Raw genomic sequence first — 57671 nt, 5'->3', positions numbered from 1 at the left:
GCGCCGATCAGGACGGCGTCCGCCCGCTCCAGCTCCTGAATGAACTTCACGTGCGCGGCGAACACGGCGGACTGCTTCGGGCTATGAGCTTTCTCCACGGTGTAGTGCCCGCGGCGAGGGCTGACGATTAGCCATCCGAGATGGTATCGAACAATATAATATCGAATGATACTATTAGAGGTAAGAAGGCAGACCGGTTGAGTAGCTGGAGGCAGGCGATCATGGACGTCTATGCGGCGGTCACGAGCCGACGAGCAGTACGCGGGTTCATCGACCGACCGGTTCCGAGGGAGGTGCTGGAGCGCGTCCTGTCCGCCGCGACATGGGCGCCATCGGGATCGAACATTCAGCCATGGCACGCGTACGTGGTGACCGGCCCCGCATTGGCCGAGATCAAGAAGCGTGCCGGCGAGCGACTGGTCTCGAGCGGCCCCTGGGACGAGCCGGAGTACGAGATGTACCCGCCCGCTCTGAAGTCCCCCTATGGTGAGCGCCGGTCCGCCTTCGGCGAGCAGCGTTACGGCGCACTTGGTATTCCGCGGGAGGATCTGGAGGCGCGACAGCGGGCAGCGGCCGCGAACTGGGACTGTTTCGGCGCGCCCGCGGCCTTGTTCTGCTACATCGACCGTGACATGGGTCGGCCGCAATGGTCCGACGTCGGCATGTATCTGCAGACCGTCATGCTGCTGTTGCGCGCCGAAGGGCTGCACAGTTGCCCGCAGATGGCGTGGGCGAAGTTCCACAGGACCGTCGCGGAGGTCGTGTCACCACCGGACGAACTTGTCCTGTTCTGCGGCATGTCGATCGGGTACGAGGACGTCACCGCAGGTGACGCTCGTATAGGCCGGGCGCCGCTCGACGAGACAGTCACGTTCGTCGACGGCCTGCGACGCGGTTGCTCCTCGGCTGATCGAGGCGCTGCTTCTTGCCCCGCCCGGGTAACCACTCATAGGCCATTTCCGCACACGACCTCTATGAAAGGCATGCCATGATCGGTGCCGGTCAGTCATGGGTCTTACTCGCGTTGGCCACTACGTCGCGGTGTCGATCGTTGGTGCCGACCAGCTACCCCAGAGCGGCTACCTGCGGGCGAAGGTCGCCCAGGAAAAGCTCATCGAAGAATCGGAGATTCCCTACTCGATCGTGCGCGCCACTCGCGATTGGCATCGTTGTCAAGAGCGGACTACATCTGGGGAGGATCAGATGGTCGTCTTCAGCAATGACCGGGCGATCACGATTCGCTGGATCTGATTGGTGCCCTCGTAGATTTGAGTTACCTTGGCGTCGCGCATCATTCGCTCGACCGGAAAGTCCTTGACGTACCCCGCACCGCCCAGCAACTGCACGGCATCGGTGGTTACCGCCATCGCCGCATCGGATGCGAGGCATTTCGCCACAGCCCCGGCGACGGTGATGTCCGGGCCACCGGTGTCCAGTTCGCGGGCGGCCGCGTAGGTGGCGGCCCGTGCCGCTCGCACTCGAATCTCCATGTCGGCCACCATGAATTGCAAACCCTGGAAGTCGGCGAGGGGTTTGCCGAACTGCCGCCGCTCGCCGAGATAGCCGACGGCGACGTCGAGAGCGCCCTGCGCGATACCGACCGCCTGGGCCGCCACTGTCGTTCTGGTGCGATCCAGGGTTTTCAAGGCGATCTTCATGCCATCGCCCGGCATGCCGATCATCCGATCATCGGGCACACGGATGTCATCGAGAAAGATCTCGCAGGTGGGGGAGCCCTTCATGCCCATCTTGCGTTCGGGCGCCCCGAACGAGAGGCCCGCGTCGCCGGCCTCGACGACGAAGGCCGATATACCGCGCCCACCCGCGGACCGGTCGGTGGAAGCGAAGAGAACGTATGCCTGGGCGTGGCCCGCGTTGGTGATCCACCGCTTCGTGCCGCGCAGCAGCCAGCCGTCATCGGTCTTCGTCGCGCGTGCGGCGATGGCCGCGACGTCGCTGCCGGCGTCCGGCTCGGACAACGCGAACGCGCCGAGCCACTCGCCGCTCGCGATGCGCGGTAGGTAGCGGCGTTTCAGCGCTTCGGACCCGGCCAGTAGTAGCGGCAGGCTGAACAGCTCATTGGCTCCCGCGACCTGTTGGGTGCTGCCGCAGACGCGGGCGATTTCCTCGGCCACCACCGCGGCGGCGAGATGATCGCCACCCTGCCCGCCGTACTCCTCTGGGATCCCGATCGCATGCAGTCCCGCCGCGACCAGGGCGCGCAGCGAGTCGTGCGGAAACTCTTCGTGCTCATCCACTTTCGCGGCATGGGGTGCGATGCGCTCGGTCGCGACGGCACGGGCGAGCTCGCGCAGTGCCAGGTGGTCCGCACCGAGCCCGAACGAGGGCATGTCGCGGCGGATCATCGCGCCACGCGGCGCAAGCCGAGCAGTCGCACCGCGTTCTCCTTGAGCAGCAGAGGACGGTTCTCGTCGGAGAACTCCAGTTGGCCGAAGTCGCTCAGCCAGCGATCCGGGGTCAGCACCGGATAGTCGGAGCCGAACAGAACTTTGTGCCGCAGTAGGGAATTCGCCTGACGGACCAGCTGCGGCGGGAAGTACTTCGGTGACCACCCGGACAGGTCGATGTAGACGTTGGCCTTATGGGTCGCGATCGAGATCGAGGTGTCCACCCAGGGCACCGACGGATGGGCCATCACGATGGTGAGGCCGGGGAAGTCCGCGGCGATGTCGTCGAGCAGTAGGGGGTCGGAGTAGCGCAGTTTGATGCCCCGCCCGCCCGGCAGGCCCGCGCCGATGCCGGTCTGCCCGGTGTGGAACAAGGCAATCACGCCCAGCTCTTCGAGCGTGGCCCAGAGTGGGTAGTAGACAGGGTCGTTGGGCGCGAAACGTTGCAGACTCGGATGGAATTTGAAGCCCAGGACGCCGTACTGCTCGACCAGTCGGCGGGCTTGCCGCACCGCGGCCGCGCCGCGCAACGGGTCGACCGACCCGAACGGAATCAACACGTCCGCGTGCTCACACGCCTGCGCGGCGATGTCCTCGCTGGACAGTCCCGGATGACCGAGACCGGTCGAGGCGTCGACGGTGAAGACCACCGCCGCCATGTTCCGTTCCCGGTAGTAGGCCGCCAGCCGCTCGACGGTGGGCGTGCGGTCCACGCCGGCCTTGAAGTACTTCGCCGAAGCGTCCAGCAATTCGGCATCCAGCGCGAAGTGGCCGTGGCAGTCGGCCTCGACGTGGGTATGCATATCCAGCGCGACGATGGCGTCCGGGTCGATACGAGGTGCGAAGCGAGTCGTCATCATGTCTTTCGGGGCGAGTGGGAGATTCGGTGCGGGTCAGGGCAGCGCGGTGTGCCGACGCTTGCGCTCGAGTAGCTCGACGAGCAGTTCGTCGCGCTGGGCGACCATCGATTCCTGATCGATCTCGGCGAGTTCGTCGTCGACGCCGCAGACCAGCCGCGCGGCCAGCTCCGGCGTCAGCCGCGGCGCACCCAGATCGTCCATCCACGCCTGTGCGGGCGGTCCGAGATGTTCGAGGACGTGGGCCATTCCGCCGGGCCCGCCGGACAAATGCTGATTGACGAGGGGGCCGAGCAGCGCCCAGCGCAGGCCCGGTCCGTGCGCGATGGCCGCATCGATATCGGCGACGTCGGCCACGCCGCGCTCGACCAGGGAATACGCTTCGCGCCACAGCGCCGCCTGCAATCGGTTGGCGAGGTGACCGGGAACCTCCTTGTGCACCAGGATCGGTCGCTTGCCGACGGCCGCGTAGTAGGCCATGGAAGCGTCGACGATCGCTGGTTCGGTCCGTTGTCCCGGAACGACCTCGACGAGCGGGATGAGATACGCGGGATGGAACGGATGTCCGACCAAGACGCGTTCGGGGTGATCGCGGCACATATCCTGCAGTTGGCTGGGCATCAGGCCCGAGGAACTGCTGGCGATCGGAACATCCGCGGGCGCCGCCTGGTCGAGTTCGGCCAGCAGGCGCTGTTTCAGGTCGGTGCGCTCCGGACCGCTCTCCTGCACGAACTGGGCATCGGCGACCGCTGCCGCGGCACTCGCGGCGAACCGCAAGCGCTCCGGTGTCGCGCCCGCGCTGAGTCCGAGCCGGGTGAGTACCGGCCAGGCGTTCTCCACAGCCGCCCGGAGTCGTTGCTCCGCCCCTGGGGCCGGATCGAACGCCGTCACGTCGAGTCCGCGAGCCAGGAAAAGCGCTGCCCATCCCGCACCGATCACCCCGGTGCCGATGACCGCCACCCGGTCGAGAGGGCCGTTCATCGCGAGCCCTCCGTCCGGCGGCGAGCGTAGTCGACATAGGCGTCGAGCGAGCTCGGGTCCAGCAGTGCGTCAGGTGCCGCGACGGCCCGAATATCCGCGCCCCGCAGGATCTTCTTGACGGGAACCTCGAGTTTCTTGCCCGTGCGGTTATAAGGAACGCTCGGCATGGCCACGACCTCGTCGGGGATGTGGCGTGGTGACAAGCTCGTGCGCAGCCGGGTGACGAGTGCGCGCCGCAGCGGCTCGTCGAGTTGTCGACCCTCTCGAAGGACGACGAACAGGATCAGCTCACCCAGCCCGCCCTGCGGATCTTCGAGGTGGATGACCACACTGTCGGCGATTTCGGCGACGGACTCCAGCGCGGTGTAGAACTCAGCGGTCCCCAGCCGCACGCCCCCGCGATTGAGGGTGGCATCCGATCGTCCGGTGATCGCGCAGGATCCGACAGGGGAGAAGCGGCACCAGTCGCCGAACCGGAAAGTGCGCGGATAGTCGTCGAAATAGGCAGCCCGCAAACGGCTTCCGTCCGCGTCGCCCCAGAATCCCACGGGCATGGACGGCATCGGCGCGCGGATGACCAGCTCACCGAGTTCGCCGACCACCGCGGCGCCGCCCTCGTCGAACGCACATACATCCACGCCGAGGCTCGCGCCCGACATCTCGCCCACCCAGACCGGCTGGAGCGGGGATCCCTGTACCAACCCGGTGCACACGTCGGTGCCGCCGCTGCCGACATTGAGCAACACCCGGTTGCCGAACTGCTGGGCCACCCAATGGAAGCCTTCGGCCGGGAACGGGCTGCCCGCGACGCCGAGCTGGCGCAGCCGCGACAGGTCGAATTCAGCAGCGGGATCGATGCTTTCCCTGCGGCAGGCCATCAGGTAGCCCGGACTCGCGCCCATCAGGGTCGCGCCGGTCCGTTCCGCTAGTCGCCACTGTTCCCGCAGGTCGGGATACAGCGGATTCCCGTCGATCATGACCAGCGACGAGCGGACCAGCAGTGCCGAGACCAGGCAGTTCCACATCATCCAAGCGGTGGTGGTGAACCACAGCAGCCGATCGCCCGGGCCCAGATCCCAGTGGAACGCATGATTCTTCAAGTGCTCCAACAAGATTCCGCCATGCCCGTGCACGATGGCCTTGGGCTTTCCGGTGGTACCCGAAGAGAACAACACGTACAGCGGATGGTCGAACTCCACCGGTTCGAAATCGAGTGGTTCTTCGGTGTCGACGGACAGATCCGACCAGGCGACGGTATCGGCGAGGTCGTAAGGGCCATAGGGAACATGCACCACGTGCTCGAGTGAGGGGATGCCGCTGCGGATTTCGGCGACCTCGGCGCGCCGTTCGACCGTCTTGGCCCCGTAGCTGTAGCCGCCCACCGTCAGCAGAACTTTCGGTTCCACCTGGCCGAAGCGATCGATCACACTGTGTGCGCCGAATTCCGGTGCACAGCAGGCCCACACGGCGCCGAGGCTGGCGGTCGCCAGAAACGCGACCAGCGTCTCGGGGCAATTGGGCAGGTAGGCCACGACCCGGTCGCCCCGCCGGACGCCGAGTCGACGCAGCCCCGCGCGAATCCGGCGTACTTGCTCGGCGAGCTGAGCGAAGGTGAGCCGCACCGGTTCTCGTGTTTGGGAGTAGCCGATCACCGCGATGCGATCAGCGTCCTCGGGCTCGCCGAAACAGTGCTCGGCATAGTTGAGGGTCGCACCGGTGAACCAGCGGGTTCCGGGCATGGTGGGCTGTTCCAGCACGGCCCGATATGGGCTGTGTGCCTTGATGGCGAAGTACTGCCAGACCGATTCCCAGAACTGCGGCAACTCCCGCACCGACCAGGATCGAAGATCGTTCCAGGACGTGAGCTCGACTCCGTGCTCCGCCTCGAGCCAGCGCATGAAATCCCGGACCCGGGCTCGCTCGGCGCCCGTCGGATCGGGCAGGTAGAGGAGTTCGGGCTGCGCTGCGGGCATGGTGAGTTCGGTGGTCATTCAGTGCCCCTGACTAACGGTCACCTTGCCGGACCGCCCGGCGAGGAACGCATTCATACGGTCTTTGGCCTCGGAGCTGCTCTGCGCCACCGCCGCCATGAGCGATTCCAGCAGCAGTCCCGTTTCCGGCGGAGCTTCCGCGATACGCGGAAGGGCTTGCAGGACAGCGTAATTCGTGATCGGCGAGTTCTCGGCGATCCTGGCGGCCAAGTCGAGCGCCAGAGTCAGCCCCTGGTGTTCGGGGGTGCGATAGTGCACGAGCCCGACGCGTTCACCGTCCCCGGCGGTCAGCACCCGTCCGGTCAGCATCATGTCGGTCATCCGGTGTGCACCGATCAGCCTGGGCACCCGCACCGACGCTCCGCCACCGACGAACAGGCCGCGCTGCCCCTCCGGTAGGGCGAAGTAGGCCGAGTCCTCGGCGACGCGCAGGTGAGCCGCCGCCGCGAGTTCGAGACCCCCACCGATCACCGCGCCCTTGAGTACGGCGATCACCGGGAGTTCGCAGGATTCGATCCGAGCCAAGGCGGCGTGCCACATCCGAGAGTGGCGCAGCCCGGCGACCGCATCGCGTTCGCTCAATTCGGACAGGTCGAGTCCCGCCGAGAAGTGATCACCGTCGGCGGCCAGCACGACGACTTTCGCGGTGGGTGGCGGCTCGGCGAAGACCCGCCCCAGCGCGAGGATCGTTGCATCGTCGAGGGCATTGCGCTTTTCGACCCGCCGCAGCGTCACAACGGCGATGTCGCCGTCGATCTCGAGTCGGATTGTGCCTGGAAGCCCGGTCTCGGCGCTGCTCACATCGCACTCCTAAATTGACAGGAAACCTGATGGTACGGATTCTGAGCTACCATCAGGTTTCCTGTCAATAGGAAAGATGGATGGCGGCAATGACCAGTACTTCCCCGAAGTCGACGCCGTCGCTGCTCTATTCCGTGAAGCGGCTGGAACTGGCGATTCGGTCGCACCTGGACGAGATGCTGCGCGGATCCGGCATAACGACACTGCAATACACGGCGCTCACCGTGCTGGCGCACCGGGACGGAATCTCCGCCGCACAACTCGCGCGCGACTCCTTCGTGACGCCACAGTCGATGGCGGACATGGTGCGGGCCCTCGAACAGCGCGAACTGATTCACCGCACCCCGAACCCCGACAGCAAAAGGGAACTGCTGGTTTACATTACGGAGTCCGGGCGCGGGCTGCTCCGTGACTACGCGGCGGCCGCGGGCGGCATCGAGGAGCGGATGACTGCCGCGTTGACCGCCGGACAGACCGAGGCATTCCGGACCGCTCTCGGCATAGCTTGGTCGGCGCTGCGGCGGCAGTGATCCGGAGGACTCGACGCACACCGGCCCTCGATCCTCGCCATCAGCGAATCCGACTCCGCCACAACATGATCCAGCGCTACGCAGCAGATCCACCGGCTCGGGCTCAACCGAGTGCCGTGGCGGTGCTTGGCAGGTCGGCTCGGCCGCGGATATCGGTGGCGTCGGTTGGTCGGGACCCGCCGCATGTGGGGTCTGTGCTCGCCAGGAGTGACGACGATAGACCGTCGATTTACACAATTCAATATATTGACCTAGGTGGTTTTGCCGTGCTGTGATGGCGCTCACGTTTTCCAAAACCCCAAAGGCGAGGTGTTCCATGACCCCCAGCGCAGAGGCCCTATCGCTGGAGATCCGCGATGTCGGCGTGTCATTCGACGGAGTCCGGGCGCTCGACGGAGTCACCCTCTCGGCGGCTGCCGGACGGGTCACCGCCGTCATCGGGCCCAACGGTGCCGGTAAGTCGACGCTGCTCAATTGCGTCTCCGGGCTCTACCGACACAGCGGAGACATCAGGCTGGGCGGAGTGTCGCTCAGCACGCTGGCGCCCCATCGGCGGGCGCGCTTCGGACTGGCCCGAACCTTCCAGACGCCGGCTCTGGTGGACGAGCTCCCGGCCGTGGACAACGCGATGCTCGGTGCGGCGGCCATGGCGCGGCCGGAGCGTGAACACCGGCTGCGCCAACGGGCGGTCGAACTGCTGGACCGGTTCGGGGTAGACGCGGTGCGGGATCGTCCGGCGGGCTCGCTGTCGCACGGTGATCGGCGCCGTGTGGAGATCGCCCGCGCGCTGCTGCCCGGTCCCGCGCTGCTGCTTCTGGACGAGCCCGCCGCCGGACTGGACCACGACGAGGCCATGGAGCTACTCACCGCCGTCCTGGAGATCTGCGGGACATGCGTGCTGGTCGAGCACGATGTGGAGCTGGTGATGAAGCTGGCCGGGCACGTCGTGGTACTGGACACCGGGCGGGTGCTGGCCGAGGGACCGCCGGCGCAGGTCGTCAATGACCAGAAGGTGATCGACGCCTACCTGGGACAGGAGATCCCCGCGTGAGCGGCACGCTGCTGGTGGCGGATCTGCGGGCCTGGTACGGCAAGGTCGAGGTGCTGCACGGTGTCGATTTGACGGCCGCCGCCGGTGAGATCGTCGCGCTCGTGGGACCCAACGGCGCGGGCAAGACCACTTTGCTGCGCGGCATCTCACGGACCGTCCGCACCACCGGCACGATCGCCGTGGACGGCGTGGACGTAGCTCGCCTGAACGCTCCCGCGGTGGCGCGTCTGGGCGTCGGTCATGTGCCACAGGGCCGGGGCACCTTTCCCGAGTTGTCGGTCGGGGAGAACCTGCGGCTCGGCTCGCTGGCCCGGGGCCGCCGGTTCCATTCCGAGCGCACCGCCGATCTCGACCGGCTGCTGGCGACCTTCCCGATCCTGCGGGAGTTCCTGGACCGTCCCGCCGGGGCGCTGTCCGGCGGGCAGCAGCAGATGCTGGCGCTGGCCCGGGCCCTGCTGGGTCGGCCGATGTTGCTGCTGGTGGACGAGCCGTCGCTCGGTCTGGCCCCGTCCACAACCCTCGACCTGTTCCGCATGTTCGACGACCTGCGCTCGGACTGGGGGCTGACGATCGTGCTCGCCGAGCAGAACGCCCGGCTGTCGCTGCAGGTGGCCGACCAGGCCGTCGTGCTGTCGACCGGCCAAGTGATGTTCCAAGGCCCGGCCACGGAGGTGGCGGCATCGCCGCACCTGCGTGCGGCCTATCTGGGAAAGGAGGCCCTGACGTGACGGAGTTGCTCCAGCAGATCGTCAACGGACTGAGCACAGGCTGTGTGTACGCGGCCCTCGCGCTGGCGATCTCGGTGATCTATCAAGGGGCGGGCATCCTCAACTTCGCACAGGGCGAGATGGCCGCGGTAGCGGCGTACTCGGCCTGGTGGCTCGATGCGCTCGGCTGGCCGACGTGGGTAGCCCTGCCGGTGGTCTTCGTGGGGGCGGCAGCGCTGGGCGCGGTGATCGAGCGCCTGCTGATCCGCCCGGTGGAGGGCGCGTCGGTGCTGGCGCTGGTCACCGTGTCGACAGCGCTGCTGCTCGGCATCAACGGGCTGGTGACGGTCCTGTGGGGCACCGACCCGCACAGCCTGGCCAGCCCGTTCGGCGCGCAGGCGCTGAACGTCGGCCCGGTGACGGTCACCTCGCAGCAGCTCGGTGGGGCTGCGGCCGTGCTGGTGGTGATGGCCGCGGTCGGGCTGTTCTTCCGCTTCTCCGACGTCGGGCTGCGGATGAAGGCGGTGTCACAGAACCCGGACTCCGCCGTCCTGCTCGGAATCCAGCCGGGCTGGATGCGCGCCGCCGGCTGGGCACTGGCCGCTGCGGTCGGCGCCGTCGCCGGATTCGTGGCGGCACCGGCGACCGGGGTCAACCCGGACATGATGCAGGCGCCGCTGCTGATGGCGTTCGCAGCGGCCGCGCTCGGCGGGTTCGGCAGCCGGATCGGCGCCGTGGTCGGCGGGATCGTCCTGGGCGTGCTGACCGCGCTGGCCTCCCGATATGTCCCGGGCCTGAATGGTGACCTGGCGCTGTCCGTTCCATTCGGCGTCATCTTCCTGGTCCTGCTGCTGCGGCCGCACGGGCTGTTCTCCCGGGGATCGGCGGTGCGCGCATGAGGGCCTTGGCGACACTTCCGCGAGCGAGGACGCTGGCCTGGGCGGTCGTGGCCGTCGTGGCGGTCGTTGCCCCGTACGTCGTGGACGACTATCAGGTTTTCCAGCTCGCCCGGCTGACCACCACGGCCATGGCCGTCGCGAGTCTGGTGCTGCTGACCGGGTGGAGCGGACAGGTCAGCGCCGGCCACGGCGCGTTCTTCGGGGTGGGCGCGTACGCCACCGCCATTCTGATCGTCAAGGCGGGACTGCCCTGGCCGCTGGCGGTGGTGCTGGCCACGCTGATCAGCTTCCTGGCCGGGTTGCTGACGGGACTACCCGCGCTCCGTATCCGCGGCATCAGCCTCGCGCTCATCACCCTGGTCCTTGCCGTGCTGTTGCCCCCGCTGATCGTCCGCTTCGAGGACCTGACCGGTGGCTCGACCGGTATGCCGCTTCCGACGGTGCGCACACCAGCGGGGGTCCAGCTCTCGGGTGCGCAGTTCCTCTATCTGGTGACACTGGCTGTCCTCGCGGCCGTCCTGGTACTGCTGGCCCTCGTGTGCCGAGGGCGCACGGGCCGTGCGCTGGCCGCGCTGCGTGACCAGCCGGTCATGGCGGCAACGGCGGGCGTGCCGACGGCCAGGTTGTCGCTGCTGGTCTTCGGTGCCAGCGGCGCCATCGCCGGGCTCGGTGGAGCGCTCAACGCGCTGGCGATCCAATCGGTGGTGGCGGATTCCTACACCTTCACCGTGTCGCTGGCACTTCTGACCGGCGCGGTCGTCGGCGGCATCCGGTCGTGGGCCGGCGCGCTGATCGGCGCCGTGTTCGTCGTCTACATCCCCCAAATCGTCAGCGACTCCGTCGGCGACAGCCTGTCCGGCAACTGGACCCAGGTCGTGTACGCCGTACTGCTGCTCATCGTCCTCTACTCGGCCCCCCAGGGACTCGCCGGACTGGGCACCCGCCTGGCTGCCTTCCGGATTCCCGGTGCACGTCTCATCCCTACTCCCAGGACACAGTCATGACCATCACACGAAGAAACGCCCTCGCCTGCCTCCTCGCCACGGGCCTCGCCGCCGCCTTCGCCACTTCGTGCGGACGCACCGACGAGACCTCGACGGTGTCCTCCGACGCCTCCTCCGGTGATCCGATCATCGTCGCGAGCAGCTTCCCCATGTCGGGTCCGTACGCCCCGATCGCCGCCGTCAGCAAGGGCGCGGCGGCCTACTTCGACAAGGTGAATGCCGAGGGCGGCGTCAACGGCCGCAAGATCAAGTACGTGGCGTACGACGACGGCTACGACCCCGGCCGCGCCGCCGCCAACGTCCGCCGCGGCGTCGACCAGGACAAGGCCCAGGCGTTCCTGACCTTCGGGGTACCCGGCGAGGTGGTCCGTCCCTACCTCAACCAGCGCAAGGTGTTCAATGTCGCCTGGTCTGGTTCCACCCAGTTCTCGCAGGTCGACCAGTTCCCCTATTCGCACGCCTGGTGGCCTGACCTCACCGCGGAGACCGGGGTCGTCGCGCAGTACGTCGGCAAAGAGTTGCCGAAGGCCAAAGTCGGCGTGCTCACGCTCAACAACGACCTGGCCGACGCCGCCGAGGCCGGGTTCAAGGCGGGCGGGGTCACCCCGGAGGTCTTCCTGAAGGTGCCGCCCAACCAGCAGGACAACACCGCCCAGGTGGCGCAGCTGAAGTCGGCGGGGGTCGACGTGCTGTACCTGGCGCTGGGCGCGCCGCAGATGGTGCCGACACTGCAATATATGGCCCAGATCGGCTACCGGCCGAAGACCTTCGTCTACTCGATCACGGTCAACCACACCAGTCTGCTCGACCCGCTGACCCCCAAGATCTCCGCGGGCCTGCACGCAGCGCTGTGGCTGGCCGACCCGGCCGACCCGGGCTGGGCGAACGACCCGGGCATCCGGGCATACAAGAAGGACGTCGCCGCCTCCGGCGTCGATGCCGGCGACATGCTGGTGCTCAATGGCTTCGCGGGTGCCGCGGCTCTGGTCGCCACCATGAAGAACGCCAAGACCCAAGACGCCGACGGTTACAATGCGGCCTGGAACGCGATGAAAGGCGTGCCGGCGCCCGGTCTGATCGGCGCCACCCTGAACGCGGGTCCCGGCGGGCGGCTGGTCTACCGCTACCAGGTGATGGAGTTCGACGGGTCGAGCTGGCAGACCCGTGGTCCGGTGCAGGACGTCGTCACGTCCGGACTGATCAAGTGAACGGCCGCACGCTGGCACGGCCGCAACGGAGCCGACAGGAGCCATCACAACGTGACCGATCCGCAAGCCCGGCCGAACCCGGGCAACGTCGTTCTGGACAGCCGATCGAAGGCCGAACGAGTGGCGGACGCCCTGGCGACACGCATCCAAGAGGACAAGCTCGAGCCCGGTGCGTTCCTGGGCACCAAGTCCCAGCTGCGCGACCAGTTCGGGGTGAGCCCGGCCACTGTGGACAGCGCGCTGCGGCTGCTGGTCGACCGTGGCACGGTGGAGGTGCGGCCGGGTGTGAAGGGCGGCCTTCGGGTGGCTGGACAGCCGGGCGCGGTCAGTCTGGGCCGGGCCCGCTGGCAACTGCTCGCGTCGGGCACCGACGCCAAGCGGGCGGGCCAGGCGCTCGGGGTGTACTTGGGCCTGCAGCCGCAGATCGTGGCCGCGGCGGTGCACGGGCAGACCACGCAGGATCGCAAGGCGTTGCGCGCGGTGTGCCGACGGCTGCGCAAGGTCGACGGCGACCCGCAGAAGTACTTCGCGGCGCACGAGGCCGCGCACGACGCGCTGCTGGAGGCCACGCATGACGACGTCCTCGTGTCGGTCGTCCGCAACGTGCAGGCCATCGCCGACCAGGCCACCGAAGGGCACCACGCGCCGAGCGTGCAACTGCCCGCGGACGAGGACCCCGCCGCCTACTTCGCCGACCGTGCCGAGGTCCACATCCGCATCATCGAGGCCGTACTGCGCCGCGACGTCGAGGACGCCTGGCGCGGCCTCCTGTACCACGCCGTCACCCAGGCCGACCGGGCGGCCGACGCCGCGATCCTGCCTGCGGGCTACCTTGACTTCCAGACGTACTGGCGCACGATGGTGGAAGGACCCCACTAACGGCACGCCGGTTGCTGCCGCATACCGCGGCGTGGTGCTGCTGGTAGACCTCCGGATCGAACGTGGGTGGTCGGTCACCCATGCGGCCCCTGTTTCTGCGGTTGCGCACGTGGTCGGCTTTCTCCGGGATCGTGCACCGGATTCGTCATTGCCGCAGGTAGGCCCGGTTCATGCGAGAAACGTAGGCCTTGTCCGCCAGGAGGCGGTCCGCCCGGGTCCGGCCGCGCCCGGACCGGATCCCAGCCGGCACCAACTGAAACTGCGGCGAATCACGCCGCCAGTCGCGCGGTGACCACCAGCGACAACGGCTCTCGGCCCTGTTCGGTGGCCCGGCGTGGCGTGGTGGTCGACCCGTCGCGCGACCGGCCGATCCCGGGATCGACCGGTTCGACCTCGACCCCGCGCCAGGACTCTTTCCGACGTTCCTCTTTTCCGCGCGCAGCGGCGTACCGGTGCGCGCGGGCCACGGTCGAGTCGACACCATCCCAGGTGATCAGCTCCTCGTCTGAGCACTCGAAACGACAGTTGATCGACGGTATCCCGAGATCAACTTTTCAACGGACCCTAGGAGGTTCCCCATGGATAAGCCCATCGAGGTGGCCGACCGCGTGTACGCCTATCCGCAGGACGACGGCAGCTGGTGGGTCAACACCACGGGCTTTGTGGTAGGTCGCCGCGATATCGTCGCCATCGACTCCTGCTCCACTCTCCGGCGTACGCAACGATTCCGGGAGGCCATCGCCGGGGTCGCCGATCTGCCGGTGACACGGCTGGTGAACACCCACCATCATGGCGACCATACCTACGGCAACGCGCTGTTCGACGCCGTGGTCATCGGCCACGAGAACTGCCGCACGGAAGCGCTCGACGACCGGGCGCGCGAGCACGCCGACGCACTGTGGTCGCCCGCACCCGACTGGGGTGATCTCCCGGTCGACCCACCGTCAGTGACGTTCTCCGACAGCCTCACGCTGTACCTGGACGAGCTGCGGATGGAACTGATTCACCCCGGAACGCCCGCGCACACCAAGGGAGACATCGTGTGCTGGCTGCCCGAGCAGCGCGTCCTGTTCACCGGCGACCTGGTGTTCAACGGTGGCACGCCGCTGATGATGCAGGGCTCGGTCACCGGATCGCTCGAGGCGCTGAGGTTCCTACGCGGCTTTCCTGCCGAGACCCTTGTTCCCGGCCACGGCATCCCCACCAGCCCGGACATCCTCGACCTGCACGAGCGCTATTACCGCTTCGTGCTGCGGTCGGCCGAGCAGGCCCGCGCCTGCGGGCTGAGGCCCTTGGAGGCGGCGCGGGAACTCGACCTCGGCGAATTCACCGACCTCCTCGACCCGGAACGCATCGTGCTCAACCTGCATCGCGCCTACGCCGATCTGTCCGGCGACGGTGACGTCGACCCCCGCGAGGCGTTCGCGGACGCGATCGCCTACAACGGCGGCCGTCCGCTCCGCTGCATCGCGTGAAACTCACGACAGGACTGACATGCGCTTTGTGACATACGACAACGGCCCGGGCGACGACCGGGTGGGCCTGCTCGACGGCGACACCCTCTACGGGCTGGCCCCCGGCATAGACCTGCTCAGCCTGCTCGGCGACGACGGCGAGCGACTCCACGCAGCGGGTCAGTCGGCCCGCCGCGACCCCTACGAGGTAATCGCCTTGAGTGAGATCAACCTGCTGCCCCCCTTACCGCGGCCACCGAGCATCCGCGACTTCATCGCCTACGAACAACATGTCGAAGGCACCGCGAAACTCGTCGGCAAGGACGGCGTCAACCCGGTCTGGTACGAACAGCCGCTGTTCTACTTCTCCAATCCGCATTCGGTGGTGGGCTGCGACCGAGAGGTTCCGATTCCACCGGGGTGCGCCCAGTTCGACTTCGAGTTGGAGGCCGCCGCCGTCATCGGCCGCGCCGGCACCGACCTGACCCCCGACCAGGCCGAACGCCACATCGCGGGATACATGGTCATGAACGACTGGTCCGCACGCGACCTGCAGTTCCATGAGATGCAGTTCGGCCTCGGCCCAGCCAAGGGTAAGGACAGTGCCATCACCCTCGGTCCCGCCCTGGTGACACCGGATGAACTGGCGCCCTTCCGCTCCGGTACCGCGTTCGACCTCGGCATGCGTGTGGCGGTCAACGGGGTGCCCTTCGGCGAGGACCGCATGACCAACATGGCGTGGAGCTTCGGCGAGCTGATCTCCTACGCCTCCCGCGGCACTTGGGTACGCCCCGGCGACATCATCGGCAGCGGCACCAGCGGCAACGGATGCCTGGCCGAGAAATGGGGACGCGAGGGCAGGCACTGGCCGCCACTCGAACCCGGAGACGAAGTGACCATGACGATCGACGAGATCGGCACGATCCGCAACACCGTCGCCACCCCCACCGGCGCCCCGTACCTGCTTGCCCGCCGAATCCCGACCATGCCCCGGGCCCGTTAGCGACACCGCTGCACCCCGCCTGCCGCCTCGCTGCACCCCGCCTGCTGCCTCGCTTCACCGTCGGCGAGCAGGTGGCGGCGGCAACCGATCAGATCGTCGCGATGCCCGACGCAGAAAAGCTTGGCTATCGGGAAGGACGGGATATGGAGTCTATTTCACTCCGCCACACCGACTGACGGCGCGCGCTCACGCGCCGAGCTCCTATGAAAATTCAAAAGAAAGTATACAACGATGAGGAAAATCATCGCGGTGGCCTCAGGTCTGGTCGCCGCAGTAGCGGTCGCGTCCGGCTCGGCCGGGGCGCAGCCCGGCACTGAGGACGCGGTCGACTTCACCGCCTACGCCACCGACACCCAGTCCATCGTCACGACCGATGCCGGTTCCATGGTCGTGGAGAACGGCGTATTCGAGATCAAGGCCGTCGACGGCACCGTGCTCACCGGCATGCCGCTGACGTTCCGGGTCGATGACTTCGAGTTCCCGATCGCTGCCGGGATCGCGGACCACACCGCCACCTTCACCCCGCAGTTCGATATGGCGCACGCGACCTACAAGCCGGTGGCCCTGCCGTTCGAGGACAAGGCGCCGTGGAAAAACGAATACGACCGTGAGCAGGCCGCCTGGGCCCGCCTGAGCAGCACCATCCTCACCGGGGCCACCCTCGGCGCCCTGATCGGTGGTATCGGCGGCGGCGCCGTCGGTTGCGTGCTCGGCGGTATCGCCGGTGCGACCGTCGCCTCGGCCGCCGTCATCGGCCTTTTCGGCGGCTTCATTCCGGCCGCGGCCATCGGCTGCCTCGGCGGCATCGTCGCTGTCGGTGCCCTCGGCACCCTCGCGGGCCAGCTCCTGATCACCGCCCCGATCACCATCGGCGCGGCCATCCAGTACTTCTCCACTATCAACGAGCCGCCCTTCCCGCCGGCGAAGTAGATAGCGAAGAAGAACCCAACGGCGTTCGTTGGGGGACACCCGCCCCGCCCGGTTCCGCACCCGGGCGGGGTCTTCGCCGACGTGCCACAACGTAACGGTTGTTTTGCGCAATCCGGATTCTTGACGACTAGATGGCACATAGCCGCAGATCACACGGTACCGGCGGCCCTCCTTTTAGAGGGCACATTGGTCACTCATCGGGCACGCCCAAGAATCCGCCACCACCCGACGCGGGACCCGTACACGGGGCCGCGCGGCTCCGACTGGTATGGCCGCGAGAACCGGGGAGGCGGTCGAGCGATCTAGGCGTTGCCGTTGAAAAGTCCGGTGACCGAACCGTTCTCGAAGACCTCGCGAATCGTGCGGGCCAGCAGCGGCGCGATCGACAGCACGGTCAGCTGCGGGAACTTCTTCTCCTCGCTGATCGGCAGCGTATTGGTGACCACGACCTCCTTGGCGCCACAGGTGGCCAGGCGCTCGGCGGCCGGATCGCTCAGCACGCCGTGTGTCGCGGCGATGACCACGTCACCGGCACCCGCCGCCTTGAGCACCTTGACCGCGCCCGCGATGGTGCCACCGGTGTCGATCATGTCGTCGATCAGGATGCAGGTGCGGCCCTCGACCTCACCGACCACCCGGTTGGCCTTGATCTGGTTCGGCACCAGCGGGTCGCGGGTCTTGTGGATGAAGGCCAGCGGCGAGCCGCCGAGCGAGTCGGCCCATTTCTCCGCGACGCGCACACGACCGGAATCGGGGGAGACCACGGTGATGTGCTCGAGGCTGTAGTTGTTGCTCACGTACTCGGCCAGCTGCAGCTGCGCGTGCATGTGATCGACCGGGCCGTCGAAGAAGCCCTGGATCTGATCGGTGTGCAGGTCGACGGTGATGATGCGGTCCGCGCCCGCGGTTTTCAGCAGATCGGCGACCAGTCGGGCGGAGATGGGCTCGCGGCCGCGGTGCTTCTTGTCCTGACGGGCGTAGGGGTAGAACGGCAGCACCGCGGTGATTCGCTTGGCCGAACCGCGCTTGAGCGCGTCGATCATGATGAGCTGTTCCATCAGCCACTGGTTCAGCGGCGCCGGAAAGCTCTGTAGCACAAAGGCATCCGAGCCGCGCACGGACTCTTCGAATCGGACGAAGATCTCGCCGTTGGCGAAGTCGCGCGCGGTCTGCGGGGTGACGTGGACGTCGAGTTCCTTGGCCACCTGCTCGGCCAGCTCAGGATGAGCGCGTCCCGAGAAGAGCATCAGGTTCTTCTGGTTGTCGATCCATGACGCGGTCACTGCTGTTTGCCATCCTTTTGCTCGATTGCCTGACCGGACATCTCTTTGGCTGCGATGGCTTCCGCCGCCGCCTGTGCCGCGTCCGTCCCCGGACGGTTGCGCTGCACCCAGCCCTCAATGTTTTTCTGTGGCCCACCTGAAACCGCGAGTGCCCCCGGCGGAACGTTCCTACGCAGCACAGTACCCGCGGCCGTATATGCGCCGTCACCCACCGTCACCGGCGCGACGAACATGGTGTCGCTGCCGGTCCGCACATGTGAGCCGACCACAGTGTGATGTTTTTTCACACCGTCGTAATTGACGAAAACGCTGGAGGCGCCGATGTTGCTGTGCTCACCGATGGTGGCATCGCCGACATAAGTGAGGTGCGGCACCTTGGAGTGCGCGCCGATCGATGCGTTCTTGGTTTCGACGAATGCGCCGAGCTTTCCGCAATCGCCGACAACGGTGCCGGGGCGCAGATAGCTGAACGGCCCGATATTCGCGCCCGGACCAATCACGGCCTGATCACCGTGGGTGCGGACAACGTGCGCGCCCGCGCCGACGATGACATCGGTGAGCGTGGAATCCGGTCCGATAACCGCGTCCTCACCGATGACGGTGCCGCCGAGCAACTGCACACCCGGCCGGATTTCGGCGTCCCTGGCGATTTTCACGTTCGCGTCCACCCAGGTGGTCGCGGGATCGAGGATCGTGACCCCGGCGCGCATATGCCGTTCGAGGATGTAGCGGTTGAGGGTGCGCGTGGCCTCCGACAGCTGCACCCGGTCGTTGACGCCGGTGACCTTGGCCGAGTCGAGCAGGCGGGCGCCGTGCACCGGATGTCCGGCCTCGCGGGCCAGTCGCAGCACATCGGTCAGGTACAGCTCGTGCTGGGCATTGGCGGTGGACAGGCGTCCGATCATGGTGCGCAGCACGGTCGCGTCGAAGGCGTAGACACCCGAGTTGACCTCGGTGATCGCCGCCTGCGCCGGGCTGGCGTCGGCATGTTCGACGATTTCGGTGACCTGGCCGTCGGCATTACGGACGATGCGGCCGTAGCCGTTCGGATCGTCCGGTTCGAAGGTCAGCACGGTGACCGCGGAACGTTCGGTGTAGCTGCGATGTTCATCCAGCAGAGCGGACAGGGTGTGTCCGTCGAGCAGCGGTACGTCCGCGGAGGTGACCAGCAGGTCACCGGTGAAATCCTCGGGGACCGCCGCCAGCGCGCACTGCACCGCATGTCCGGTTCCGAGCTGTTGTTCCTGGATGGCGGTGGTGATGTCGCGGCCGAGGTCGGCGGCGACGGCGGCGACCGCGGCGCCGACTTGTTCCCGATCGTGTCCTACCACGGTGATGAGGAACGCGGGGTCGATCTCGTCGGCCGCATGCAGCGCGTGCGCGAGCATGCTTCGACCGGCCAGCGAATGCAGCACCTTAGGAGTCTTAGACCGCATTCGCGTCCCGGCACCGGCTGCGAGAACGACGACGGCGGTCTGCTGTGGCATGGATCTCCCTCGGCTGCCTGTCATCGTCCATGGGGCTGTCGTCGTGCTTGGTCAGCGCTGTCGTCGAGCTTGTTCAGCGATGTGCGCGGCCAACGATAAGCCATCGTGCCGATGTGCTCCGCCGCCAGGACTCGAACCTGAACTATCTGAACCAAAATCAGAGGTGCTGCCATTACACTACGGCGGATTGTCACACCGGCGGATCCGCGGGACCCGCCGCTGTGCCAGCGGCACGGCATGAATCCTCGCATGAAGACCTCCGGTTAGTCGAACTGCTTCGCCGAATTAGTGCGTACTCGTCGTCGGCTCTGTCCGCTCCGGTCGCGTTATCTGGGCGAATGCTCCCCGGCCTCCCCGGAACTTGTGCCGGTCGTCGGGTGCTCCGACTGTTTCCGTCGCGGGCCCCGCCGCCGGGTGGGGGCTGGATTCCACGGCGTGCCCGCCGCGTTGCCCATGTTCGTGCGAGATCGGTTGTCGCTCTGGCGAGACGGGGGTGACGGCAGGGGAGCCAGAGCTGTCTGGAACAGTTGGGTCCGACGACTATTGGCATGCGTGAGGAGGCGGGACGGTGTCTTCGGGTGAGCCGCCCAAGGTGTCCCGACCGCGGATGACGGGAACCCAGCGGCGGCAGCAGCTGATCGAGATCGGTCGCGCATTGTTCGCCGAGCGGGGTTACGACGCGACCTCGATCGAGGAGATCGCACAGCGGGCCCAGGTCTCCAAACCCGTAGTGTACGAACACTTCGGCGGTAAGGAGGGGCTCTACGCCGTGGTTGTGGACCGCGAGATGTCGATGCTGCTGGACATGATCACCTCTTCGCTCACCCGGAACCGGTCCAGGATCCGGCTCGAACAGGTCACGCTCGCACTGCTGACCTATATCGAGGAACGTACCGACGGATTCCGAATCCTGGTGCGCGATCAGCCCGCAGCCACCGCGGAGGGTCGCTATTCGAGTCTGCTCAACGAGGCCACCAGCCAGGTCGCGCACATTCTGGGCGGCGATTTCGAGCGCCGCGGTTTCGATACCAGTCTGACCGGTTTGTACGCACAAGCATTGGTGGGCATGGTCTCGACCGCCGCGACCTGGTGGCTGGACGAGCGCCAACCGTCGAAAGAGGTGGTGGCGGCGCATCTGGTGAACCTGTGCTGGAACGGGCTCAGTCATTTGGAAGCCGACCCGCAGCTGAGCTCGGAATGGCGCGCCGGCACCGGAGATTGACCGCGTTGGTAGCCAGCGAATTGCGCGCGATGCCTGTCCGAATGCTCGAATTGGCTGACGGGCGCTCACCTGGTGGTACGGTTCACCCATCCTCAGGGTGCTGTTCGAGCGGTAAGTCGGTCTACTTCGGGATGTCGGTCTACTTCAGGATGGCTGGTTTTAAGGATGACAGGCGGATCTGATGGCTAGGCAAGCGCGCGCGGAGATCACCCGCGATTCCGTCCTGGCGGGCGCTGCCGATGTCTTTCTGCGCTTGGGATATGCGAATGCGAGTCTGAGCGAGATCATCGCGCAGTCGAACGTGACCAAGGGCGCCTTGTACTTTCACTTCGGTTCGAAGGAAGAGTTGGCGCGCGCGGTGGTCGATCAGGGCAATGAGCGCCTGGTCAGTTCGTGCCAGGGTTTCTTCGATCCGAGAGTGCCCGCACTCGAGGCATGTATCGGGATCACCTACGTCGTCGCGGACCTATCCATGAACGATCCGATGGTCGGCGCGATGCTCAAACTGACTCATCAGATCGGCGACTACCGCGGCGCCCAGGGCGACAACATCACCAAGACCTGGGGCGATACCTATCGCGTACTAGCCGAGCGGGCGATCGCCCAGGGCGACCTGGAGGCCGATCTGGATGCCGAGGTGATCGGCCTGCTGCTGCAGGAAATGTCCGCGGGTGTGCACATCACCGCGGTCGGCACCGATTCGATCGATCAGATGGCGACGCGCATGGAGCGCGCCTGGTACTTCCTCTTGCCAGCGATCGTCCCACCGGAGAAACTCTCCTACTTCCGCGAATTCGCCGCGCGCCGCCTACGCCGCTACGTCCCGTAGGTCGGTCCGCGCCGGTCCATGCCGACAACGGTGTCACCGTGCGTTGGTAGGTTGTCAGGTGCGGACTGATTTCGCGAGCACATGGGTAACTTGTCGGGTACGCCCAGCACTCGACCACTCGCTCGACCGCCGGCCCGAGGACGACGGTGACGTGACACCTACGGCCGACAAGAGGCTCGGGGAGGCGGGGCAGCGTTGGTGGCTAGACTCGGTTCGCCGAACTGAAACCCCGCCTGAGCTCAGGAGTGTTTGATGTCCACCCACCGTCCACCCCTTGCCGGACTGGCCGCGGTGGCCGGAGCCGATTCGGCCTTGCGCACCGTCGCTGACCTGGTGGGGAAGTCGCCGGTCGAGTTGGTCGGGCCGTCGGCGGTACGGCCGTTCGTCGCGACGACGATGGCGGCCCACAGGCCGCTGGTGGTGGTGACGGCGACCGGGCGGGAAGCCGATGATCTGACGGTCGAGCTCGAGGAAATCCTCGGTGCGGCGGTCGCGCAGTTCCCGTCGTGGGAGACGCTGCCGCATGAGCGGCTGTCGCCGGGTGCGGACACCGTCGGCCGCAGGCTCGAGGTGTTGCGCCGGCTGGCGCATCCGGAGGATTCGGTCTACCCGGAACCGCTGCGGGTCGTGGTGACGACCGTCCGCTCGCTGATGCAGCCGATGGCCGCGAGCCTCGGTGATATCGAACCGATCGTGCTGCGCGTCGGTGCCGAGTTCGATTTCGACGAATTGCTCTTGCGCCTGATCGAATTCGCCTACACCCGCGTCGATATGGTCGGTAAGCGCGGTGAGTTCGCGGTGCGCGGCGGTATCCTCGATCTGTTTCCGCCGACGGCGGATCATCCGGTGCGCGTGGAGTTCTGGGGCGACGAGGTGACCGAACTGCGGCCCTTCGCCGTCGCCGACCAGCGGTCGTTGACCGATGTGACGGCAGATGTGGTCGTCGCGCCGCCGTGTCGAGAACTGTTGCTCACCCATGCCGTTCGCGAGCGCGCCGCCGAGGTCGCGGCGGCCAATGCCGCCGATGCCGCGCTGGTAGAGATGTTGGACAAACTCGCCGGGGGCATTCCGGTCGAGGGTATGGAGGCTCTGCTGCCGGTGCTCGCGCCCGGCGAATTGCGGTTGCTCACCGAGGTTTTGCCGGACGGAACCCAATTGTTGCTGTGCGATCCGGAGAAGATCCGCACGCGCGCGGCCGATCTGGTGCGCACCGGTGAGGAATTCCTGGAGGCATCGTGGACCGCGGCCTCGTTCGGCGGTGCGGCGCCGCTCGGCGGGCACGGACTCGATCTTGCCGCCTCCGGTTACCGTCCGCTGCCCGAAATCCATGACAGCGCAAACGCACTCGGTTTGCCCTGGTGGACGCTGAGCCCGCTGACCTCCGGTGATCCCGCCGAGGTCGTGCTGCCGGTGCTGGCCGGACCGGCGGCGCGCGGTTCCGATGAGCTGGTGGCGACGATCTTCGCGTCACTGCGCGCGCATGTGCTCACCGGTGGGCGCGCGGTCGTGGTCGTCGCGGGTCACGGTACGGCGCAACGCATTCTGGAACGGCTCTCGGATGCCGACGTACCCGCGGCGTCCTTGGCACCCGGCGCCGAGCCGGCGACCGGACTGGTCGGTGTGCTGTGCGGTTCGCTGCATGACGGGCTGGTCTTCGACGGCGCCGGTCTGGTTGTCGTCGCCGAATCCGACCTCACTGGCAATCGGGTCACCGCACCGGCGGAGGGTAAGCGACTGCCGGCCAAGCGCCGCAACCAAGTCGACCCGCTGGCGCTGAGCGCCGGCGATATGGTGGTGCACGATCAGCACGGCATCGGCCGGTTCGTGGAGATGATCGAGCGCACTGTCGGCGGGGCGCGGCGGGAATATCTGGTCATCGAATATGCGCCCGGCAAGCGCGGCCAACCCGGTGATCGGCTGTTCGTGCCGATGGAATCGCTGGATCAGCTCTCGCGCTATGTCGGCGGCGAGATGCCGAGTCTGTCCAAGCTGGGCGGTTCCGACTGGGCGAATACGAAACGCAAGGCGCGCAAGGCGGTTCGCGAGATCGCCGGTGAGCTGGTGCAACTGTACGCGGCGCGGCAGGCCGCGCCCGGACATGCGTTCGGTCCGGACAGTCCGTGGCAGCAGGAGATGGAGGACGCGTTCGCGTTCACCGAGACCGTCGACCAGATGACCGCCATCGCCGAGGTGAAGGCCGATATGGAGAAGGCGGTCCCGATGGACCGCGTGGTCTGCGGTGATGTCGGCTACGGCAAGACCGAGATCGCCGTGCGTGCCGCGTTCAAGGCGGTGCAGGACGGAAAGCAGGTCGTCGTGCTGGTACCGACAACTCTGCTCGCACAACAGCATCTGCAGACCTTCACCGAACGCGTCGCCGGATTCCCGGTGACCGTGAAAGGGCTGTCCAGGTTCACCGATCCGGGCGAATCCCGCGCCGTGCTGGAGGGAATGTCCGACGGCGCCGTCGATATCGTGGTCGGAACCCATCGGCTGCTGCAGACCGGTGTGCGATGGAAGGATCTCGGCCTGGTCATCGTGGATGAGGAACAGCGTTTCGGGGTCGAGCACAAGGAGCACATCAAGGCGCTGCGCACGCACGTCGACGTGTTGACCATGTCCGCGACACCGATTCCGCGCACCTTGGAGATGAGTCTGGCGGGCATTCGCGAGATGTCGACCATCCTGACGCCGCCGGAGGAACGGCATCCGGTGCTCACCTATGTCGGCGGGTACAACGACAAGCAGGTCACCGCGGCCATTCGGCGTGAGCTGCTGCGCGACGGCCAGGTCTTCTACGTGCACAATCGGGTCTCGTCGATCGATAAGGCGGCCAAGCGTATTCGCGATCTCGTGCCTGAGGCGCGGGTGGTGGTCGCGCACGGTCAGATGAACGAGGACATGCTCGAAAAGACCGTGCAGGGGTTCTGGGAGCGCGAATTCGATGTGTTGGTCTGCACCACCATCATCGAGACCGGGCTCGATATCTCCAATGCGAATACGTTGATCGTGGAACGCGCCGATTCCCTCGGTCTTTCGCAGCTGCACCAGTTGCGTGGGCGCGTCGGCCGCAGCCGCGAGCGCGGGTACGCCTACTTCCTCTATCCACCGGAGAAGCCGCTGACCGAGACGGCCTACGACCGACTCGCCACCATCTCGCAGAATTCGGATCTCGGCGCGGGTATGGCGGTGGCGATGAAGGACCTCGAAATCCGCGGTGCCGGAAATGTGCTGGGCGCCGAGCAGTCCGGACATGTGGCCGGTGTCGGCTTCGACCTGTATGTGCGGCTGGTCGGTGAAGCGGTGGAGGCGTATCGGGCCGCCGCCGACGGCAAGCCGATTACGACCGAGGAGATCAAGGAGGTGCGCATCGACCTCCCGGTGGACGCGCATATCCCGCCCGACTACATCACCAGCGATCGGCTCCGGCTGGAGGCCTATCGCAAACTTGCTGCGGCGCAGGATGATCCGGCGGTGGAGTTGGTTGTCGAGGAGCTCGTCGACCGGTACGGGCCGCTGCCCGTCGAGGTCGGCAGGTTGGTGTCGGTGGCGAAACTACGCCTGCTGGCCCGCGAATACGATGTCACCGAAATCGCGGTCACCGGAACCACATTGAAGGTTTCGCCGATGAATCTGGCCGATTCCAAGCAGATGCGGTTGAAGCGTCTGTACCCGAGCGCGGGCTATCGCGCGGCAAGTGGTGTTGTGCAATTGCCGCTGCCCCGGGTTGAGGACAGCGTGGGTGCGGACCGGGTGCGTGATCTCGTTCTTCTGCAATTCGTCGCCGACCTGCTGCTGCAGTTGGATGGCAAGCCGAAGGGCTTGGTCGAGCTGCGGGTCGACACCGAGGCAATGGCTCGATGAACTCCAACCGCGAGGAAGCCGTCCTGCGTGCCGCCCGCCATGCCGCCGCGGCGGGCCCGGCGAACGGCACCGGTCACCGCGGTTCCGAGCCGGTAATCGGTGCCGCATCCCAATCCGGACGCACCGATACCGCGGTGGTGGCGGCCGGTCTGACCGGGGCGGTCGACGTGATGGACCGGCTCTGGAACTTCGGCGGCTGGGAAGTAACCCAAACTCACGACTCGTTGCGCCCCTACCTGCTCGAGGAGACCTACGAACTCCTTGATGCCATCCAGCACAACGACGCCGAAACCATCAAGGAAGAACTCGGTGACCTGTTGCTGCAGGTGCTGTTTCACTCCCGAATCGCCCAGGCCGCAGGCGAATTCACGGTCGATGATGTCGCCGCCGCGCTGGTCGCCAAACTCGTCCATCGCAGCCCCCACCTCGCCGCCGAGCCCATCGACGCCTCGGCCACCGTCGCGGAAAAGATCGCCGCCCAGGAAAAGGCCTGGGAGGAACGCAAATCCGCGGAAAAGTCCCGTCGATCCTGCCTGGACGGCATAGCCATGGCTCAACCCGCCCTCGCGCTGGCCGAGAAGATCCGCTCGCGCGGTCTCAGAGCGGGTCTGCCCGAAGACCTGATCCCCGACACCCTCAGGACCGTCCTGCTGGGCGGCGAAGGCAGCGCCGAAGAACGCCTCCGCAAAGCCGCCTTGTCCTTCGCCGCGCAAATCCGCGCGACCGAAGATGCCGCTGAAGCCGCCCGCGGCGAACGCGCTCCGCTATCCCCCGCCGACTGGCGCAAGTACTGGCCGCAGTAGCCGGGCGTTCGGCATCGAGTGTGCCGATGAAATACGCCTGATGGCGCGGCCGGGGTCGGCCGAGGCGCGTAGCGTTTGGGTACGGATCGACGGTCGAGCAGCGGTGGTGTGGCACCGCCGACGCCCTCGGCGGGTGCCTGTGAGCACTCCGGACAAAGGTCACAGCGCCAGCGAACAAGGCGCACTGCACCTTAGACTTGCAGGCAACGTGGCACAGCCCGCCGCGTTGCAGCGATCAAGAGGTGACGAACATGGCAGCCGGAGTGAGCCCCGTGCAACGTCAAGACCACGCGAGTTCCGATCATCCCGAACTGGACGTACTCCCGCAATGGCCTCAGGAAACGATCGCGGTGCTGGTCACCACCGATCCAGGGCCGCATGCGATTCCGGTGTCCTGGCCGGTGCGCGCTGGTGATCGGCGGATTCTGCTGAGCCTGAAATTCGATCGTGGTTCGCTGGCCCGCTTGCGCGAACGGCCCGGTGTCGCACTGCTGATTCTCGGCGGTGGCGATGTCGCGCTGTGCGCGCGTGGGCGGGCGCGGGTCGTCGCCGAGGAAATGCCCGGCGCGACAGACTATGTCGCGGTGCAAATCGATGTCGAGGTCATCGATGACCATCGGCAGTCGGCCTTCGCGGTGGCGCACGGAATCGAGCGCACCGTACTCGACGCGAGCGAATTGCATGCGCTCGAAGGGCGCGTGCAGACCTTGCGCGCCTGGGCCGATATCCAGAACTGAACCGGCACAACCCTGCCCGGTACAGAGTAATAATCGCGATGAAAGGCGGCGCGAACGCGTCGAACGGAAGGGGATCATGAGCGTCACATTGGCCAAAGGCGGAAATGTCTCGCTGTCGAAGCAGACCGCCAACCTCACCAAGGTAGCGGTCGCGCTCGGTTGGGATGTGCGAACGACCACCGGGGCCGACTACGACCTCGATGCGAGTGCGCTCGCCACCGGGCCGAATCAGCGCGTGCTGTCCGATCAGCACTTCGTGTTCTACAACAATCTGCGCTCGCCGGAGGGCACGATCGAACATACCGGTGACAATCTCACCGGTGAGGGCGAAGGCGATGACGAAGTGATCAATGTCGATCTGGCGGCGACGCCACCGACGATCACCAATATCTTCTTCCCGGTCTCCATTCACGATGCCGATGCGCGCGGACAGTCGTTCGGCCAGATTCGCAACGCCTACATCCGCGTGGTCGACGCCACCACCGGCGCCGAGCTGGCCCGGTATGACCTCACCGAGGATGCGTCCACCGAGACCGCCATGGTGTTCGGGGAGTTGTACCGGTACGGCAACGAATGGAAGTTCCGTGCCATCGGTCAGGGCTACGCCTCCGGGCTCGCGGGCATCGCCCGCGATTACGGCGTCAACGTCTGATGGGCGCGCGGGTGGTCGGGATCGGATCCGGCCGCCCGCTCCGCCTCGAATACTGCGATCGCGGCGCGGGTCTTGCGCTTGATCGCTTGCAGCACATCGAGATCCGGTAGGTCCGCGAACTGCTCACCCAGGACGTCGGGCAGATCGGAGTAGTGCAGCACGCATTCGTCTACGCCGAGGTTCGCGCAGGCCGCGAGTAGGTCCGGATGCAGATAGCCCGCGACCGCGGTCTGCACGCCGGCGGCGGCGGCGACCATGGTGACGCGTTCGATCGCGCGCAGCAGCGGCGGAACGGGACGAACCGGCCGCAGGGTGGCGCGGGCCTGGCCCAGCAGCAGCGAGGACAGATCGTTGCAGCCGATCACCACACGGGACACGCCGGTGGTGACGACCCGGTCGACCTCCAACAGCAGTGACGGGATCTCGATCATGGTGGCGACCGGGCAGTCGCCGATCACGGACCGGGTTTGCTCGATGGCCCATTGCAATTCGTCGACGTAGGTGACGAAGGGAAAGAGCACGCCGATATCGGCGCCCTCCTCGCGCACCTGCGCGATACCCTCGAGTTCCGCTTCGAATGCGTCGGGATAGCGGCGGGCTCGGCGAATACCACGCAGGCCGAGTAGTTTATGTGGCTCGTCGAGGATCTCTTCGACGCCGTCGAGGGTATTGCATTCGGCGGTATCGGCTTCCATGGTCCGATACCAGATCGTCGTTCCGCTCGCCCGCTTCGCGATATGGCGCAGATACGGCACGAGGTAGCCCGAAACCGATTCGGGTGTCGGATATTTTCCGGCCGCGCGGAACACATACTCGCCGCGCACCATCCCGACCCCATCGAAGTGGTCGAGCAGTTCAGCGGAGATCCGCTCACAACTCAATGCCAGGCTCTGCCGCATTCCCGGCACGCTATCAGGTTGCTGCACAACACTTTCCGCCGCCCGGTCGGTCGGTATTTTACGAGGTCAGGAAGGGGTGGGTAGGGATTGTGGGATGGTATGGGGGTTGGCGGAGGCGGCGGCGTCGATTAGCGCGAAGTACCGGCGCAGCATCAGCGCGGCGGTGCCGGCCAGGCCCGCGGTGAGGCCCCACCAGACGCCGGCGGCGCCGAGGCCGAGCGGGAAGGCCAGCAGCAGGGCGGTCGGCAGGCCGACGAGCCAGTAGCCGACCAGGGACAGGCGCAAGCCCGCCCTGGTCGCCTTCAGACCGCGCAGCAGGCCGGTGCCGATGTTCTGTGCGGCATCGAAGAACTGGAGCACGATTCCGATCAGCAGCAGCGAGCGGGCCAGTTCGATCGTCGCGGTATCGCTCGGTTCGAGGAACGGGGTCAGCACGAGCCTCGGCGCGGCGATATAGACCACACCGGTGACCGTGGCGACGATGCCCGCATGCTGCAGCGCCAGCCAGGCCAGTGCACGGGCACGGCCGTATTCGTCACGCGCGACGGCTTGGCTCACCAGGATGGACGCGCCGTGCGACAGGCCGATCGCGACCTGGAAGACGATATAGATGATCTGGTAGACCACATTGTGTGCGGCCAGCGCGGCCGGTCCGATACTGCCCATCACCAGGGCGAGCACGGAGAACATGCCCGCTTCCGAGCCATAGGTGAGCGCGATCGGCGCTCCGAGTCCGAGCTCGGCTCGGATGGTCGGCGGGTGTACCGGCCACGGGCGCAGCGGCAGGGTGGCGCCGAGTGCCGCATCGGCGCGCACCATCGCGCAGAAGACGCCGAAGGTGATCAGGAAGACCAGTGAGGTCGCGACGCCGATGCCGGTCAGCCCGAGTGCGGGCAGTCCGACCCAGCCGTGCATGAAAATAAGGGCAAGTACCAGATTCAGCGCCACCGAGCCGAGCGTGACCAGCAGCAGCGCCTGCGGACGCTGCATACCCACCGTGTACTGCCGCAGCACTTGGAACCACAGGCAGGGCAGCAGTCCGGGGGCGAGTGCGAGCATCAGCGGTCGCGCGTCGGCGAGTACGCCCGCGTCCTGACCCAGCCATCGCAGCGCCCAGCCGAGGCCGATCAGCACCGCGCCGCCGATGATTCCGGCGAAGGTGGCGATCAGGAAACTCGACCGGACGATATCGCGGACCTCGCCATCGGCCGACTCACCACGCTTATCCGCCGCACTCGTCGCGGACGCGATCTGATTTCCGGTTCCGGTGATCAGTCCGACGCACATGGTGCGAATCTGGTTGAACAGCACCATCGCGAGCCCACCCGCGGCGACCGCGCGTACACCGAGTGTGCCCATCAGCGCGATATTGGTGGTGGATACCGCGATCTGCGCGAGTTGGGTGAGCGCGATCGGTGCGGCCAGTGCGGTGAGCTGTCGCCCGTCGGCACGGAAGGTGGCCAGGTTCACCATCGCAGCTCCACCGGTCGAATCCCGAATCCGATCGCCATTGGTCCCATCCCAACTCGTCGCCGAGTCCGCACAATATGGTTAGGTAAGCCTAACAAGGTGATCATTTCAGGTGCACGGGGTGTTGTGCAAGCGTCCAGCTGTCCATCGAAAGCTCCGAGATCGGCGCGCGGGTACCTCATCGCGCCTGCACGAGTTGTTCGCGGCGCGTGGGGGCGTAGCGGTCGAGCATGGCGTGTACGTCGGCTTCGGTGGCGGCGTCGAGCAGATCGCGCTCGCGCATCCATTCGTCGTCGAAGACAGTGTCGAGGTATTTTTCGCCGCCGTCGCAGACGATGGTGACCACGGTCGAGCCCGGCGGGAACTGCTCTAAGCGGGTGAGTGCGGCGTGCACCGAGCCACCCGCGGAGCCGCCGATCATCAGGCCGAGTTCGGCGGCGACCGCGCGGGCGGTGGCGAAGGCCGCGATATCGGAGACCTTGACGCCTTCATCGAGCAGCGAATAGTCCACGGCGGTGCCGATGGTGGCGCCGGGCGGGGTACCGGTGCCGGACTGCCAGTACGGCCCGCCGGGGCCGCCGAAGGCGATCGATCCGACGGGCTCCACGCCGATCACCCTGGGCGTGCAGCCGAGTTGGCGCAGGCGGGTCGCGGTGCCGAACAGCGAACCGCCGGTGCCCACCGCCGAGAGCAGGATATCGACACGCTCCACGTCTTCCAGCAATTCTTCGGCCACCGCGTAGTACCCGACCGCGTTCGCGTCGTTGTTGTGCTGTTCGGTGAAGTACGCGTCCGCCAGTCCGGCCGCCATCGCCTCGGCCAAGTCTTCCCGCGCCGAGGTAGCCAGGTTGTCGTCGCCGTCATCGGCGACGAATACCAATTCCGCACCCATCGCTCGCATCGCGCGCAACTTGTCCTTACATGCGTGGTGATCGACCACCGCGGTGAAGCGATACCCACGTTCGGCAGCTACTACCGCGAGGCCGAGCCCGGTGTTCCCGGATGTGGACTCGATAATATGCCCGCCATCTCTCAGCAAACCTCGACGCTCGGCGTCGTCGACCATCGCGCGCGCCATTCTGATCTTGGCCGCACCCGTCGGATTGAACTGCTCGAGTTTGAGCAGCAGCCGGGTGCCGGTCGCGGTGGTCGCCAGTTCGAATAGCGGGGTGCGACCGATCAGATCCGTCACGCGCGTGACGAGCGGCATGGAGGTCTCCTCATAGGGCTGTAAGGGTATTGGTCGAATGGGTGCCGGATTATCCGGTGTCGAGCGTCCAGCGAAGTCGATCGCCGGTGTCGTACAGCACTACCTTCGGCGGAATCGGCAATTCGTGAAAGGCCGATTCGTTCGAATCCATTTGGTAACCGGCGGTATTCGGATAGATCAGCAGGTCGTCGATCTCGGCTCGGCGCGGTAAGGGGATGCGCCGCCAACTGAGCATGTCGGATTCCAGACAGCTGGCCGCGCCGACGCAGGTCGGGGTGAGCTCGCCGGGGTGCGGCGGCCACAGTATCGGATCGGGGAGGTACTCACTGTCGAACCATTGCTCGGACAGGCTCAGGCTGGTGCCGTCGACGGTGAGCAGTTGGTAGGGGTGACCGTCGGCGTGCCGGGTTTTGCTGCCCTGTACCCGGAAGACGCTGGATCCGGCGCGGTCGAGCAGTGCCCGGCCGGGTTCGATGGCCAGCCGGATATCGTTGTCGCGCAACCGCTCCGCGAGGGCATTGTGTTCGAGTATGGCGGTGAGCATGGCCGGACCCGGCGCCGGGAAGTGATAGGGGTAGTACGAATCGAAGGACTTCCCCGCATGGAACCACCGGCCGTGCGCGTGTTCGGTGAACTCCGACCAGGCGTTCGCGGACACATAATCGACGCCGAATCCACCGCCGATGGAGATGGTGGCGGCTGGATGGCCCAGTGTGCGCGCCGCCAGGCAGCGGGTGATCAATTCGTCGGCCTGTTCGGCGCGTGCGACGGCATCGTAGCCGCAGAGATGGAAGCTGAAGCCCTGTAGGCGAATAGATTCGTGGCCCACGGTACCGGAGGCGCCGATCACCGAAATCGCGTGGTCCAATTCTTCGGCGGTCATACCGAAGCGGCTCGCGGATCCGTCGGGCAGTACCCGCAGTAGGACGTGGGCCGCGGCGGCCGGGGTGGTGAATGCGGCGAGCCGGTGCAACTCGTCGAGGCTGTCCACGGCGAGCAATGCGCGGTGCCGCACCGCCAGCCACAGCAGATCGTCGGATTTGGCGGGTCCGGTGATCATCAGCTCGTCGCCGCGAATGCCCTGTGACAGTGCGGCATTCAGTTCACCGATACTGGAAACATCGACGCCCACGCCATATTCGGCGCAGGCGCGAGCCACACAAGCCGCCTTGTTGGCCTTCTTGCCGTAGTAGATGACCCCATCCACACCGGCCTGCCCGAATGCGCGTTGGAACCCGTTGATATTCACCGTGACCCGTGCCGGATACAGCACATGGAACGGGCCGCCGATCGCAAAGGCGATATCGCCGAGCAGATTCGGATCGGCGAGCAGTCGGCGCTCCCAGTCATCGGTGTGCGCGGGCAGGGCAGGTGCGCAGATGTTGCGCAGGCCCCGCACTGCCGCCAGTACAGCGGGATCCGGGGCAATTTCGGTATTCGAAGCAGGCTCGCCGAGTTTGACCTTGTCTCGGGTCGAGCCGTTGTCGAACGGCAGCGTGCCGTCGGGCTCGGTGGTGCCGAGGCTGTGCACCTGCTTGTCGAACTCGACGGCGCTGATGTCTAGTCCCACAGGGGCACCTCCGTGCCGCGGCCCTCGGCAATGGCGCGTTCGGCGAGTGCGTGCGCGACCGCGATATCGGTCAGCACCAACCCGCTGTTGTAGACGAAGATCCGCTCGTCGTCGGTTCGCCGGGCGATCGCACGGCGACTCAGGATCTGCGGCAGTTCGGCGTCGACGGTGCGCAGCCTGCCGTCGGGACCGGCCATATCGGTGCCGGTCAGCGCCATTTGCTCGGCGCTGGTGGCGATCACGCGATCGGCGTCCACCAGCGTGGACGGCGCCAATCCGTAGCCGACGAGCACAACGGTGCAACCAGGTGCGAGATCGTCGGATTCGATCGCGACCTCGGTACCCGGTCCCGCCGTGGCCAACACCACATCGGCGGCACCCGCGGCCGCACGCGGATCCTCGACGGTCTCGAGCACAGCATGCGGGTTGTACGCGGCGAGGTAATCGCGCACGGCCGCCAGGCCCTCCGGATGTGTCCCATAGAGCATCAGTTTGCGCAGCTGCGGATTGGCGGCGAGCAAGTGCGGCAAAGCATTTCGACCCTGGGTGCCGGTTCCGATCAGCAGCACGCTCGCCGCGCCGCGGCGTGCGGTCTCGCGCACCAGCAGCGCCGAAACCGCCGGCGTGCGCAGCGCGCCGACCCTGGCACAGTCCATCATCGCGATCGGCGCGCCGGTGCTGTCGTCGTAGAGCGTGATGGTCGTGTAGTAGCGCTTGGTGCTGCGGTCGTGGCCGGGATCGAATTTGTAGGAGGTCTTCATCGCGACCACCCGGCGACGGCCGTCGCGCCCGAGCATGGCGTAGGCCACCGACCAGCCATCTGGATTCGCGACGCTGAGTTTGCGCGGATTATCCGAATCACCTGCGGCGAAGGCGAGATACGCATCCTCCACCGCGCGCACCACATCGGCGGGCGTGATGGGCACGTCCGCGAGATCGCTGCGGCTCAGCACACGCAGTGGTGTGCTTCGGTCACGAGTGCTCAACGGTTCCTCGATCATGTTGTGTCGTATCCACCCTTACAGCGGTCCGGGAGGTATCCCGGGCCCGTACACGGTCGATCGCGAGCGGGTTGTTCGCCGCTCGGAACGGGGCGACGATCCGTTGCCCATAACCATTTTCGTCGGCCTCGGCGGCCCGCCGTCGGCGTTCGGGCAGGCGGACGTTGACGCGCTTGAGCCAGCGGTCGGTGCCGTCGTAGCGCGCGGAGAAAGGTACCCGACCGTGTACGGCCACGTCATTGTCCACCAGTAATAGCTCGCCGGGCGCGAGTGCGGCGGTGACGCAGACGCGTTCGAGCTCCGCGGTCAGGTGCGCGTAGGCGAGCCGGAATTCGGCGTCGGCTTCGTCGAGCCGGGTGTATGCCGGATCATAGCGAAGCGTCGAATACGCTGTGTCATCCGATGATTCGGCGTTCCACAGTGTCGGTACCGGGGTTGCGGGGTAGCGCTCATGTCCGGTGCCGTAGGAGACGTCGGGCAGAATCGGCAGCGTCGGGGTGCTCAGCAATCGGCGTTCGTCATCGGATAGCTCGGTCCGGCGCACCGAGGAAACGGTGGTGCCGACGCCGTCCGGATTGCGCAGACAGGCCAGCATCAGCAGGTTGGCCCGGTCCGGGTGGAAGGCGTCCTCGGTATGCGGGCTGAGCAGGGTTTTGCTACTCGCGCCGGATTGTTCGTGTTCGTGGCCGGGGGAGGGCACGATGTTGTTGACCAGCCGACCGCCTTGCTGGCCCTGCCAGCCGAACGGTTCACCCGCGCTGCGGGCGAGCAGCAGCATCACGATATCGAATTCGAATGAGCTTGCGCGGCGGCCGGATTCACCACTCCAGCGGGCCGCCTCGACCCAGCTCGGCGGGGTCGGGCCGAATTCGCCATCGGTCAACGGCAGTGTGCCGACAATGGTGGCACCGGCCGTGGTGGCGGGCGGTCGCACAGCGACGCGTACCGCATCGGGTAACTCGCCGACGCGCCCATCGATGTGCTCGAGCAATGCCGGATCGGTCAGCGTGCGTCCGATATCGGCCGTGCCATCGGGCCAGGAGTCGAGTGTCCTACATATCTCACGGGCGAGTGCGCGCACCGCGTGTCCGGCGGTGGTCGGCAGCTCGCGCCGTTCGATATCCAGTGGGTGAAGCGTCTTACGTTCGGAGAGAACGCCTTTCACCAGGAATCCCTTCTTCGCATCGGGTCGAAAAGCGGGGTATGACGATTCGATCTGCGAAGCTAGCGGGTCCAGCCGTCTTAAGCAAGGCTTACCTAAGCGAGTCGTGAAAATTGCAAGCGCGCGTACCTGGGATCAGAGTTTGCCGCGCCCAGCTGTGGCTGATGTGCGACATCGCCTTCGGGGTGGTGAGGTGATCGCTGTGGTGCGGTAAAACTCTACGGGCTGAGCACTATTAGGCTAGCCTTTCCTTGCTAGATTCGCTAGGGTTCGCGGTCGCACGCGGGTAACTCGTTAGGGTTCGAGGAAGGCAGCATCATGCAATGGAATCGACGACAACTCCTGCGATCGGGACTCGGTGTCGGCGCGGTGCTCTTGGCCGCCGGATGTTCGGACGGCGGCAATTCGGACGGACCCGCGCAACGCGGCGGCACCCTGCGCGTCGGTGCGCTCGGCAGCGCGGCGCGGATCGAACGCGATCCGCATGCGAATCTCAGCAATGACAGCGACTTCCTCATCGCCTCACTGGTGTACGACGCGCTCACGGTACCGGGCGCGAACCCGAATGTTGCTGCGCGCCTTTCCAGTCGGTGGGAAGCCGATGCGCAGCGGCGCCGCTGGAGTTTCACCATCGCCGACGCAGCGACCTTCCACGACGGAACCCCGGTCACCTCCGATGATGTGGTGTGGTCACTGCGTCGGCTGCGGACCGTCGGTGGTGCGTCGAAAATGCCTGCCGCCGTGGAGGACATCACCGCGGACGGACCCAACCGGGTGATCATCGCGGTGCCAGAGCCGAATTCCCAACTGCCGCTGCTGGTTCGGTTGATGACCTTCACCGTCAAGAAGGACACCACCGATTTCACCGACGCCATCGGCACCGGGCCGTTCCGGTTGGAGTCCTATCAGGGCGGCAATGCCCGGCTGGTGCGCAATGATCGGTGGCACGGTCCGGCACCACTGCTGGACGCCATCGAGGTCACCATGTTCGACAGTGTGACGGCATTGGGCAATGCGGTGCTCGGCGGGCAGATCGATCTGGCCTCGAATGTCGGTGCGATCGCGGGCCGGACCGCCGAGGGCCGCGGTGATCTGCGGGTGGTACGGCGGTCGAACGACACCATGGTCGGGGTCGCGATGCGAAGCTCCGACGGACCGTTCGCCGATGCCCGGGTCCGCGAGGCGATTCGGTTGGGCGTCGATCGCGAGGCCCTGGTGACTCAGGTGCATTCGGGGTACGGCACGGTCGCGAACGATATCCTGGGCACCGGTGATCCCTTGTACGACAACACCATTGCGCAGCGGAGCCGTGATGTGGACCGGGCCAGGGCGTTGCTGCGCGATGCCGGATTCGATACCGGGCGCAGCTACCAGTTCCGCACCAAGGCCGAGGCGCCGGGCGAGGTCGAATCGGCGAAGGTGATCGCCACCCAGCTGTCCGATATCGGGCTGCGCCTCGATGTCGTGATACAGGAGTCGAATACCTTCTACGACCAGACCTGGTTGAAGGCGCCGCTGTACACGGTCTCCTGGGGCACCAATGATTCCACGCTGTTCTTCGCGACCAAGCTGATGTCCTCGACATCGGATCGCAACGAAACCGCCTTCAAGGATGCCGAATTCGATGCGGCGACCACTAAAGCCCTCGCTGCCCAGGATGACTCGGAATACGCAGTCGCCTGCCGTGATGTGCAGCGGATGCAATACGCCCACGGCGGTTATCTGGTGTGGGGCATGGCCGACGGTATCGATATCGCGGCGTCTCGGGTGCGCGATGTGCCGACCCTGGGCGGCTTCGCGAGAGTGCAGCTGGAGCGAGCCTGGCTCGCGCAATGATGTCGCTCGCCAAAATTCTCGTCCGGCGCGTCGTCCTGCTGTTCGCGCTGCTGGCGACGGTATTCGCGGCCGTCGACGTGCTGCCGGGCAACGCCGCCCGGGCGGTGCTCGGCCGTGATGCCGCGGCGGACCAGGTCACAGCGAAGGAACACGAGCTGGGTCTCGACCGTCCGCTGCCGGCGCGGTTCCTCGAATGGATATCCGGCGTGGCTACAGGTGATTTCGGTCGCACGGCGCGTGGGCGGTCGATCAATGAACTGTTGGCCGACAAGTTTCCGCCGACGCTGCTGCTCGGCGGGCTCGCCTTCGTGGTGACGGTGGTCGCGTCGCTGCTGCTCGGCGGCTGGTGGGCGGCGCGGCGCGGCCTTGCGACCAGGTTCCTGCAGCCGACTACTACTGCGGCGGCGGCGATTCCGGAATTCGTCATCGCGACCTTGTTGATCCTGATGTTCTCCTCGGGCCTCGGTTGGCTGCCCGCCGTGACCATTACCGGACGTTCGGGGTTTCCAGCCGGTCCCGACATGCTGGTGCTGCCGGTGCTGGCGCTGGCGATACCGCAGATCGGCTGGAACACCCGGGTGGTGCGTTCGGCGCTGTTGGATTCGGCGCGCTCGCCGCATGTGGAAAGTGCGGTGCTGGACGGACTTTCGACCACAGCCGTGCTGACCCGGCATCTGCTGCCGTTCGCGCTGCCGACGATCGTGGCGAGCTTCGCCACCACCGTCGGCATGCTACTCGGTGGTGCGCTGGTGGTGGAGACCATCTTCAACTATCCGGGACTCGGTGCGGTGCTCGCGGGTTCGGTGGCCGATCGAGACACCGCCCTGATCGCCGCGGTGGTCGCGTTGACCGGGGTGGTCATGATGGCGATGCTGGCGCTGGCGGACGGTATTCGGACCTGGGCATCACGGGGGCGGCTATGACCAGTGCACAGCGGATTCCGACCTCCGGGATCAGGAGGTCGCGGATGCGGAGATTGCTTACGGCATCGCCCGCGCTGGTGGTGGTTGTCGCCGCTGTGCTCGGGCCGAGCCTGGCGACGCGTCCGGCCGAGGAGCCGGTCGGGATACCGTTCACGCGGCCGGGTGCGGACACGTTATTGGGCACGGACCGGCTCGGCAGGGATGTGCTGGCCCAACTGCTCTACGGCGGTTGGGGTCTGCTGTTGCTGGCGGGTGTGATCGCGGTCGTGGTGACGGTGCCCTCGTGCGTGCTCGGCGCGATCGCGGCACTGCGTCCTCGGATGGGTGCGTTTATCGAGGGCGTTGCCGATTTCGCGATCCTGCTCCCGGCGGTACTCGGGATTCTGCTGGTACTGACGGCATGGCCGGATGCGGGCGGCTACGGGCTCGTCGTGGTGGCGCTGCTGTTCGGAACTCCGTACTGCGCAAGAGTTTTCGCTGCCGCTGCGGCCGGTGTCGCGGCGAGCGGTTATGTCGAGGCCGCCCGCGCCGGCGGTGAGACGCTGCCGCACTTGGTGTTCGGTGAGGTGATCCCGAATCTGCGCGAGGTCTTGGCCGCGCAACTCGGTCTGCGCTTCGTAGCGGGCGTGTACGTGGTCAGCACGGCATCGTTCCTGCAACTGCCGACCACGCTCGGCGCCGCCAACTGGGCGGTCATGGTGCGTGAGAACTCCTCCGGCATGCTCCTCAATCCCTGGTCCGTGCTGGCGCCGAGTCTGGCGATCGCGGTGGTCGCGGTCAGCGTGAATTTGGCGGTGACCTCGTTCGATCAGCACCGCCCGCGACGAAGGGCGCGCGGCTGCGAGTGGCGGCAGGCGGGTATCGACGGGCCGGAGTTGGCGGGCCCTGGGCCGCGGGAGTGGGAATGAATGCGTCTGTTGTCGTCGATGCGCTGACCGTATGCGGATCGAATGGTCAGCAATTGTTCGAGGCCACCAGTTTCAGCGTCGCGGCGGGCAAGGTCATGGCTCTGACCGGTCCGTCTGGATCGGGCAAGACCACGTTGATGCGCGCACTGCTCGGACATCTGCCGGCGGGAGCCCGCCGATCCGCGGGGTCGGCCGTAGTAGCCGGGCAGGACGTATTCGCATTGAACCCTGTTGCACTGCAACGATTTCGCCGTGATCACATCGCCTATGTCGGGCAGGATCCCGGCTCGGCCCTGAATCCGTTGATGCGGGTGCGTGCCCTGCTCGACGAGGTTCGCCACCCCACAGCCGCCGTGTCCGAAACACTGGAACTGGTCGGCCTATCCGAGGAGCACCTGCGTCGGCGCCCTGGCGAACTGTCCGGCGGACAGCAGCGCCGAGTGGCCCTCGCGCGTGCGCTGGTTCGGCACACCGGGATCCTCGTTCTCGATGAACCCCTGGCCGGTCTGCACGGTTCGCTGCGCACCGAAATCGCCCGTTTGCTCGCCGATATCGCCGCTCAGCGCTTTGCCGCGATCTTGCTGTCCGGCCATGACACCGCGACCATCCATGCCATCGCCGATGATGTGGTCGAACTGCGTGCGGTGTCTACCGGAGTTCGTTCGAGCGCGTCGAATTCACCGCAACCACCCGGGGGTGCCGTATCGGCCGTGCGAGCGGCGACGGTTGCGGCGATGTCCCTGGGCCGCGACGTCGATACCGGGCGCTCCGCTGTGCGGCCGAGCGAAGGGCAGGGCGCGATAGCGGTGTGTTCCAGGCCGATCGAATCGGTTGCCGATGCGGTGGAACCTCTACTGCGGGCGCGGGATATCGGTGCCTCGATCGATGGACGCGAGGTTTTGGCGGATATCGATTTCGTGCTGTCGGGCGGCGCGGCACTGGCGATCGTCGGGGCCTCCGGTGCGGGGAAGACGACGCTCGCGCGGGTTGTCGCCGGCCTACACCGAGAAGCAGCCGGATCGCTGGAACTGCGGGGTGAATCGATCCCGATCGGGCCCGGTCGGGATGTTCGCAACGGTATTCAGTTGGTGACGCAGAACCCGCGATCCGCGCTCAACCCCCGACGCACCGTCGCCCAGACCCTCGGCCGCCCTCTTCGCCGACTCGGTGGAGTGCCGAAACAGCGACTGGCGCAGCACATTACCGATTTACTCGACTCGGTCGAACTCGCACCGGATCTGGCCACCCGCTATCCGCACGAGCTGTCCGGCGGCCAGCGCCAGCGGGTGGCACTCGCCAGAGCGCTCGCGGCCGAGCCTGCCGTCCTGGTCTGCGACGAGATCACCTCGGCCCTCGACCACGACACCGCCGTCTCGATCATGGGCCTGCTGGACCGCATCCGAGCCGAACGCGACACCGGCCTGCTCGTGATCACCCACGATATGACCCTGGTCACCGGTCACTGCTCCGACCTCGTCGTCCTCGACCGCGGCCGCATTGTCGAATCCGGGTCGGCGACAGCGGTCCTCACCAGCCCGGCCCACACCGCGACCCGCGAACTCCTCGGCTGAGTGCTTCCCGAACACAGCGTGTCCGTACCGCACCCTAGTTCTGCGAGGACGAATCGGCGGCCGCGTGATCGGCGATCCGCTCGCTGATCTCGGATCATCGAGCGCATGACCACCAGGGGCTGGAGACGGGGACATGGCGCTGGCCTAGCGCACACCGGGGCATCGCGGGGGCGGTCGTTCGGATCTGGATGATGGAGCAGTGTTCGCGAAGTTGTCCGGCGTATCGGCCGGCCGCAACGCTTACCCTCGTACTCGCCGCCCACAGCGTCGGACGCCGGGCCTGAGCACCCCTCGGAGAAAACGACGGGTCTTCATCGCGGCGGTGCGAAGCGCTTCGTCGGAGTGCCGGTTACTGCGGAACCCGCGAGGACGCTAGGCTCGCAGGCGCACGGCCCTTCCCTTCAGACCTACCGTGCCAACAGCCGAAGGAGTGTCGTTTTCGTGGCCATCATCGAACAGGTCGGAGCTCGCGAGATCCTCGATTCTCGCGGAAACCCCACCGTCGAGGTCGAGATCGCCCTCGACGACGGCACCCTGACCCGGGCTGCCGTGCCCTCCGGTGCCTCCACCGGTGAGCATGAGGCCGTCGAATTGCGTGACGGCGGCGAGCGCTACGGCGGCAAGGGAGTACAGAAGGCTGTCGAGGGCGTGCTCGACGAGGTCGCGCCCGCCGTCATCGGCTTGGACGCGGTCGAGCAGCGCACCGTCGACCAGGTCCTGCTGGATCTGGACGGCACCCCGGACAAGTCCCGCCTCGGCGCGAACGCCCTGCTCGGCGTCTCGCTCGCGGTGGCCCGCGCCGCCGCCGAATCCTCGGGCCTGGAACTGTTCCGCTACCTCGGTGGCCCGAACGCGCATGTGCTCCCGGTGCCGATGATGAACATCCTCAACGGTGGCGCGCACGCGGACAGCGGCGTCGACGTCCAGGAATTCATGGTCGCCCCGATCGGTGCGACGACATTCAAGGAGTCGCTGCGCTGGGGCGCCGAGGTGTACCACGCGCTCAAGTCGGTGCTGAAGTCCAAGGGCCTGTCCACCGGGCTCGGTGACGAGGGTGGTTTCGCGCCGTCGGTCGCCGGCACCAAGGAAGCGCTCGATCTTATCGGTGTCGCCATCTCGAAGACCGGCCTGAAGCTGGGCACCGATGTCGCGCTCGCGCTCGATGTCGCCGCCACCGAGTTCTACACCGCGGGTACCGGTTACACGTTCGAGGGCAGCGTCCGCTCTGCCGCCGAGATGGCGCAGTTCTACGCCGAACTGCTGGCCGCCTACCCGCTGGTCTCCATCGAGGACCCGCTCTCGGAGGACGACTGGGACGGCTGGATCGCGCTGACCGATCAGATCGGTGACAAGGTGCAGTTGGTCGGCGACGATTTGTTCGTCACCAACCCGGAGCGTCTGGAGGAGGGCATCACCAAGGGCGCGGCCAATGCGCTGCTGGTGAAGGTCAACCAGATCGGCACGCTGACCGAGACTTTGGATGCCGTCGAGCTCGCGCACCGCAACGGCTACCGGACGATGATGAGCCACCGGTCCGGTGAGACCGAGGACACCACCATCGCCGACCTGGCCGTGGCGGTCGGCAGCGGTCAGATCAAGACCGGTGCCCCGGCGCGCAGCGAGCGCGTCGCCAAGTACAACCAGCTGCTGCGCATCGAGGATGCGCTCGGCGATTCCGCACGGTACGCGGGTGATGTCGCGTTCCCGCGGTTCGCGTTCGAAGGCTAGTCAGCTAGGGAGCGGAATGACAGAGCGACGTGCGCGTGGATCCAGTCCCGCCGGACGTGGGAACCGCCGCACGTCGCGCTCTGCCAGATCGCGCCCGTCCGCCGAATCGCCGGCGGCGGCACCGAAGCGGACGACCCGCAGGCGGTCCGAATCCGCGGAGAAGGCCAAGCCACCGAAGGTAGGGCTGCGCACCGGCGGTCACGACGACCGGCACGATCGCACGATCCTCGGGTTGTCTACCGGTAAGGCGGTCATCCTGGCCATCGTCGTCGGCGCACTCGCGCTCACGCTGGCTGTGCCGCTGCGCACCTATTTCACCCAGCGCGCCGAGGCCGCGCACCTGGCGCAGGAGCGCATCGAACTCGAGGCCGATCTCGCCACGTTGCGGGATCGCCGTGCGCAGCAGCAGGATCCGGCGTACGTGCGCTCCGAGGCCAGGGACCGGTTGCGGCTGGTCATGCCGGGTGAGACGCCCTATATCGTCCAGGTGCCCGGCATCGAAGCGCCCGCGCCGCCCGCCGCACCGACTCAGTCGAAGGCGCCCCAGCCCTGGTACACCGAACTGTGGCGCAGTATTTCGCAACCGCAGCAGGCCCCGGCGCCCGCGGCCGCATCGGCCGGGCCGCCCGTCGCGCCGCCGCCAGCATCGGAGGGACCCAGGTGAGCGCACCGACCGAACGCGATCTAGAGATCATCGCCAAGCAGCTGGGACGCGAACCGCGCGGCGTGCTCGCCGTCGCCTACCGCACCCCGGACGGGCTGCCCGCGGTGGTCAAGACCGCGCCGCGGCTCCCCGACGGCACCCCCTTCCCGACCCTCTACTACCTGACCGATCCCCGCCTCACCGCCGAGGCGAGTAGGCAGGAGTCCGCGGGCGTCATGCGGGAAATGACCGAACGTCTCGGCACCGACCGGGAATTGGCCGCCGCCTACCGCGCCGCGCACGAGAGCTATCTGGCCGAGCGCAATGCCATCGAATCGCTCGGCACCGATTTCACCGGCGGCGGCATGCCCGAACGAGTGAAATGCCTACACGTCCTGATCGCGCACGCCCTCGCCAAGGGCCCGGGCGTCAACCCCTTCGGCGACGAAGCGGTAGCCATCGCGGCTGATAGCGGCCTGCGCGGCACCGCAATCCCGGCGGACTGGCCGAAATATGAGCCGCCCCACGCCCCGACCGGAGAGCAATGACATGAGCGCGGCGTATGAACTCCGATGATGGGGCGCTCCGGTGAGCGCGAGTGGGAAATTGGCCGGGGCTGATATGAGCGGAGCTGAGCAATGAGTGATCGGGTAGCGGCAGTTGATTGTGGGACGAATTCGATCCGACTATTGATCGCCGAGGTGCTCGGTGACGGGCGGTTGGCGGATGTGCATCGGGAGATGCGCATTGTGCGGCTCGGGCAGGGGGTGGATGCGACGGGGGCGCTCGCAGCGGAGGCGATCGAGCGCACCAGGGTCGCGCTCGCCGATTATGCCGCGCTGATGCGGGAGGCGGGGGTCGATCGGGTGCGCATGGTCGCGACCTCGGCGACTCGCGATGCCGCGAACCGCGAGGACTTCTTCGCCATGGCCCGTGCCGAACTCGGCACCGTGGTCGCGGGTGCGGAGGCCGAGGTGATCACCGGTGACGAGGAGGCACGGCTATCCTTCGCCGGTGCGGTCGGCGAATTGGCGAGCGAGGCAGGGCCTTTCGTGGTCGTCGATCTGGGCGGCGGATCCACCGAACTCGTCGTCGGCGACAGCACCGGGGTGCGGGCGGCGTTCTCCGCCGATATCGGCTGTGTCCGCATCACCGAACGTTGCCTGCCCGGCAATCCGCCGACCGCCGAACAAGTCTCCGCCGCACGGGAATTCGCCACCGAACGACTGGATGAGGCCTTCGCCAGGGTGCCCGTCGAGGGCGTGCACACCTGGGTCGGCGTCGCGGGCACGATGACCACGCTCGCCGCAATCGCCCTCGATCTGCCCGAATACGATTCGGAGCGAGTGCATCTCACCAGCCTCACCCTGGACCAGGTGCGCGAGGTCTGCGATCGCCTCATCGGCATGAACCACGACGAGCGCGCCGCCCTCGGCCCCATGCATCCCGGCCGTGTCGATGTGATCGGTGGCGGCGCCGTCATCACCGAGGTGCTCGCCTATGAGCTGTCCCGTCGCACCGACATTTCCGCCCTCATCGTCAGCGAGCACGACATTCTCGACGGCATAGCCCTGTCCATCGCCTGAGACCGCTCGCCGATCACTCCACCTCGTCGATCGGCGCCGCCCAGGTATTGCACGATGACGTGGTGGTGCCGCGGTATCCGGATTCGACCCAGCGCCGGCTGTTCACGCCGGTGCCGTGGGTCGGATCCTCATCGGTATCGGATTGGATATCGATCATGTCCGCGACCTCGGCAGCGGTCAGCATGCCACCGGCCTGCGCTGCCCCCAGCATCACTCCGGCCAGGCATTGGGCCTGGAGTTCGATACGTCGGCTGAGTTCCAGTCCGAGCGGCGACTTCTCGCCCGCGGAGTCGATATCTCGGTCGGCGGTGCGCAGGATGCCGGCGGAGGACTGCAGGTGGTGGCCGTATTCGTGCATTACGACGAACGTCAGGTACTGCGCTAGTTGCGAACCCCAGCCCCGATGGATCGGATCGTCGGTCGGCCAGTACACGGTGCCGCCGCAATAGAACGCGGGATCGGTGGGCTGGACCTGTTTCGAGCAGCCGGTCGTCACGTTGTCGACCACTACGAGTCGCAACGATGCCAGGCTCATACCGGCGGCGCGCAGGGGTGGATCCCAGGCCTTCGTCAAACAGTCCAACTCGGTCTGCACGAATTGCCGCTGTCCGGCGGCGCTCATCTCGATCGGCGGCAGTTGGCACCGCAGCGGGGATAATCGCAGTTCGGCGTGCAGCGTATTGGCGGTCAGGGGAGGTTCCTGCACGGCGCCGGCGACGGACTCGGCGTCCACCGCGGATACCGACGCACATCCGGTGCCGAGCAGCGAAACCAGCGCGCCGATCACGGCGAGCAGCAGTGCCGAATGGGCGTTCGAGCGCTTCATCAGGTTCCCCCGTCCAGCCAACAAACGAGGTTTCCCCGTCCAGCGAGGCGAACTTTACCGGGACTTTCTCCGGTTTTCTCGTCGAGTGCCGCGGGTCACCGATCGGCGGGCGATGAATATTCGACATTGCCTCGAATTCGCTGACAAGGCGAATGGAAGTATCGGTCGGCGGATTGCTCCGGCAGCGGCCCCTGGCCTGTTCGGCCATGTCGGCCGTGAGCAGGGAAAGTTTGTTCAGGATGCCGGAAATTCCCTGCGCATATGGGATCGTCTGAGCATGTCCGACGCAGCAATGGCGGAGCAACCGGTTCGGGAAAGGACCCTATTCGGTCACCCCATCGGGTTGACCAACCTCTTCGGAGTCGAACTCTGGGAGCGCTTCTCGTTCTACGGAATGCTCACCATCCTCGGGTACTACCTGTACTACTCGACGACCGAGGACGGACTCGGTCTAGCGAAGAGCACCGGCGTCGGGATCGTCGGTGCGTACGGCGGACTGGTGTATCTGTCCACGGTGCTCGGCGGGTGGGTCGCCGACCGGCTGATCGGCATGGAGCGCACCGTCTTCTACGGCGGCATCGTGGTGATGGCCGGACATATCGCGCTGGCGATCCTGCCCGGATCGATCGGCGTCGGCGTCGGCCTTGCACTGGTCGCGCTCGGCAGCGGCGGATTGAAGGCCAATGCGTCCTCGCTGCTCGGCACCCTCTACCGGCCGCGTGATCCGCGCTTCGACGGGGGCTTCACGCTGTTCTATCTAGGCATCAACCTCGGTGCCTTCATCGGCCCGCTGCTCACCGGCCTGCTGCAACGGAATTGGGGCTTCCACTACGGCTTCGGTGCGGCCGCGGTCGGCATGGCGTTGGGGCTGACGCAGTATGTCGTGTTCCGGCGCAATCTCGGCAACGCGGGTAGACATGTGCCCAACCCGTTGCCGCGCAATGCCGCCGGGCCGATCCTCGGCATCGTTGGCGGTGCGGCCATCGTCGTGGCACTGGCCTCGAGCACCGGACTGGTGAACCTGGACAACCTCGCCGAGGTAACCACCGGCGTCATCATCGCGACTTCGCTCGCCTACTTCGTGACCATGCTGACCAGTGCCAAGGTGACACCGGTCGAGCGCAGCCGGGTCCGCGCGTTCATACCGCTGTTCATCGCGAACGCCATTTTCTGGTCGCTGTTCCAGCAGATCTTCACGGTGCTCGCGGTGTACTCCGATGAGCGGATGAAGTGGAGCATCCTCGGCTGGACCGCACCGTCGAACTGGATCGGCTCGGTCGAGCCGGTGTGGATCATCTGCCTGTCACCGCTGTTCGCGCTGATGTGGACCAAGCTGGGCAACCGCGCGCCGAGCACACCACGCAAATTCGCCCTCGGCGTCATCGGCATGGGACTGGCGTTCTGGATGTTCATATTGTTCTCGGGCAGCAGCGGCAAATCCGTACCGGCGCTGGCCGTACTGCTCATCCTGGGTGGATTCGCGGTCTCCGAGCTGCTGCTTTCCCCGATCGGGCTCTCGGTCACCACGCAGTTGGCGCCCGAGGCGTTCCGGGCCCAGATGATGGCGCTGTACTTCTTCTCCGTTGGCATCGGAACCTCGATGTCCGGTACTTTGGCTCGGTTCTATGACGCGGACCACGAATTCGCGTACTTCGGCATCACCGGAGCAGTCGCGATCGGTGCCGGCCTGATCGTCGTCGCACTCACACCATGGGTGAGCCGCCATATGGCCGGTGTGCATTGACGAGTTCGGCGGAGAACCCGTCGACGACAGCAAGGAGACAGGGTTGACGACCCCAGGAACTCGATGGGGCGGTCTGTTCCGGCATTGCCCTCGCCGCCACCGCGGATGCATTAACCTCCAGAGAGAATTCCGGTACGGCAGTACGAGTCGGTACGCTAACCGGGCGCCCCTATAGCCCAATTGGCAGAGGCAGCAGACTTAAAATCTGCAAAGTGTCGGTTCGAATCCGACTGGGGGCACTGTAAAAGTGCTGGTAGGCGGCTTGCGGGGATGGGCTGACAGGCCACAGCCGTCTGCCGTGCCATCCCGCCGGGTTACCGGGGTGGCAGGTCTTCGTCTTCAATCCGCTGCTTTATGGCCTCTACCGTGCGGTCTTTGGGTATGCGTGCGGGCCAGAAGATCGCGCCGATGAGCACCAAGAGCGGCAGGCCGACGGCGGCGACCAAACCGAATGTGTCGGCGCTCATTGGTTTGCCCACGCTCGCAGGCGCCAGAGCGGTTGCGCCGGCGCGCGGGCCTCATGCTCGAGCGGTTCGACCTCGACCGTGTAGTCCGGATTCCAGTTCTTCAAGGCTGTGAGGAACCTCGCTATTACGTCCGGACCGGCGGTGTACACGACTGTTGGCGGTCCTGCCTTGCCGTAGTCGACTTTCGCCACTCGTTGCGGTAGTGCATTGCCCCGGTCCATCGCGCGCCCCGTCCGTCGTCATATGAAGGGCACCCGCCGCCGGGGATTCCGGATCGGGGTCGCTGACGTCAACCCGGCGGTGGGGCCGGATTGAACGCTATTTGTATGCGCCGAGGTCGAACCAGGAAATTGCGCAATATTGCGCCGAAATATCGTGCGCCTTGTCAGCGGCCGACTGATGATGAAGTTGTCCCGAACGAAAGGCACGATCACGAAGCTCGAACGACTTGGCGGAGATAGCACAGACGAGCAGTCGCCAAAGCTCTTCCTGAGTGACCGAGGCTCGTATGTGACGCAGGGCTGGAACACTGATCGCCCCGATACGATTGAGATTCCCCACCGATTGATCCGCTACGTGAAACCCGGGACCTGTCTCGGTGCGCTGTTGCACGACACCGGGCACAGCACATTCCTCCTAACGGGTGAACCGGTCACGGATACAGAAGCGTTGGAACAGATTCGGCTCCCCGGCCATGAGGCAGCGTTGAGGTGCCGATCGGCACCGAGCGGAGGCGCGATGCTGCACCTGGCGTTTGATGATCTGGCGAAAGCCTTCCGGAAGTACCGCCGGGCATTCCACCAGGAAGTCCGTAACGACTACAGCGGCGTGGCTGGGAAGCGGACCGGGTCCAACGATTCCTGAACGGATAACCGCAAGACCCGGCGGCGAGTGCCCGTTGGCATGCGCTCATGCGTGAGGTCACCGGGTCGGGGCACGCCGTGCAGCGGGTCCGAGTGATTACCGAGCCGCACGGTGACTACACCCGATTCTCGGTGGCCACGACTGCGGCCAATCTTGAAGCGGGCGAAGATATCCTGCAGCCGGACCTCCTGTGCCTTCCGTCGCGCCCGATTCGCTCCGGCAGGGTCGGCGGGTCACGAATCGGACGACCAGTGCGCTGGCGTCGGCGAATCTGAACCCCCTTGGGGCGCACCATGATTGCGCATCGGCGCGGGCATTGCATCCCTCGGGAAGGGGGGTGGCGATCCCGGCTTGATCCTGACCGGCGTGAGATGATCAGGCGGCGTGGCCAGGCCGATGCGACAACCGCGCTAGCGCCTCGTCGACTGCGCGGGTCGCGATTTCGCGTGCCTGCTCCAGTGACACCATCTCCGGCTCGTCGCTGTAGGCGTTCTTCAGATCCTTCTCGGCCAACCAGCGAAAATAGGCGCTCTTGGACATGCCGAGTCCTGCGGCACGGACCTCGACACGTAAGTCCAGATCCTTGGGCATTTTCACCGACCGTGCCCGCATACGGTCCTCGGTGTCGGCCTCGGTGTCAGGAACCGGTGCCGAGGCTGGGGTGCCCCGCGTGAGGCGAGCCAGAATCTGCGTCATCTCCTCCGGAGTGACGTCATCGGTGTGGGTGGTGTTGTCAATCATTGTGGGCCTCCCACTGGGTGAATTCGGCGGTCTCGGTGGCGGTCAACGGGCGGACGTCGATGATGTAGAAGTCCGGCGGGGCGATCCGGCCGGTGACCTGGACGGCCTGCCCCTCGTCGGTGCGCATCCACAGCTGGTACATCAGCCATCCGGTAGCGGGGTCATGGGCGGGCTCGCCCCATGCCCTCCGCTGCCCGGCCAGCCATCGGCGCATCAGCTCCGTGACCTGCTCCGGCGTGAGGTCGACCTCGGCCTTGCCATCATGTGCGCCAGAGCGAAGTACAGTTTGATAGCCACCGGTCGAGACTACCCTTTAGCACCATGAGACTACCACGGTGGCCCGCAGCCTGACACGCCACGGGTTCGTGGCGCCCTTCGGGTCACAGCAGAAGAGAGGCGGCTGGGCGGCGGCGTCGCCCGGCCGTGTCGTAGAAGCCTCCATCATCATCGGCTGCGACCAGTCCAACCGCACGGCGTGGCGCTGCCCCGCGCGCCGGTAGCGCCCACCGCTGGCCGACTCGGTGTTGCGGGCCACGGCGTTGCTGACCGATGCTGCTTCGCCCCCGCTGGGTCTCGAGCGGATCGTTATGCCGTTCGGACCGACCCGTGTCGCCGTGCGAGTATTGGCTGTGAACCTGATCGGAAGGAACTGATCTGCTGTGAATATGGGCATGGTTTTGGGCGACTGCTGCTCCCGCGCTTCGGCACAGGAGCAAGTCGTGCTGCCTTCTTCATGATCAGCGGGTAGCACGCCTGCTCTCCTTCGAAGCGTCGTCGGCCAGTGACACCTTCGACATTCACGGGGCCGGGTTCGAGTTGTCGAGGCCGATCTCTGGCCTGGCCGTCAGCAGCGCGCCGACCTGATCGTATGCAACCCGCCGTGGATACCTGGATGCCCGACCTCGGCTTTGGAACTCGGGATCTACGACCCTGGCTCCGATGTGCTGAACCGCTTCCTCGGCAATCTCGCGAACCACCTCACCCCGCACGGCGAAGGGTGGCTGATTCTGTCGGACCTCGCCGAACGCCTCGGCCTACGGACCCGCGACGAGCTTCTCGCACGAATCTGCGACGCCGGTCTCGAGGTCACCGCCAAACACGAAACAACTCCTCGCCACTCGCGTATCGCTGACCGCACCGACCCGCTTCACGCTGCCCGAGCGCGCGAACGAATTGTTCTCTGGCGACTGACTGCACGGGCTTCACGGATGTCGTGAGTCAGGGCCGCCCAGTTGCCCCGATAACTCGTTCGACGCCGCCCAGCCGGACGGCCAACGCCCAGCTGGGGAGCAGGCCGTTAGAAATCCCGTCCGCTCTGACCCGCTCGCGCAACTTCTTCTGGATCGCCACTACTATCGGCACCGTGTCGGGTTCGCCCGTAGCTGTCGACAGAGATCTCAGACCGTGAGGACCATGCGGTATCGGGCTCGTCCCTGTTCCATTGCGGCGTACGCCTCGGCGGCTTGATCGAGCGGTCGTTCTTGGATGCGAGCGCGCACGCCGGATTGTGCCGCGAATTGCATCGTTTCCTCGATATCGCGCGCAGTGCCGGAAGCGTGACCGGTGACGCTCAGCCCGCGCGTGATCAGTTGCATCGGGCTGATCGGTAGTGGCTCGGCGGAGACGCCGATGGCGATGAGCTCACCGCGCGGTAGCAGCCCATCGACCGTTTCGGCCATGGCTTCGGCATTGCCCACGGTCCCCAGCACAACCGATACACCGCCGAGACCACGCAGCGCTTCGCTGACGTCGCCGGCGGTCGAGTCGATGTAGTGGTGGGCGCCGAGCGCGCGGGCGTCGTCGGCTTTGTGCGCGCCGCGGGCGATCGCAATCGTTTCGAAGCCCATCGCGTGGGCGAATTGCACGCCGAGGTGGCCCAGTCCGCCGACGCCCAGAACAGCGACCCGGTCGCCGGGTACCGCCCTGGTTTCACGAAGCGCGTGGAATGTGGTGACTCCGGCACAGCCCATCGGTGCGGCCTCGGCCATGGCAAGCGCATCAGGGATGCGGGCCAGCGCATTGGCCGGTACGGTCACCGACTCGGCGTATCCGCCGGGGTATTGCCAGCTGGGGACCTGCATGTTCCGGCAGTGGATGAAGTCGCCTTTGCGGCATGGGACGCATTTGCCGCAATGCCCACCGAACCAGCCCACGGCAACGCGGTCACCGACGACGTAGTTGTCGACGCCGGCGCCGAGTTCGGCGATGGTGCCTGCGATCTCATGTCCGGGTGTCAGCGGCCATGACATGTTCGGAAATGCTCCGCTGACGAACGCACGGTCGGTGCCGCAGATCCCACACGCCGAGACCGCCAGGCGCACATGGTCCCGAGGTGGTGCTGCTGTTTCGACATCGACCAGTTTCAGTGCCGCACCGGCGGACTGCACGTGAACAGCCTGATGAGGGGACATCGGTATCCTCGCTTTCCCTGGGGAGCGGCGGCGTCGAGGACCGCACCGCTCATCATCGGTGAACGTGTTCCGTCGTGAGTCCGCTATCGGGTCAGCGAACGGGGTCGCCGCAGGTAGCTCTTCCTGGTGCCGACCGGCCCGGGAGCAAACGGAAATTTAGGCAAAACGGTAATTTCGTAGCCTGCGGCACTCGACTCCAAAAGCTTTGTCAACTGCGGAGCTGCCAGGGCTTCAAGTAATCTACAACCCAATGTGGTTAACGTTTAGCATTCCCTTTGGCAGGGAATCGTATCGTTGCGACGGGAGCCCTGGATTGCGACACGATTCGATGTCTACTCGGGCTGTAGTATTCGAAACAGATCGCCCGGCGACTGCGGATTTCGGGGTCGGCCGCAGTGTGCTGGAACGGTCGATAGCCCAACACTGGCCGCTTCAGGCAAATATTAGCCAATCTGTTGCTACAATACCGATCTGACATGCCACCTCATGCTAACGCAGACTTGTCGCAACGTTATCGCCGCATTGAAGGTGCGGCAAGCGTCTGCGCGGCATTTGCCGTGGGGTGCCGGATGGTACCCGATTTTTGTGACTTTGGTCCCTGGGCTTGGTCTCCGGGCGACCTCACGATGGACGGATGGCCGCCATGTTCGACCGGCTGAAACGTCGCGCAAGCGCGGGTGGTGGCGGGTGTCGGTCGCCATGACTGTGCCTTCCTTGGCGTGCGATCGGGTTGTCGTCACTATGTTGCAAAATTCCAACAAGCTGATATCGGCAACTTAACAGCAATGTAGCAACTTCGCAGCAATATCACTGAGTGCCTGAATGAAGGTATCGGCGGAGGTCGAAATGGACCAATCGAAGAGCGGCAGCGATGACAGTGCGGAATCGTCGAAATCGTTGCAACCCGGCTCATTCGGATCTTCCGGAAACCCGGATTCGGGTAACGGTTCCGACGCGCGCTCCGATGGCACTGGTTCCGCGCGACAGCCGTCATTCGTTCTGCCGCTGACCGCTGCGCAGCGGGGCATCTGGTTTGCCCAGCATCTCGCGGAATCGTCGCCGATCTCCGTGGCCCAATACGTCGAGATCGTCGGCGAGTTGGACACGGAATTGCTTGCCGAGGCCTGCAGAACCGCTGGTCGCGAGTTCGGATCCGGACATCTGCGCCTGGTCGACGTCGATGGCGAGCCAGGTCAGTTCGTCGATGAGGAACACGGAGGTCAGGTGTCGGTCATGGACTTGCGCCGACACGCCGATCCGGTTGCGACCGCGCACCGAATTATGGTTCAGGATTATTCGGCTCCGCTGGACCTGCTGCATGACAAACTCGTGACGAGCATTGTCTTCCAGGTCGGCGCGGACCATTTCCTGTGGTATCAGCGCGCGCACCACATCGCGCTCGACGGATTCGCCGCGGTGACGATGCTGCACCGCATCACCGAGTTGTACAACGCTTGGGTGAAGTCCGAGGAAGCCGCGCCGTGCGCGGCGCAGGACCTAGGGGCCATCGTCGAGCAGGATCTGGCGTACCAGGGTTCGCAGCGTTTCGAGAACGACCGCAGTTACTGGCTGGAGCACCTGGCAGGCGCGCCTCCCGTCGTCAGCCTGGCCGGTCGCGTGGGTAAGCCCACGATTCATCCGGCGCTGGTCAGCGCAGAGCTGCCGGACGCCACCGCGCAGCTGCTGGATAGCGTCGCGCTCGAGCACGGCCCGAGCGCGACTGCGACCATCGTCGCGGCGTTCGCCGCATATCTCGCGCGGATGACCGGAAGCGATGAAGTATTGCTGAGCCTGCCGGTTTCGGGTCGGCACTCTGCCGTGCTGCGCCGTTCCGGGGGGATGGTGGCGAATGTGGTCCCGCTGCGAGTGCGGGTCGCCGGTCGTACCGTCGGGGAACTGATCGCCGCTGTGCAGAGCGAGTTGACGAGTGCGCTTCGGCGGCAGCGCTACCGCCAAGAGGACCTATTCCACGATCTGGGGATCGCGCGCGACGAGGCGGCATCCTTCGGACCGGCCGTGAACCTCATGATGGTCGAGAACGAGGTGGTGCTGGGCGATACAACTGGGCGCCTGCACGTCCTCACCTCAGGCCCTACCGCCGACCTTTTCGTCAATATCTACCCGGGCGCGGGCAAGAGCAGCACACATATCGACTTCCAGGGGAATCCGAATGCCTACAGCCCCGCGGAACTCGCCGGTCACCACCACCGGTTCCTCATGTTTCTGTACGAGTTCCTCGCCCGGGGAGCGGGATCTCCGGTCAGCAGACTGCCGCTGCTCGAAGTAGCGGAACGGTCTGCGCTGCTGCCGGTGCGGGGGCCGAGCGGGGTCGAAACACGGCTGCTTCCAGAGATGCTGAGCGAGAGCGCGCACCGGAATCGACGTGCGTGCGCCGTCGTCTCGGCCGGGCAGACGATGACATATGGCGAGCTCGACACCAGATCCTCCCGGCTGGCCCGGCATCTGATAGCCCTGGGTTGCGGGCCGGACACGGCCGTGGCGATCATGCTGCAACGCTCGGTCGAATCGGTCGTGACGACGTGGGCGGTCGCGAAATGCGGGGCCGCGTTCGTCCAGTTGGCACCCGAGTATCCGGCGAAGCGGATCGACCACATGATCGCCGACAGCGGCGCGATCGTGGCGGTCACGATCGACGCCCTGCGCGGGCGGCTGCCACCGGAGATACACCATGTGGTTCTCGACGATCCCGCGACCGGATGGGAATCCGACGGCGTGGGCGGACCGATTTCCGACGCTGACCGTATCCGACCACTGCGGCCGTCCAACGTGGCCTACCTGACGTATACCTCGGGATCCACCGGGACGCCCAAGGGCGTCCAGGTCACCCACACCGGTCTCGCGAATCTCGTCGCCGACCGCGCCGCCACCTACGGCATCGACACGACATCCCGTGTGTCCTATGCCCTCTCGCCCAGTTTCGACGCCTCCCTGGAACAGTTTCTGACCTGCTTCGCGAACGGGTCCACGCTGGTGATCGCGCCGCCCGAGGTGACCGGTGGTGAGCCGCTCACGCAACTGCTGGCCGACGAGCACGTCACCCACCTGACGTTGACGCCCACGATGCTGGCAACCGTGGACCCGGGTGCGACGAGCGACTTGCGGGTGGTCGTGGTCGGTGGCGACGTATGTCCACCGCACGTCATCGAGCGGTGGACGCATGCGCTGTCCTTGTACAACGAATACGGTCCCACCGAAACCACCGTGACCGCCATCGGCACCATGCTGACACCTGGCAACGCCCACACGGTCGGGGGCCCCATCCGTGGCTTCTCGGCGATGGTGCTGGACCGAACGCTTCAGCCGGTGCCCAAGGGCACCGCGGGCGAGTTGTATCTCGCCGGGCCGGGCTTGGCCCGTGGATACAGCCAGCTGTCGGGGGAAACCGCCGCGCGGTTCGTCGCCGATCCGTACGGCGAGGCCGGCGAGCGGATGTATCGCACCGGTGACCTCGCGCGCTGGACCGGCGATAACGCCGAGATGACGCTGGAATTGCTGGGTCGCAGTGACTTCCAGGTCAAGATCCGGGGATACCGGATCGAACCGGGTGAAATCGACGCCGCGCTCACCACACACGAGGACGTGGATCTGTCGGTCACGGTGCCGGTAGAGAACAATGCCGGCACGACCGTGCTGGCGTCCTATGTCGTTGCGGTCGGCGGCCGTCGGGTCGATCCACTCGAACTCCAGCGCTTCGCCCGCGATTCGCTACCGCCGCATATGGTCCCGGCGGTGATCGTCGCGCTGGACAGCCTCCCGGCGAACGCGTTCGGCAAGCTCGATCGCCGCGCTTTGCCGAAGCCCGAATTCGGGACCGCGCCGGTCGGTCGGGCGCCCGCCACAGCTCGGGAAAAGACGGTCGCAAGGCTGTTCGCCGAGGTGCTCGGCGTGCCTCGGGTCGGCGCCGACGACAGCTTCTTCGCCCTCGGAGGCGACAGCATTCTGTCGATCCGGCTGGTGGCGCGGGCCAAAGCCGAAGGTCTGAGTTTTTCCACCCAGGATGTGTTCGTGCACAAGACCGTCGCGGGCCTGGCGGCCACGGCGAAGGAAGCCGGCGATACCCCCGCGTTGGCCGAGTTGCCCGGTGCCGGCGTAGGGCCGATGCCGTTGTCGCCGATCATGCGCGCGATGCTCGATCGAGGTCATTACGACCGATTCGCGCAGGCCGCGCTCGTACAGCTGCCCGAAGGGGTCGATCGAGCAGGCCTTGTGCGTGCAGTGGGATCGCTGCTGGACCGCCACGATATGTTGCGCGCGGTGCTGCGCGGCGGCGATTCGGTCGATCCGTACCTCGAGGTACTCGATCGGGAAGCGGTCGACCCGGACGTCGTGCTCGTCGATGCTCGGCTCGATCGACGTGACGCCGCCGAAGTCGACCGCCATCTGCAGATGGCCGCGGATCGATTGGACCCGGGCAACGGTGTGCTCATGCAGGCCGTCTGGATTCAGGATCGCAACGGCGCGGGACCCGACCTGATGTGGCTGGTAATCCACCATCTCGCTGTCGACGCGGTGTCGTGGCGTAGCATCCTCGCCGACCTCGCGCAGGCCTGGTCGCAGGTTCGCGACGGCGGCGAACCGAATTTCGGCCCGGTCACCACGTCGTTCCGGCGGTGGGTGCACGGCCTGGTCGAGCAGGCGCCGGGCCGGCGGTCGGCGGAGCTCGGCCGGTGGAAGGACGTACTCGAGCGCGGCGATCAGCTGCTCGGATGGCGCCGTCTGCTCCCGGATCGTGACGTCGGGGCCACGGCGGGCCGAGTACATCAGCGCATTCCGGCCGCGGTTGCCGAGGCGGTTCTCACCACCGTTCCGGACCGCTTCCACTGCGGTGCCAACGATCCGCTGCTCGCGGCTTTGGTCCTGGCACTCGGTGAGTGGCGGCGCAGGCGCGGTACGGCGGCGTCCGCTGGAGAGTTGATCTCGCTGGAGGGACACGGCCGCGAGGAGCGGGCCGTCCCCGGCGCCGATCTCAGCGCCACTGTGGGTTGGTTCACCACACGCTTCCCGATTCGGATCGAATGGCACCACGTCGACCTCGACGATGCGCTGGCCGGTGGCCCGAGTGCGGGACTGGCGATAAAACAGGTCAAGGAGCAGCTGCACGCCGTGCCCGACAACGGCATCGGCTATGACATGCTGCGTTGTCTCGATTCCCAGGGGATTGCCGAGCTCGCGAGCCTGCCCGAACCGCAGATCAGTTTCAACTACCTCGGGCGGGTGGGCGCCGGTGAATATTCGGGGCCCTGGGCGCCCACCGCCGAATTCACCGCACTGACCGCGACCAGCGATCCGGCGATGGCGCTGGCCGCCGTCCTCGATATCAATGCGATCGCCCAGGCCGGGCGCGACGGGCTCGAACTCGACGTGACCTGGGAGTTCGCCTCGCAGGCGCTGGGTGGCGCGGAGGTCGGCGAACTCGCCGGGTTGTGGGCTCGCGCCCTAGGGGCGCTGGCCGAGCACGTCCGATCCGACACCACACCCGGCTTCACCCCATCCGACTTCCCGCTCACCGCGGTATCGCAGGACGATATCGACACATGGCTGCGGGAATACCCGTCGATGACCGATGTGTGGCCACTCACCGCCCTGCAGTCCGGGCTGCTGTTCCACACCATCTACGACCGGGACGGCGACGACGGCTACATCGTGCAGGTGGCGCTGACGTTTGCCGGGCAGGTGGATGTGGACCGGATGCGGCGGGCCGCGCAGATGCTCATCGACCGACACGACAGTCTGCGCACGGCGTTCGTCGAAAGTGCCGATGGGCCGCGCCAGATCGTGTTGCGCGACGCGAGGGTCGATTGGGACGAGTCGAACATCACCGATATCAGCGATGTCGGCAAACAGGCCGAAGCACTTCGGCGACTCGCGACGGCGGCCGCGGCCGCGTTCGACCCGGCCCGCCCGCCGCTGGTGCGTTTCCACCTTGTGCGTACCGGCGGCGATACGTTCCAGTTGCTGGTCACCAACCACCACCTTGTGCTGGACGGCTGGTCGATGCCCCTGCTGGTCCACGAATTGCTCGCTTTGTACACATCCGAGGCCGATCCCGCCGAGCTCGCGGCCCCGCGCTCGTACCGCGAGTATCTGCGGTGGCTACAGGCTCAGGATCGCGACGCCGCCACCGCCGCGTGGCGCAAGATGCTCGCCGGAATCGACGGTCCGACGCGGGTCACGGGGCCGGATCGGACTGTCACCGCGGATGCCGGGGAAGTCGGCCTGAACCTGGACGCCGCGACCACCGCCGCGATTCTCGATCTGAGCCGCTCGCACGGCGTCACCGCCAATACGGTCCTGCAGGTGGCGTGGGCATTGCTGGTGTCCGCCCTGACCGGACGGTCCGACGTGGTGTTCGGCAATACGGTGTCGCACCGCCCGCCGCAGCTCGCGGATATCGAGCGCATGGTCGGGCTCCTGGTCAATACGCTGCCCGTCCGTATCCGGCTCGAACCCGACGAAACCGTCGGTGACCTGCTCGTGCGCGTGCAATCCGAGCAGGCCGCGATGCTGGAT

General features: G+C 66.3%; 46 protein-coding genes, 2 tRNA genes and 4 pseudogenes (1 of these 52 cut by a window edge). 32 read left to right on the top strand and 20 right to left on the bottom strand.

Going from position 1 to position 57671, the window contains the following annotated elements:
* Positions 1 to 221 precede the first annotated feature (221 nt).
* Positions 222 to 878 (top strand): annotated as a pseudogene (locus ACW2Q0_RS09270) (nitroreductase); the annotation flags it as partial.
* 139 nt (positions 879 to 1017) lie between these two features.
* A pseudogene (locus ACW2Q0_RS09265) lies at positions 1018 to 1158 on the top strand (LysR family transcriptional regulator); the annotation flags it as partial.
* A 41-nt stretch (positions 1159 to 1199) separates the two neighbouring features.
* Here ACW2Q0_RS09265 and ACW2Q0_RS09260 read toward each other — a convergent pair.
* From ACW2Q0_RS09260 to ACW2Q0_RS09240, 5 genes are read right to left on the bottom strand one after another with little or no spacing between them, the layout of a single operon-like run.
* Positions 1200 to 2351 carry an acyl-CoA dehydrogenase family protein gene (locus ACW2Q0_RS09260; protein ID WP_457188200.1) on the bottom strand — a complete coding sequence of 384 codons (1152 nt, stop codon included), beginning with the start codon at positions 2349 to 2351 and terminating at the stop codon, positions 1200 to 1202.
* 11 nt (positions 2352 to 2362) lie between these two features.
* A complete protein-coding gene (locus tag ACW2Q0_RS09255) occupies positions 2363 to 3265 on the bottom strand; it encodes an amidohydrolase family protein (RefSeq protein WP_457188198.1) in 903 nt (300 codons plus the stop codon).
* A gap of 36 nt (positions 3266 to 3301) precedes the next feature.
* Complete coding sequence (locus tag ACW2Q0_RS09250) at positions 3302 to 4246, bottom strand: 3-hydroxyacyl-CoA dehydrogenase NAD-binding domain-containing protein (RefSeq protein WP_457188196.1); 945 nt, start codon at positions 4244 to 4246, stop codon at positions 3302 to 3304.
* Positions 4243 to 6237 (bottom strand): acetoacetate--CoA ligase, encoded by a 1995-nt coding sequence (locus ACW2Q0_RS09245; protein ID WP_457188194.1) that lies wholly within the window; start codon positions 6235 to 6237, stop codon positions 4243 to 4245. The genes ACW2Q0_RS09250 and ACW2Q0_RS09245 overlap by 4 nt, the downstream gene beginning before the upstream one ends.
* The gene (locus ACW2Q0_RS09240) at positions 6238 to 7038 is read right to left on the bottom strand and encodes a crotonase/enoyl-CoA hydratase family protein (protein ID WP_457188192.1); all 801 of its coding nucleotides are present in this window, start codon (positions 7036 to 7038) and stop codon (positions 6238 to 6240) included.
* Between the two features lie 89 nt (positions 7039 to 7127).
* Between ACW2Q0_RS09240 and ACW2Q0_RS09235 the strand changes: the two genes are divergently transcribed.
* The 7 genes from ACW2Q0_RS09235 to ACW2Q0_RS09205 all read left to right on the top strand — a co-directional run bounded on the left by ACW2Q0_RS09235 (position 7128) and on the right by ACW2Q0_RS09205 (position 13316).
* The gene (locus ACW2Q0_RS09235; protein ID WP_457188190.1) at positions 7128 to 7568 is read left to right on the top strand and encodes a MarR family winged helix-turn-helix transcriptional regulator; all 441 of its coding nucleotides are present in this window, start codon (positions 7128 to 7130) and stop codon (positions 7566 to 7568) included.
* Positions 7569 to 7884: 316 nt separating this feature from the next.
* Positions 7885 to 8619: an ABC transporter ATP-binding protein gene (locus ACW2Q0_RS09230; RefSeq protein ID WP_457188189.1), complete on the top strand. Its 735-nt coding sequence runs from the start codon at positions 7885 to 7887 to the stop codon at positions 8617 to 8619.
* Entirely contained in the window at positions 8616 to 9347 is a 732-nt protein-coding gene (locus ACW2Q0_RS09225) for an ABC transporter ATP-binding protein (protein ID WP_457188188.1), read from the top strand. The genes ACW2Q0_RS09230 and ACW2Q0_RS09225 overlap by 4 nt, the downstream gene beginning before the upstream one ends.
* Positions 9344 to 10225, top strand: a complete 882-nt coding sequence (locus ACW2Q0_RS09220) for a branched-chain amino acid ABC transporter permease (RefSeq protein WP_457188186.1) — start codon at positions 9344 to 9346, stop codon at positions 10223 to 10225. Before ACW2Q0_RS09225 ends, ACW2Q0_RS09220 begins: the two co-directional genes overlap by 4 nt.
* A 5-nt stretch (positions 10226 to 10230) precedes the next feature.
* A complete protein-coding gene (locus tag ACW2Q0_RS09215) occupies positions 10231 to 11229 on the top strand; it encodes a branched-chain amino acid ABC transporter permease (RefSeq protein ID WP_457188184.1) in 999 nt (332 codons plus the stop codon).
* A complete protein-coding gene (locus ACW2Q0_RS09210; protein WP_457188181.1) occupies positions 11226 to 12437 on the top strand; it encodes an ABC transporter substrate-binding protein in 1212 nt (403 codons plus the stop codon). The genes ACW2Q0_RS09215 and ACW2Q0_RS09210 overlap by 4 nt, the downstream gene beginning before the upstream one ends.
* A gap of 51 nt (positions 12438 to 12488) precedes the next feature.
* Positions 12489 to 13316 carry a FadR/GntR family transcriptional regulator gene (locus tag ACW2Q0_RS09205; protein WP_457188179.1) on the top strand — a complete coding sequence of 276 codons (828 nt, stop codon included), beginning with the start codon at positions 12489 to 12491 and terminating at the stop codon, positions 13314 to 13316.
* Positions 13317 to 13585: 269 nt separating this feature from the next.
* Here ACW2Q0_RS09205 and ACW2Q0_RS09200 read toward each other — a convergent pair whose 3' ends face one another.
* Entirely contained in the window at positions 13586 to 13783 is a 198-nt protein-coding gene (locus ACW2Q0_RS09200; protein ID WP_457188177.1) for a hypothetical protein, read from the bottom strand.
* A gap of 111 nt (positions 13784 to 13894) precedes the next feature.
* Here ACW2Q0_RS09200 and ACW2Q0_RS09195 point away from each other — a divergent pair, with 111 nt between their 5' ends.
* The 3 genes from ACW2Q0_RS09195 to ACW2Q0_RS09185 all read left to right on the top strand — a co-directional run bounded on the left by ACW2Q0_RS09195 (position 13895) and on the right by ACW2Q0_RS09185 (position 16703).
* Complete coding sequence (locus ACW2Q0_RS09195) at positions 13895 to 14791, top strand: MBL fold metallo-hydrolase (protein WP_457188175.1); 897 nt, start codon at positions 13895 to 13897, stop codon at positions 14789 to 14791.
* 19 nt (positions 14792 to 14810) lie between these two features.
* On the top strand, positions 14811 to 15773 hold the full coding sequence (locus ACW2Q0_RS09190) for a fumarylacetoacetate hydrolase family protein (protein WP_457188173.1): 963 nt from the start codon (positions 14811 to 14813) through the stop codon (positions 15771 to 15773).
* Positions 15774 to 16004: 231 nt separating this feature from the next.
* Positions 16005 to 16703 (top strand): hypothetical protein, encoded by a 699-nt coding sequence (locus ACW2Q0_RS09185; RefSeq protein WP_457188171.1) that lies wholly within the window; start codon positions 16005 to 16007, stop codon positions 16701 to 16703.
* Positions 16704 to 17005: 302 nt separating this feature from the next.
* Here ACW2Q0_RS09185 and ACW2Q0_RS09180 read toward each other — a convergent pair whose 3' ends face one another.
* From ACW2Q0_RS09180 to ACW2Q0_RS09170, 3 genes are all read right to left on the bottom strand, one after another.
* Positions 17006 to 17986, bottom strand: coding sequence for a ribose-phosphate diphosphokinase (locus ACW2Q0_RS09180; protein WP_457188169.1), 981 nt, complete (start codon positions 17984 to 17986; stop codon positions 17006 to 17008).
* Complete coding sequence (gene glmU, locus ACW2Q0_RS09175; protein WP_457188168.1) at positions 17983 to 19473, bottom strand: bifunctional UDP-N-acetylglucosamine diphosphorylase/glucosamine-1-phosphate N-acetyltransferase GlmU; 1491 nt, start codon at positions 19471 to 19473, stop codon at positions 17983 to 17985. The genes ACW2Q0_RS09180 and glmU overlap by 4 nt, the downstream gene beginning before the upstream one ends.
* A gap of 116 nt (positions 19474 to 19589) precedes the next feature.
* Positions 19590 to 19660: transfer RNA gene (locus tag ACW2Q0_RS09170), tRNA-Gln, on the bottom strand.
* Between the two features lie 420 nt (positions 19661 to 20080).
* Here ACW2Q0_RS09170 and ACW2Q0_RS09165 point away from each other — a divergent pair.
* The 6 genes from ACW2Q0_RS09165 (at position 20081) to ACW2Q0_RS09140 (ending at position 27580) form a co-directional block, all read left to right on the top strand.
* Positions 20081 to 20695: a TetR/AcrR family transcriptional regulator gene (locus ACW2Q0_RS09165; RefSeq protein WP_457188323.1), complete on the top strand. Its 615-nt coding sequence runs from the start codon at positions 20081 to 20083 to the stop codon at positions 20693 to 20695.
* 181 nt (positions 20696 to 20876) lie between these two features.
* Positions 20877 to 21524, top strand: coding sequence for a TetR family transcriptional regulator (locus ACW2Q0_RS09160; protein ID WP_457188166.1), 648 nt, complete (start codon positions 20877 to 20879; stop codon positions 21522 to 21524).
* Positions 21525 to 21776: 252 nt separating this feature from the next.
* Positions 21777 to 25388, top strand: a complete 3612-nt coding sequence (gene mfd / locus ACW2Q0_RS09155; protein WP_457188164.1) for a transcription-repair coupling factor — start codon at positions 21777 to 21779, stop codon at positions 25386 to 25388.
* Between the two features lie 170 nt (positions 25389 to 25558).
* The gene (locus tag ACW2Q0_RS09150) at positions 25559 to 26191 is read left to right on the top strand and encodes a MazG family protein (RefSeq protein ID WP_457188321.1); all 633 of its coding nucleotides are present in this window, start codon (positions 25559 to 25561) and stop codon (positions 26189 to 26191) included.
* A gap of 251 nt (positions 26192 to 26442) precedes the next feature.
* Positions 26443 to 26928 carry a hypothetical protein gene (locus tag ACW2Q0_RS09145; RefSeq protein ID WP_457188163.1) on the top strand — a complete coding sequence of 162 codons (486 nt, stop codon included), beginning with the start codon at positions 26443 to 26445 and terminating at the stop codon, positions 26926 to 26928.
* Positions 26929 to 27004: 76 nt separating this feature from the next.
* Positions 27005 to 27580 carry a TerD family protein gene (locus tag ACW2Q0_RS09140; protein ID WP_457188161.1) on the top strand — a complete coding sequence of 192 codons (576 nt, stop codon included), beginning with the start codon at positions 27005 to 27007 and terminating at the stop codon, positions 27578 to 27580.
* Here ACW2Q0_RS09140 and ACW2Q0_RS09135 read toward each other — a convergent pair.
* The 6 genes from ACW2Q0_RS09135 to ACW2Q0_RS09110 form a co-directional block, all read right to left on the bottom strand.
* Positions 27562 to 28479, bottom strand: coding sequence for a putative PEP-binding protein (locus ACW2Q0_RS09135; RefSeq protein ID WP_457188159.1), 918 nt, complete (start codon positions 28477 to 28479; stop codon positions 27562 to 27564). The two genes, ACW2Q0_RS09140 and ACW2Q0_RS09135, sit on opposite strands and share 19 nt — an antisense overlap.
* Positions 28480 to 28545: 66 nt before the next feature.
* Entirely contained in the window at positions 28546 to 29952 is a 1407-nt protein-coding gene (locus ACW2Q0_RS09130) for an MATE family efflux transporter (RefSeq protein WP_457188158.1), read from the bottom strand.
* 175 nt (positions 29953 to 30127) lie between these two features.
* The gene (locus ACW2Q0_RS09125) at positions 30128 to 31159 is read right to left on the bottom strand and encodes a PLP-dependent cysteine synthase family protein (RefSeq protein WP_457188157.1); all 1032 of its coding nucleotides are present in this window, start codon (positions 31157 to 31159) and stop codon (positions 30128 to 30130) included.
* Between the two features lie 49 nt (positions 31160 to 31208).
* Positions 31209 to 32729 carry a Y4yA family PLP-dependent enzyme gene (locus ACW2Q0_RS09120; protein WP_457188155.1) on the bottom strand — a complete coding sequence of 507 codons (1521 nt, stop codon included), beginning with the start codon at positions 32727 to 32729 and terminating at the stop codon, positions 31209 to 31211.
* On the bottom strand, positions 32720 to 33730 hold the full coding sequence (locus ACW2Q0_RS09115) for an ornithine cyclodeaminase family protein (protein WP_457188154.1): 1011 nt from the start codon (positions 33728 to 33730) through the stop codon (positions 32720 to 32722). Before ACW2Q0_RS09115 ends, ACW2Q0_RS09120 begins: the two co-directional genes overlap by 10 nt.
* Entirely contained in the window at positions 33702 to 34895 is a 1194-nt protein-coding gene (locus ACW2Q0_RS09110) for a TauD/TfdA family dioxygenase (RefSeq protein ID WP_457188152.1), read from the bottom strand. The genes ACW2Q0_RS09115 and ACW2Q0_RS09110 overlap by 29 nt, the downstream gene beginning before the upstream one ends.
* 315 nt (positions 34896 to 35210) lie before the next feature.
* On the opposite strand from ACW2Q0_RS09110, the gene ACW2Q0_RS09105 reads away from it, so the two are divergent.
* The 8 genes from ACW2Q0_RS09105 (at position 35211) to ACW2Q0_RS09070 (ending at position 44087) form a co-directional block, all read left to right on the top strand.
* The gene (locus ACW2Q0_RS09105) at positions 35211 to 36728 is read left to right on the top strand and encodes an ABC transporter substrate-binding protein (RefSeq protein ID WP_457188150.1); all 1518 of its coding nucleotides are present in this window, start codon (positions 35211 to 35213) and stop codon (positions 36726 to 36728) included.
* Positions 36725 to 37651, top strand: a complete 927-nt coding sequence (locus tag ACW2Q0_RS09100; RefSeq protein ID WP_457188148.1) for an ABC transporter permease — start codon at positions 36725 to 36727, stop codon at positions 37649 to 37651. The genes ACW2Q0_RS09105 and ACW2Q0_RS09100 overlap by 4 nt, the downstream gene beginning before the upstream one ends.
* A gap of 44 nt (positions 37652 to 37695) precedes the next feature.
* Complete coding sequence (locus ACW2Q0_RS09095) at positions 37696 to 38559, top strand: ABC transporter permease subunit (protein ID WP_457188146.1); 864 nt, start codon at positions 37696 to 37698, stop codon at positions 38557 to 38559.
* Positions 38556 to 40130, top strand: coding sequence for an ABC transporter ATP-binding protein (locus tag ACW2Q0_RS09090; protein ID WP_457188144.1), 1575 nt, complete (start codon positions 38556 to 38558; stop codon positions 40128 to 40130). Before ACW2Q0_RS09095 ends, ACW2Q0_RS09090 begins: the two co-directional genes overlap by 4 nt.
* A gap of 441 nt (positions 40131 to 40571) precedes the next feature.
* Positions 40572 to 41858 (top strand): phosphopyruvate hydratase, encoded by a 1287-nt coding sequence (eno, locus tag ACW2Q0_RS09085; RefSeq protein WP_457188142.1) that lies wholly within the window; start codon positions 40572 to 40574, stop codon positions 41856 to 41858.
* Between the two features lie 232 nt (positions 41859 to 42090).
* On the top strand, positions 42091 to 42522 hold the full coding sequence (locus ACW2Q0_RS09080) for an FtsB family cell division protein (protein WP_457188140.1): 432 nt from the start codon (positions 42091 to 42093) through the stop codon (positions 42520 to 42522).
* Complete coding sequence (locus ACW2Q0_RS09075; RefSeq protein WP_457188138.1) at positions 42519 to 43049, top strand: DUF501 domain-containing protein; 531 nt, start codon at positions 42519 to 42521, stop codon at positions 43047 to 43049. Before ACW2Q0_RS09080 ends, ACW2Q0_RS09075 begins: the two co-directional genes overlap by 4 nt.
* A gap of 90 nt (positions 43050 to 43139) precedes the next feature.
* Positions 43140 to 44087 carry a Ppx/GppA phosphatase family protein gene (locus tag ACW2Q0_RS09070; protein ID WP_457188136.1) on the top strand — a complete coding sequence of 316 codons (948 nt, stop codon included), beginning with the start codon at positions 43140 to 43142 and terminating at the stop codon, positions 44085 to 44087.
* 13 nt (positions 44088 to 44100) lie between these two features.
* Here ACW2Q0_RS09070 and ACW2Q0_RS09065 read toward each other — a convergent pair whose 3' ends face one another.
* Positions 44101 to 44913, bottom strand: coding sequence for a neutral zinc metallopeptidase (locus ACW2Q0_RS09065; protein ID WP_457188134.1), 813 nt, complete (start codon positions 44911 to 44913; stop codon positions 44101 to 44103).
* A 277-nt stretch (positions 44914 to 45190) separates the two neighbouring features.
* Here ACW2Q0_RS09065 and ACW2Q0_RS09060 point away from each other — a divergent pair, with 277 nt between their 5' ends.
* Positions 45191 to 46657, top strand: coding sequence for a peptide MFS transporter (locus ACW2Q0_RS09060; RefSeq protein ID WP_457188132.1), 1467 nt, complete (start codon positions 45191 to 45193; stop codon positions 46655 to 46657).
* 165 nt (positions 46658 to 46822) lie between these two features.
* Positions 46823 to 46896 (top strand) — tRNA-Leu (locus ACW2Q0_RS09055).
* Positions 46897 to 46971: 75 nt separating this feature from the next.
* Here ACW2Q0_RS09055 and ACW2Q0_RS09050 read toward each other — a convergent pair.
* Positions 46972 to 47124 (bottom strand): hypothetical protein, encoded by a 153-nt coding sequence (locus ACW2Q0_RS09050; protein WP_457188130.1) that lies wholly within the window; start codon positions 47122 to 47124, stop codon positions 46972 to 46974.
* Positions 47125 to 47523: 399 nt separating this feature from the next.
* Between ACW2Q0_RS09050 and ACW2Q0_RS09045 the strand changes: the two genes are divergently transcribed.
* Together ACW2Q0_RS09045 and ACW2Q0_RS09040 are read left to right on the top strand one after the other, a co-directional pair.
* Positions 47524 to 47988, top strand: coding sequence for a hypothetical protein (locus ACW2Q0_RS09045; RefSeq protein WP_457188129.1), 465 nt, complete (start codon positions 47524 to 47526; stop codon positions 47986 to 47988).
* 23 nt (positions 47989 to 48011) lie between these two features.
* Positions 48012 to 48263 (top strand): annotated as a pseudogene (locus ACW2Q0_RS09040) (DUF6879 family protein); the annotation flags it as partial.
* Positions 48264 to 48363: 100 nt separating this feature from the next.
* On the opposite strand, the gene ACW2Q0_RS09035 reads toward ACW2Q0_RS09040, so the two are convergent.
* On the bottom strand, positions 48364 to 48729 hold the full coding sequence (locus tag ACW2Q0_RS09035; protein WP_457188127.1) for a hypothetical protein: 366 nt from the start codon (positions 48727 to 48729) through the stop codon (positions 48364 to 48366).
* Positions 48722 to 48871, bottom strand: coding sequence for a hypothetical protein (locus ACW2Q0_RS09030; RefSeq protein ID WP_457188125.1), 150 nt, complete (start codon positions 48869 to 48871; stop codon positions 48722 to 48724). Before ACW2Q0_RS09030 ends, ACW2Q0_RS09035 begins: the two co-directional genes overlap by 8 nt.
* A 664-nt stretch (positions 48872 to 49535) precedes the next feature.
* Here ACW2Q0_RS09030 and ACW2Q0_RS09025 point away from each other — a divergent pair.
* Positions 49536 to 49946: pseudogene (locus ACW2Q0_RS09025) on the top strand (methylase); the annotation flags it as partial.
* A gap of 180 nt (positions 49947 to 50126) precedes the next feature.
* Here ACW2Q0_RS09025 and ACW2Q0_RS09020 read toward each other — a convergent pair.
* Positions 50127 to 51140, bottom strand: a complete 1014-nt coding sequence (locus ACW2Q0_RS09020; RefSeq protein WP_457188123.1) for an alcohol dehydrogenase catalytic domain-containing protein — start codon at positions 51138 to 51140, stop codon at positions 50127 to 50129.
* Between the two features lie 846 nt (positions 51141 to 51986).
* Here ACW2Q0_RS09020 and ACW2Q0_RS09015 point away from each other — a divergent pair.
* Positions 51987 to 57671: the beginning of an amino acid adenylation domain-containing protein gene (locus ACW2Q0_RS09015; protein WP_457188121.1), read on the top strand. 12504 nt of this gene lie beyond the right edge of the window; 5685 of the gene's 18189 nt are visible here — the first part of the coding sequence; the start codon lies at positions 51987 to 51989; the stop codon falls past the right edge of the window.

The organism is Nocardia citri (assembly GCF_054065835.1).
The sequence above is the reverse complement of the archived record's forward strand: the minus strand, read 5'-3'. Positions and strand labels throughout refer to the sequence as shown.

Bases quoted from the DNA above. Each gene is read 5' to 3' on its own strand.
- ACW2Q0_RS09260 (WP_457188200.1), bottom strand. From the start codon at position 2,351: ATGCCCTCGTTCGGGCTCGGTGCGGACCACCTGGCACTGCGCGAGCTC.
- ACW2Q0_RS09255 (WP_457188198.1), bottom strand. From the start codon at position 3,265: ATGACGACTCGCTTCGCACCTCGTATCGACCCGGACGCCATCGTCGCG.
- ACW2Q0_RS09250 (WP_457188196.1), bottom strand. From the start codon at position 4,246: ATGAACGGCCCTCTCGACCGGGTGGCGGTCATCGGCACCGGGGTGATC.
- ACW2Q0_RS09245 (WP_457188194.1), bottom strand. From the start codon at position 6,237: ATGACCACCGAACTCACCATGCCCGCAGCGCAGCCCGAACTCCTCTAC.
- ACW2Q0_RS09235 (WP_457188190.1), top strand. From the start codon at position 7,128: ATGACCAGTACTTCCCCGAAGTCGACGCCGTCGCTGCTCTATTCCGTG.
- ACW2Q0_RS09230 (WP_457188189.1), top strand. From the start codon at position 7,885: ATGACCCCCAGCGCAGAGGCCCTATCGCTGGAGATCCGCGATGTCGGC.
- ACW2Q0_RS09210 (WP_457188181.1), top strand. From the start codon at position 11,226: ATGACCATCACACGAAGAAACGCCCTCGCCTGCCTCCTCGCCACGGGC.
- ACW2Q0_RS09195 (WP_457188175.1), top strand. From the start codon at position 13,895: ATGGATAAGCCCATCGAGGTGGCCGACCGCGTGTACGCCTATCCGCAG.
- ACW2Q0_RS09190 (WP_457188173.1), top strand. From the start codon at position 14,811: ATGCGCTTTGTGACATACGACAACGGCCCGGGCGACGACCGGGTGGGC.
- ACW2Q0_RS09185 (WP_457188171.1), top strand. From the start codon at position 16,005: ATGAGGAAAATCATCGCGGTGGCCTCAGGTCTGGTCGCCGCAGTAGCG.
- glmU (WP_457188168.1), bottom strand. From the start codon at position 19,473: ATGCCACAGCAGACCGCCGTCGTCGTTCTCGCAGCCGGTGCCGGGACG.
- ACW2Q0_RS09165 (WP_457188323.1), top strand. From the start codon at position 20,081: ATGACGGGAACCCAGCGGCGGCAGCAGCTGATCGAGATCGGTCGCGCA.
- ACW2Q0_RS09160 (WP_457188166.1), top strand. From the start codon at position 20,877: ATGGCTAGGCAAGCGCGCGCGGAGATCACCCGCGATTCCGTCCTGGCG.
- mfd (WP_457188164.1), top strand. From the start codon at position 21,777: ATGTCCACCCACCGTCCACCCCTTGCCGGACTGGCCGCGGTGGCCGGA.
- ACW2Q0_RS09150 (WP_457188321.1), top strand. From the start codon at position 25,559: ATGGACCGGCTCTGGAACTTCGGCGGCTGGGAAGTAACCCAAACTCAC.
- ACW2Q0_RS09145 (WP_457188163.1), top strand. From the start codon at position 26,443: ATGGCAGCCGGAGTGAGCCCCGTGCAACGTCAAGACCACGCGAGTTCC.
- ACW2Q0_RS09140 (WP_457188161.1), top strand. From the start codon at position 27,005: ATGAGCGTCACATTGGCCAAAGGCGGAAATGTCTCGCTGTCGAAGCAG.
- ACW2Q0_RS09135 (WP_457188159.1), bottom strand. From the start codon at position 28,479: ATGCGGCAGAGCCTGGCATTGAGTTGTGAGCGGATCTCCGCTGAACTG.
- ACW2Q0_RS09130 (WP_457188158.1), bottom strand. From the start codon at position 29,952: ATGGTGAACCTGGCCACCTTCCGTGCCGACGGGCGACAGCTCACCGCA.
- ACW2Q0_RS09125 (WP_457188157.1), bottom strand. From the start codon at position 31,159: ATGCCGCTCGTCACGCGCGTGACGGATCTGATCGGTCGCACCCCGCTA.
- ACW2Q0_RS09115 (WP_457188154.1), bottom strand. From the start codon at position 33,730: ATGATCGAGGAACCGTTGAGCACTCGTGACCGAAGCACACCACTGCGT.
- ACW2Q0_RS09105 (WP_457188150.1), top strand. From the start codon at position 35,211: ATGCAATGGAATCGACGACAACTCCTGCGATCGGGACTCGGTGTCGGC.
- ACW2Q0_RS09100 (WP_457188148.1), top strand. From the start codon at position 36,725: ATGATGTCGCTCGCCAAAATTCTCGTCCGGCGCGTCGTCCTGCTGTTC.
- ACW2Q0_RS09095 (WP_457188146.1), top strand. From the start codon at position 37,696: ATGCGGAGATTGCTTACGGCATCGCCCGCGCTGGTGGTGGTTGTCGCC.
- ACW2Q0_RS09090 (WP_457188144.1), top strand. From the start codon at position 38,556: ATGAATGCGTCTGTTGTCGTCGATGCGCTGACCGTATGCGGATCGAAT.
- ACW2Q0_RS09070 (WP_457188136.1), top strand. From the start codon at position 43,140: ATGAGTGATCGGGTAGCGGCAGTTGATTGTGGGACGAATTCGATCCGA.
- ACW2Q0_RS09065 (WP_457188134.1), bottom strand. From the start codon at position 44,913: ATGAAGCGCTCGAACGCCCATTCGGCACTGCTGCTCGCCGTGATCGGC.
- ACW2Q0_RS09060 (WP_457188132.1), top strand. From the start codon at position 45,191: ATGTCCGACGCAGCAATGGCGGAGCAACCGGTTCGGGAAAGGACCCTA.
- ACW2Q0_RS09050 (WP_457188130.1), bottom strand. From the start codon at position 47,124: ATGAGCGCCGACACATTCGGTTTGGTCGCCGCCGTCGGCCTGCCGCTC.
- ACW2Q0_RS09045 (WP_457188129.1), top strand. From the start codon at position 47,524: ATGATGAAGTTGTCCCGAACGAAAGGCACGATCACGAAGCTCGAACGA.
- ACW2Q0_RS09035 (WP_457188127.1), bottom strand. From the start codon at position 48,729: ATGATTGACAACACCACCCACACCGATGACGTCACTCCGGAGGAGATG.
- ACW2Q0_RS09030 (WP_457188125.1), bottom strand. From the start codon at position 48,871: ATGTACCAGCTGTGGATGCGCACCGACGAGGGGCAGGCCGTCCAGGTC.
- ACW2Q0_RS09020 (WP_457188123.1), bottom strand. From the start codon at position 51,140: ATGTCCCCTCATCAGGCTGTTCACGTGCAGTCCGCCGGTGCGGCACTG.